General features: G+C 56.4%; 58 protein-coding genes and 1 tRNA gene (2 of these 59 cut by a window edge). 41 read left to right on the forward strand and 18 right to left on the reverse strand.

Going from position 1 to position 56,094, the window contains the following annotated elements; translation table 11 throughout:
* From Q666_RS58500 to Q666_RS58510, 4 genes are all read left to right on the forward strand, one after another.
* Positions 1-382 carry the end of an adenylate/guanylate cyclase domain-containing protein gene (locus tag Q666_RS58500; protein ID WP_022997782.1) on the forward strand. Its footprint begins 974 nt before the window's first position, so 382 of the gene's 1,356 nt are visible here — the last part of the coding sequence; the start codon falls outside the window, past its left edge; its stop codon occupies positions 380-382.
* A 156-nt stretch (positions 383-538) separates the two neighbouring features.
* The gene (locus Q666_RS58505) at positions 539-1,306 is read left to right on the forward strand and encodes an SDR family NAD(P)-dependent oxidoreductase (RefSeq protein ID WP_031268094.1); all 768 of its coding nucleotides are present in this window, start codon (positions 539-541) and stop codon (positions 1,304-1,306) included.
* 199 nt (positions 1,307-1,505) lie between these two features.
* Positions 1,506-2,000 (forward strand): hypothetical protein, encoded by a 495-nt coding sequence (locus Q666_RS0134040; protein ID WP_022997780.1) that lies wholly within the window; start codon positions 1,506-1,508, stop codon positions 1,998-2,000.
* Positions 1,993-3,234 (forward strand): HlyD family secretion protein, encoded by a 1,242-nt coding sequence (locus Q666_RS58510; RefSeq protein ID WP_022997779.1) that lies wholly within the window; start codon positions 1,993-1,995, stop codon positions 3,232-3,234. Before Q666_RS0134040 ends, Q666_RS58510 begins: the two co-directional genes overlap by 8 nt.
* Positions 3,235-3,289: 55 nt before the next feature.
* On the opposite strand, the gene Q666_RS58515 is transcribed toward Q666_RS58510, so the two are convergent.
* Complete coding sequence (locus tag Q666_RS58515) at positions 3,290-3,679, reverse strand: VOC family protein (protein WP_022997778.1); 390 nt, start codon at positions 3,677-3,679, stop codon at positions 3,290-3,292.
* A gap of 100 nt (positions 3,680-3,779) precedes the next feature.
* Here Q666_RS58515 and soxR point away from each other — a divergent pair, with 100 nt between their 5' ends.
* A complete protein-coding gene (gene soxR / locus Q666_RS58520) occupies positions 3,780-4,244 on the forward strand; it encodes a redox-sensitive transcriptional activator SoxR (RefSeq protein ID WP_022997777.1) in 465 nt (154 codons plus the stop codon).
* A gap of 59 nt (positions 4,245-4,303) precedes the next feature.
* Here soxR and Q666_RS58525 read toward each other — a convergent pair whose 3' ends face one another.
* Positions 4,304-4,561, reverse strand: coding sequence for a YjhX family toxin (locus Q666_RS58525; RefSeq protein ID WP_022997776.1), 258 nt, complete (start codon positions 4,559-4,561; stop codon positions 4,304-4,306).
* A gap of 835 nt (positions 4,562-5,396) precedes the next feature.
* On the opposite strand from Q666_RS58525, the gene Q666_RS58530 reads away from it, so the two are divergent.
* On the forward strand, positions 5,397-5,699 hold the full coding sequence (locus Q666_RS58530) for a hypothetical protein (RefSeq protein ID WP_022997774.1): 303 nt from the start codon (positions 5,397-5,399) through the stop codon (positions 5,697-5,699).
* A gap of 19 nt (positions 5,700-5,718) precedes the next feature.
* On the opposite strand, the gene Q666_RS58535 is transcribed toward Q666_RS58530, so the two are convergent.
* On the reverse strand, positions 5,719-5,961 hold the full coding sequence (locus Q666_RS58535; RefSeq protein ID WP_022997773.1) for a DUF6455 family protein: 243 nt from the start codon (positions 5,959-5,961) through the stop codon (positions 5,719-5,721).
* A gap of 255 nt (positions 5,962-6,216) precedes the next feature.
* Here Q666_RS58535 and Q666_RS65730 point away from each other — a divergent pair, with 255 nt between their 5' ends.
* The 5 genes from Q666_RS65730 to Q666_RS58575 all read left to right on the forward strand — a co-directional run bounded on the left by Q666_RS65730 (position 6,217) and on the right by Q666_RS58575 (position 11,981).
* On the forward strand, positions 6,217-8,754 hold the full coding sequence (locus tag Q666_RS65730) for a flagellar hook-length control protein FliK (RefSeq protein WP_081713361.1): 2,538 nt from the start codon (positions 6,217-6,219) through the stop codon (positions 8,752-8,754).
* 13 nt (positions 8,755-8,767) lie between these two features.
* The gene (locus tag Q666_RS58560) at positions 8,768-9,052 is read left to right on the forward strand and encodes an EscU/YscU/HrcU family type III secretion system export apparatus switch protein (protein ID WP_022997768.1); all 285 of its coding nucleotides are present in this window, start codon (positions 8,768-8,770) and stop codon (positions 9,050-9,052) included.
* Positions 9,053-9,406: 354 nt separating this feature from the next.
* Positions 9,407-10,888: an Asp-tRNA(Asn)/Glu-tRNA(Gln) amidotransferase subunit GatB gene (gene gatB / locus Q666_RS58565; RefSeq protein WP_022997767.1), complete on the forward strand. Its 1,482-nt coding sequence runs from the start codon at positions 9,407-9,409 to the stop codon at positions 10,886-10,888.
* 4 nt (positions 10,889-10,892) lie between these two features.
* Positions 10,893-11,288 (forward strand): aldehyde-activating protein, encoded by a 396-nt coding sequence (locus Q666_RS58570; RefSeq protein WP_022997766.1) that lies wholly within the window; start codon positions 10,893-10,895, stop codon positions 11,286-11,288.
* Positions 11,289-11,360: 72 nt separating this feature from the next.
* Positions 11,361-11,981 carry a LysE family translocator gene (locus Q666_RS58575; protein ID WP_022997765.1) on the forward strand — a complete coding sequence of 207 codons (621 nt, stop codon included), beginning with the start codon at positions 11,361-11,363 and terminating at the stop codon, positions 11,979-11,981.
* A gap of 123 nt (positions 11,982-12,104) precedes the next feature.
* Here Q666_RS58575 and Q666_RS58580 read toward each other — a convergent pair whose 3' ends face one another.
* On the reverse strand, positions 12,105-13,271 hold the full coding sequence (locus Q666_RS58580; RefSeq protein ID WP_022997764.1) for an MFS transporter: 1,167 nt from the start codon (positions 13,269-13,271) through the stop codon (positions 12,105-12,107).
* Complete coding sequence (locus Q666_RS58585) at positions 13,271-14,008, reverse strand: SDR family NAD(P)-dependent oxidoreductase (protein WP_022997763.1); 738 nt, start codon at positions 14,006-14,008, stop codon at positions 13,271-13,273. The genes Q666_RS58580 and Q666_RS58585 overlap by 1 nt, the downstream gene beginning before the upstream one ends.
* Before the next feature lie 100 nt (positions 14,009-14,108).
* Between Q666_RS58585 and Q666_RS58590 the strand changes: the two genes are divergently transcribed.
* The 6 genes from Q666_RS58590 to Q666_RS58615 all read left to right on the forward strand — a co-directional run bounded on the left by Q666_RS58590 (position 14,109) and on the right by Q666_RS58615 (position 19,487).
* Positions 14,109-14,720, forward strand: a complete 612-nt coding sequence (locus tag Q666_RS58590) for a TetR/AcrR family transcriptional regulator (protein WP_031268087.1) — start codon at positions 14,109-14,111, stop codon at positions 14,718-14,720.
* 386 nt (positions 14,721-15,106) lie between these two features.
* Positions 15,107-15,787 (forward strand): amino acid ABC transporter permease, encoded by a 681-nt coding sequence (locus Q666_RS58595; protein ID WP_022997761.1) that lies wholly within the window; start codon positions 15,107-15,109, stop codon positions 15,785-15,787.
* Positions 15,784-16,494 (forward strand): amino acid ABC transporter permease, encoded by a 711-nt coding sequence (locus Q666_RS58600; protein ID WP_051990197.1) that lies wholly within the window; start codon positions 15,784-15,786, stop codon positions 16,492-16,494. The genes Q666_RS58595 and Q666_RS58600 overlap by 4 nt, the downstream gene beginning before the upstream one ends.
* Positions 16,495-16,533: 39 nt before the next feature.
* Positions 16,534-17,322: a transporter substrate-binding domain-containing protein gene (locus tag Q666_RS58605; protein WP_022997759.1), complete on the forward strand. Its 789-nt coding sequence runs from the start codon at positions 16,534-16,536 to the stop codon at positions 17,320-17,322.
* 108 nt (positions 17,323-17,430) lie between these two features.
* Entirely contained in the window at positions 17,431-18,975 is a 1,545-nt protein-coding gene (locus Q666_RS58610) for a glycosyltransferase family 39 protein (protein ID WP_022997758.1), read from the forward strand.
* Between the two features lie 35 nt (positions 18,976-19,010).
* Complete coding sequence (locus Q666_RS58615) at positions 19,011-19,487, forward strand: GNAT family N-acetyltransferase (protein WP_022997757.1); 477 nt, start codon at positions 19,011-19,013, stop codon at positions 19,485-19,487.
* A gap of 4 nt (positions 19,488-19,491) precedes the next feature.
* On the opposite strand, the gene Q666_RS58620 is transcribed toward Q666_RS58615, so the two are convergent.
* From Q666_RS58620 to Q666_RS58630, 3 genes are all read right to left on the reverse strand, one after another.
* Positions 19,492-19,890 carry a DUF4440 domain-containing protein gene (locus Q666_RS58620; RefSeq protein ID WP_022997756.1) on the reverse strand — a complete coding sequence of 133 codons (399 nt, stop codon included), beginning with the start codon at positions 19,888-19,890 and terminating at the stop codon, positions 19,492-19,494.
* Between the two features lie 31 nt (positions 19,891-19,921).
* Complete coding sequence (locus tag Q666_RS58625) at positions 19,922-20,395, reverse strand: DUF2147 domain-containing protein (protein ID WP_022997755.1); 474 nt, start codon at positions 20,393-20,395, stop codon at positions 19,922-19,924.
* 115 nt (positions 20,396-20,510) lie between these two features.
* Positions 20,511-20,933: a DUF2147 domain-containing protein gene (locus Q666_RS58630; RefSeq protein WP_022997754.1), complete on the reverse strand. Its 423-nt coding sequence runs from the start codon at positions 20,931-20,933 to the stop codon at positions 20,511-20,513.
* A gap of 538 nt (positions 20,934-21,471) precedes the next feature.
* Here Q666_RS58630 and Q666_RS58635 point away from each other — a divergent pair.
* Positions 21,472-21,741, forward strand: a complete 270-nt coding sequence (locus Q666_RS58635; RefSeq protein ID WP_022997753.1) for a hypothetical protein — start codon at positions 21,472-21,474, stop codon at positions 21,739-21,741.
* A gap of 112 nt (positions 21,742-21,853) precedes the next feature.
* On the opposite strand, the gene Q666_RS65200 is transcribed toward Q666_RS58635, so the two are convergent.
* Positions 21,854-22,633 (reverse strand): DUF930 domain-containing protein, encoded by a 780-nt coding sequence (locus Q666_RS65200; protein ID WP_022997752.1) that lies wholly within the window; start codon positions 22,631-22,633, stop codon positions 21,854-21,856.
* Between the two features lie 162 nt (positions 22,634-22,795).
* Complete coding sequence (locus tag Q666_RS58640) at positions 22,796-23,590, reverse strand: DUF1796 family putative cysteine peptidase (protein WP_022997751.1); 795 nt, start codon at positions 23,588-23,590, stop codon at positions 22,796-22,798.
* A 338-nt stretch (positions 23,591-23,928) separates the two neighbouring features.
* Between Q666_RS58640 and Q666_RS58645 the strand changes: the two genes are divergently transcribed.
* From Q666_RS58645 to Q666_RS58670, 7 genes are all read left to right on the forward strand, one after another.
* Positions 23,929-24,018 (forward strand) — tRNA-Ser (locus Q666_RS58645).
* 138 nt (positions 24,019-24,156) lie between these two features.
* Positions 24,157-25,362 carry a site-specific integrase gene (locus Q666_RS58650; protein WP_031268081.1) on the forward strand — a complete coding sequence of 402 codons (1,206 nt, stop codon included), beginning with the start codon at positions 24,157-24,159 and terminating at the stop codon, positions 25,360-25,362.
* 6 nt (positions 25,363-25,368) lie between these two features.
* The gene (locus Q666_RS58655) at positions 25,369-26,967 is read left to right on the forward strand and encodes a hypothetical protein (protein WP_152533440.1); all 1,599 of its coding nucleotides are present in this window, start codon (positions 25,369-25,371) and stop codon (positions 26,965-26,967) included.
* Between the two features lie 229 nt (positions 26,968-27,196).
* Complete coding sequence (locus Q666_RS58660) at positions 27,197-27,409, forward strand: helix-turn-helix domain-containing protein (RefSeq protein ID WP_022997748.1); 213 nt, start codon at positions 27,197-27,199, stop codon at positions 27,407-27,409.
* 15 nt (positions 27,410-27,424) lie between these two features.
* A complete protein-coding gene (locus Q666_RS65735; RefSeq protein WP_081713364.1) occupies positions 27,425-28,186 on the forward strand; it encodes an HNH endonuclease signature motif containing protein in 762 nt (253 codons plus the stop codon).
* Positions 28,183-28,503 (forward strand): hypothetical protein, encoded by a 321-nt coding sequence (locus Q666_RS58665; protein ID WP_022997746.1) that lies wholly within the window; start codon positions 28,183-28,185, stop codon positions 28,501-28,503. Before Q666_RS65735 ends, Q666_RS58665 begins: the two co-directional genes overlap by 4 nt.
* Positions 28,504-28,565: 62 nt before the next feature.
* On the forward strand, positions 28,566-29,108 hold the full coding sequence (locus Q666_RS58670; RefSeq protein ID WP_152533441.1) for a hypothetical protein: 543 nt from the start codon (positions 28,566-28,568) through the stop codon (positions 29,106-29,108).
* A gap of 169 nt (positions 29,109-29,277) precedes the next feature.
* Here the strand turns inward: Q666_RS58670 and Q666_RS65205 are convergent, their stop codons facing one another.
* Complete coding sequence (locus tag Q666_RS65205; RefSeq protein ID WP_022997744.1) at positions 29,278-30,681, reverse strand: serine protease; 1,404 nt, start codon at positions 30,679-30,681, stop codon at positions 29,278-29,280.
* Positions 30,682-31,340: 659 nt separating this feature from the next.
* Between Q666_RS65205 and Q666_RS58680 the strand changes: the two genes are divergently transcribed.
* The 4 genes from Q666_RS58680 to Q666_RS58690 all read left to right on the forward strand — a co-directional run bounded on the left by Q666_RS58680 (position 31,341) and on the right by Q666_RS58690 (position 35,354).
* A complete protein-coding gene (locus tag Q666_RS58680) occupies positions 31,341-31,535 on the forward strand; it encodes a terminase small subunit (RefSeq protein WP_022997743.1) in 195 nt (64 codons plus the stop codon).
* 1,757 nt (positions 31,536-33,292) lie between these two features.
* Positions 33,293-33,712 (forward strand): antitoxin Xre-like helix-turn-helix domain-containing protein, encoded by a 420-nt coding sequence (locus Q666_RS66855; RefSeq protein ID WP_022997741.1) that lies wholly within the window; start codon positions 33,293-33,295, stop codon positions 33,710-33,712.
* The gene (locus Q666_RS65745; RefSeq protein ID WP_152533443.1) at positions 33,709-34,425 is read left to right on the forward strand and encodes an RES family NAD+ phosphorylase; all 717 of its coding nucleotides are present in this window, start codon (positions 33,709-33,711) and stop codon (positions 34,423-34,425) included. Before Q666_RS66855 ends, Q666_RS65745 begins: the two co-directional genes overlap by 4 nt.
* 422 nt (positions 34,426-34,847) lie before the next feature.
* Positions 34,848-35,354 (forward strand): hypothetical protein, encoded by a 507-nt coding sequence (locus tag Q666_RS58690; RefSeq protein WP_023014606.1) that lies wholly within the window; start codon positions 34,848-34,850, stop codon positions 35,352-35,354.
* Positions 35,355-35,385: 31 nt separating this feature from the next.
* Here Q666_RS58690 and Q666_RS58695 read toward each other — a convergent pair whose 3' ends face one another.
* Entirely contained in the window at positions 35,386-36,060 is a 675-nt protein-coding gene (locus Q666_RS58695; protein ID WP_022997737.1) for an SOS response-associated peptidase, read from the reverse strand.
* A 195-nt stretch (positions 36,061-36,255) separates the two neighbouring features.
* Here Q666_RS58695 and Q666_RS58700 point away from each other — a divergent pair, with 195 nt between their 5' ends.
* Positions 36,256-37,113, forward strand: a complete 858-nt coding sequence (locus Q666_RS58700; RefSeq protein ID WP_022997736.1) for a DUF4238 domain-containing protein — start codon at positions 36,256-36,258, stop codon at positions 37,111-37,113.
* A gap of 5 nt (positions 37,114-37,118) precedes the next feature.
* Here Q666_RS58700 and Q666_RS58705 read toward each other — a convergent pair whose 3' ends face one another.
* From Q666_RS58705 to Q666_RS66975, 3 genes are all read right to left on the reverse strand, one after another.
* Positions 37,119-37,577 (reverse strand): thermonuclease family protein, encoded by a 459-nt coding sequence (locus tag Q666_RS58705; protein WP_022997735.1) that lies wholly within the window; start codon positions 37,575-37,577, stop codon positions 37,119-37,121.
* 193 nt (positions 37,578-37,770) lie between these two features.
* Entirely contained in the window at positions 37,771-38,190 is a 420-nt protein-coding gene (locus Q666_RS58710; RefSeq protein WP_022997734.1) for a hypothetical protein, read from the reverse strand.
* 409 nt (positions 38,191-38,599) lie between these two features.
* Positions 38,600-38,938, reverse strand: coding sequence for a helix-turn-helix transcriptional regulator (locus Q666_RS66975; RefSeq protein WP_353608574.1), 339 nt, complete (start codon positions 38,936-38,938; stop codon positions 38,600-38,602).
* Here Q666_RS66975 and Q666_RS58720 point away from each other — a divergent pair.
* The 4 genes from Q666_RS58720 to Q666_RS58735 all read left to right on the forward strand — a co-directional run bounded on the left by Q666_RS58720 (position 38,903) and on the right by Q666_RS58735 (position 40,695).
* The gene (locus tag Q666_RS58720; RefSeq protein ID WP_022997732.1) at positions 38,903-39,190 is read left to right on the forward strand and encodes a hypothetical protein; all 288 of its coding nucleotides are present in this window, start codon (positions 38,903-38,905) and stop codon (positions 39,188-39,190) included. The two genes, Q666_RS66975 and Q666_RS58720, sit on opposite strands and share 36 nt — an antisense overlap.
* A gap of 1 nt (position 39,191) precedes the next feature.
* On the forward strand, positions 39,192-39,773 hold the full coding sequence (locus Q666_RS65210; protein ID WP_022997731.1) for a recombinase family protein: 582 nt from the start codon (positions 39,192-39,194) through the stop codon (positions 39,771-39,773).
* A gap of 11 nt (positions 39,774-39,784) precedes the next feature.
* Positions 39,785-40,045: a hypothetical protein gene (locus tag Q666_RS58730; protein ID WP_022997730.1), complete on the forward strand. Its 261-nt coding sequence runs from the start codon at positions 39,785-39,787 to the stop codon at positions 40,043-40,045.
* Positions 40,046-40,116: 71 nt separating this feature from the next.
* Positions 40,117-40,695: a hypothetical protein gene (locus Q666_RS58735; RefSeq protein WP_022997729.1), complete on the forward strand. Its 579-nt coding sequence runs from the start codon at positions 40,117-40,119 to the stop codon at positions 40,693-40,695.
* 1,020 nt (positions 40,696-41,715) lie between these two features.
* Here the strand turns inward: Q666_RS58735 and Q666_RS58745 are convergent.
* Positions 41,716-42,585 (reverse strand): hypothetical protein, encoded by an 870-nt coding sequence (locus Q666_RS58745; protein WP_022997727.1) that lies wholly within the window; start codon positions 42,583-42,585, stop codon positions 41,716-41,718.
* Between the two features lie 848 nt (positions 42,586-43,433).
* Entirely contained in the window at positions 43,434-44,006 is a 573-nt protein-coding gene (locus Q666_RS66860) for a hypothetical protein (RefSeq protein ID WP_286133728.1), read from the reverse strand.
* Between the two features lie 12 nt (positions 44,007-44,018).
* Between Q666_RS66860 and Q666_RS58750 the strand changes: the two genes are divergently transcribed.
* The 7 genes from Q666_RS58750 to Q666_RS58785 all read left to right on the forward strand — a co-directional run bounded on the left by Q666_RS58750 (position 44,019) and on the right by Q666_RS58785 (position 54,745).
* Positions 44,019-45,650, forward strand: coding sequence for a multiheme c-type cytochrome (locus Q666_RS58750; protein WP_286158865.1), 1,632 nt, complete (start codon positions 44,019-44,021; stop codon positions 45,648-45,650).
* A gap of 116 nt (positions 45,651-45,766) precedes the next feature.
* Positions 45,767-47,164 carry a hypothetical protein gene (locus Q666_RS58755; RefSeq protein ID WP_145903751.1) on the forward strand — a complete coding sequence of 466 codons (1,398 nt, stop codon included), beginning with the start codon at positions 45,767-45,769 and terminating at the stop codon, positions 47,162-47,164.
* Between the two features lie 43 nt (positions 47,165-47,207).
* Complete coding sequence (locus tag Q666_RS58760) at positions 47,208-48,482, forward strand: 2Fe-2S iron-sulfur cluster-binding protein (RefSeq protein WP_022997724.1); 1,275 nt, start codon at positions 47,208-47,210, stop codon at positions 48,480-48,482.
* A gap of 52 nt (positions 48,483-48,534) precedes the next feature.
* Positions 48,535-49,554, forward strand: a complete 1,020-nt coding sequence (locus tag Q666_RS58765) for a cytochrome c family protein (RefSeq protein WP_022997723.1) — start codon at positions 48,535-48,537, stop codon at positions 49,552-49,554.
* A 12-nt stretch (positions 49,555-49,566) separates the two neighbouring features.
* On the forward strand, positions 49,567-51,276 hold the full coding sequence (locus Q666_RS58770; protein ID WP_022997722.1) for a 4Fe-4S dicluster domain-containing protein: 1,710 nt from the start codon (positions 49,567-49,569) through the stop codon (positions 51,274-51,276).
* Positions 51,273-52,100: a hypothetical protein gene (locus Q666_RS58775; protein WP_022997721.1), complete on the forward strand. Its 828-nt coding sequence runs from the start codon at positions 51,273-51,275 to the stop codon at positions 52,098-52,100. The genes Q666_RS58770 and Q666_RS58775 overlap by 4 nt, the downstream gene beginning before the upstream one ends.
* Positions 52,101-52,360: 260 nt before the next feature.
* Positions 52,361-54,745, forward strand: a complete 2,385-nt coding sequence (locus Q666_RS58785; protein ID WP_022997719.1) for a hypothetical protein — start codon at positions 52,361-52,363, stop codon at positions 54,743-54,745.
* 44 nt (positions 54,746-54,789) lie between these two features.
* Here the strand turns inward: Q666_RS58785 and Q666_RS65215 are convergent, their stop codons facing one another.
* A protein-coding gene (locus tag Q666_RS65215) for a tetratricopeptide repeat protein (protein WP_152533444.1) crosses the window boundary here: on the reverse strand, positions 54,790-56,094 show its 3' portion. 63 nt of this gene lie beyond the right edge of the window; 1,305 of the gene's 1,368 nt are visible here — the last part of the coding sequence; its start codon lies off the right edge, out of view — the gene reads right to left on this strand; its stop codon occupies positions 54,790-54,792.

The raw sequence follows: 56,094 nt of genomic DNA on the forward strand, positions 1-56,094 counted from the left end.
TCCCTCCACGACCTACGCCGCCGATGCGCTTCGGGCTGCAAGACGTCTGGTGGAAACCGTGGAGCGGGAACAGCAGCGTTTTCGGGACGCCGGCTGGCCAGGACAATTGCGCATTGGAACAGCGGCTGCCGCCGGGCCGGTCACGGTCGGTGTGATCGGCTCCAGGGAGCGCCTGGAATTCACCGTGATTGGTGATGCCGTCAACTGCGCTGCCAAGCTGGAAGACGCCAACAAGAGCCAGGGAACCAAGGCGCTGACAGACAAGGCGACGTTTGATCTGGCCGTTGCACAGGGGCACGACCTGCCCTTGATCGAAGCAAGGTCGGATGCGGCAGTCCAAGGTATCAAGCGTCCTGTCGACCTGGTGGTTCTGGCCAGATAGGCCGTCGGAGGCCCGCCGAACTGCCTTTTTGGTCAATACCGAAACACTTGACCGAACCGTCAATCTGGGCCAATTTGCCTTCAAAATTGACCTAATCGTCAATTGAGTAGATTAAATTCATTGATTTCAATGAATTGTACCCGTTTGGAGGTTTCTGTGAAACTGGACTCAACACTTTCAGCCATCGTGACAGGCGGTGCATCCGGGCTCGGAGCCGCCACCGCGCGCATGCTAGCGGCCGAAGGCGTCAAGGTAACGCTGTTCGATCGCAATGCCGGTCAGGGGGAACAGGTCGCCGCAGAAATTGGCGGCGTCTTTGCCGATGTCGATGTGACTGACCAGGCGAGCGTCGAAGCCGGTTTCGAAAAGGCGCGCGCAGCCCACGGCCAGGAGCGCATCCTGGTCAATTGCGCCGGTATTGCACCTGTGGCGAAGACGACGTCTCGCGGCGAACCTCACCCGATGGACATGTTCGAGAAGGTGATTTCCGTCAACCTGATCGGGTCTTTCCGGTGCCTGTCGATTGCAGCAACGGGCATGGCCGCGCTGGAGCCCGTCACGGCGGACGGTGGACGTGGTGTGATCGTTTCCACGGCTTCGGTTGCTGCCTTCGATGGCCAGATCGGTCAGGTGGCCTACGCAGCCTCCAAGGCAGGGGTTGCAGGAATGACGTTGCCAGTCGCCCGTGACCTTTCCAAGTCCGGTATTCGTGTCATGACAATCGCACCGGGCATCTTCGAGACGCCGATGCTGTTGGGTCTGTCACAGGAGGTCCAGGATTCGCTTGGCCAGCAGGTTCCGTTCCCCTCGCGCCTCGGTAAGGCGACCGAATATGCAAAGCTGGTCAAATCCATCTGCGAAAACGATATGCTGAACGGCGAAACCATTCGTCTCGACGGCGCAATCCGCATGGCCCCCCGCTAAAACCGCTGTTTTCGGGGGCTGTCGGAGCGGCATGAAGAACAGATCTATCCGGTTGGTGGCTGAAAGGCTGTGGCCGGATAGGTTGTGTCAAAGTCCTCCAAAGTCATACTTTTTCATACGCATGATCGGAAATCCCTTTTAAGGTTACGCGACTGTTTCTGCCACATCAGGCGGAACAAGGGCTTAAGGGGGAATTCCGATGGCGGAAAATATGCACGAGCTTGCTCCGCATCATCTGCCGCCTTTCATACCGGCTGCGGACGGTGGGGATTGGCTTTTTACCGTGATGCTGGTCGTGCTGATTTTCGGCGGGATCCTTGTCGGGGTGTTCTATCTGCACCTGCATTCGATCCCCGAACGGCTTGCCCACAAACACGGGCGCATGCAATTCGAGCTTGTTGCGGTCCTCGGCCTTCTGGCTCTTTTCACACATAACAACATCTTCTGGGTCGCAGCGCTGCTGCTTGCCTTCATTCAGCTTCCCGATTTCTGGACACCGCTGGAATCGATGGCCCATTCCCTGAGTCGTCTGGCCGGAACCGGTGGTGTTTCGTCCGAAACCTTGGTCGAGCATGACCTCGAGCAGGAAGAGCAGGAGCTGGAACCCGGCATGAGTGCGTCGGACGAACCACCGCCAACTCCAGCCGATCATTCCACTGCATCGACAGCCGAACAGGAGAACAAACATGTTTGAGCTCCTGTTCTGTTCCCTTCTCACCATATTGCCCGACTATCTGATCCGCAGATATGTACAGGGCAAGCGCATCGGCCGGGAAATAACGCTCTATTCGGTCTGGTTCGAGCTGCGCTACGGCATTGTGCTGTGCCTGATGCTGACCGTGTCCCTGATCACGCTGATTTTCTATTTTCATCCAACGGCAACCACGGCGGTCTCGACATTCCGGACCATCCCGATACTGCCGGAAAGTTCCGGCAGGGTCGTCGAAACCTTCGTGCCGCGTGAGCTTGAGGTGGACATCAAGGCAGGTGACCCGATTTTCAAGCTCGACAGCACGCGTCAGGAAGCGGATGTCGTGACCGCGCAACAGCAATTGGTCGAAATCCAGGGAGAGCTTGCACTGGCCCAGAGCGAACTGGCTGTTGCCAATGCCCAGACCGAGCAGGCGCAGGCAGCACTGAAGCAGGCGCAGGACGAGCTCGACACGAGGCAGGAGCTTTTCACCCGCAATGCCAATGTCGTGAGTGAACGGGACATCGAAAAGCTGCAGAATGCAGTGGATGCGCGAACCGGCGCACTGCGCGCGGCGCAGTCCAATCAGGAGCTCATCCAGACCAAGATCACGGTATATCTGCCCGCGCGCCTGAAAAGCGCGGAGGCCAGATTGCACGAGGCGCAAGTGGAGCTGGAGAAGATGACTGTCTACGCCGGCGTGGACGGCACCATGAGCCAGTTCATCCTGCGTCCAGGTGACATCGTCAACCCGATGATGCGGCCTGCAGGCGTGCTAATTCCTACGGATGCACAGCGAGAGCGAATCGTTGCGGGCTTCGGCCAGATCGAGGCCCAGGTCCTCAAGGAAGGAATGGTGGCGGAAGCGTTCTGCGGAGCCGTACCTTTCACCATTATTCCGCTGGTCGTGACAGAAGTGCAGTCGCAGATCGCTTCCGGACAGATATCAACCTCAGGCCAGCTTTTTGATGCCGCTCAAAGTGTGAAACCGGCAACGATCACCACCTTGCTGGAACCGCTTTACGAAGACGGCCTGGCTGACTTGCCACCGGGCGCAATTTGCACGGTCAACGCCTACACCAGCAATCATGACCGTCTGTCGTCGGGCGAACCGATTGGAACCGGTGAGTTCATCTTCCTGCACGTGGTCGACACGGTCGGTCTCGTCCATGCGATGATCATTCGGCTTCAGGCGCTGCTGTTCCCGATCCAGACGCTGGTGCTGACGGGCCACTAGAACAAAAACATCCCGGCGGGACGGTGGGAAACCGTCCTGACGGGGTGCGTATCATTCACTTCTTGTAGCTGACCACTTCAAACTCGATGCCATCGTCATCGTCGAAATAGAATCTGCGGCCCGGCTCGTAGTCGCCGTGATTGTGCGTGTGATAACCATCGGCCTTGATCACTGCTTCGGTTGCGTCGATGTCGTCGACGACGACTGCGATGTGGTTGAGGCCTCCGTGGTGGCTGTAGCTGTCTCCGGAAACCTTGCTGGTTGTACCTGGCGGTGAATAGGCTGCTACATAGCTGGTTTCGTTGCCGATGTGATACGTCGTGCCGCCGCCAAGGCTTGCACCTTTCCAGCGAACCTTCCAGCCGAACCAGCTTTCCAGACGTTTGGCGGTCGCTTCCGGGTCACTGACCGTGACGTTCACATGTTCCAGGAATGCACTGCTCATCTCGGTGTCCTTTCAGGGTTTGACCTTTTGTGGACACCAGACATAATTCCTCAACCTTAGTTGAGGTCAAGAGAGACGAGGCGATATTTTGACGAAGGTTATGAAAGGCACCGATCTTCTAACCATCGGGGATCTGTCAGAGCGGACAGGACTGTCCGTTTCGGCGATCCGGTTTTACGAAGAAAAGGGGCTGGTGCACCCAAGCCGGAACGCTGGCGGCCAGCGGCGATTTTTAAGGGCCGACATCAGGCGCCTGTCCTTTGTACTGGTCGCACAGGAATTCGGGTTCTCGATTGCGGAGATCGCGGCGCAGCTCCAAAGGTTGCCGGAGGGGCGGGCACCGACCAAGGCGGACTGGACAAGGATCAGCAGAGATTTTCGATCTCACCTTGATCGGAAAATCGAACGGATGACCGCCTTGCGCAACAAGCTCGATGGCTGCATCGGCTGCGGATGTCTGTCTATGAAAACTTGCCAGCTCTACAACGCAGGAGACGCAGCGGCCAGCAAGGGACGTGGGCCCCGCTATCTTCTTGGCGATCGTCCGGATTACGCCAGGGACTGACCCCCGAGCGGCTTTGGGAAAGTTGCCGGGACGCCAACAGGCTGTCCCGGCTCCTGACTTCACCTGTTGTCCAGTTGAGCCCTCACACGTTTCAGACCCAGCGGCGTGATCCGATAAGGGCCGCTGTTCCTGGAGGCGATCAGCCGTTTGTATTTCAGCTTATGGAAAAGCTGTGGTGAGCAGCCGCCCCAGAACCAGCCTTCACGGGTGACGGTTTCATGTTTGATGACACGGCCATCCTCATCCTTTTCCAGAAGGATATAGCCGCCTTGAGCCAGCAGGTGCAGGACCCGCTGCTCGGCTTTGGAAATGTCCATTGATTTGAATTTGCCTGAAAGTATGCACAGATCTTCAGTCACCGCAGCTAATCGCCTGCAGTGCTGATGTGACTGGCCCCGACTGACGTCAGCCGGGGTCTACCGGGACTGTTGCAATCCGCGCATAAAACCTCTCAGTTGGTGGGAAGGCCCTTAGCACACGCTGCCAAACGCGACAACGCGCCGAGGCTCAATGCAGCGGTGAGGCTGGGTGATTTGCAGAGGCTGTTGCAAATCTGCTGCGATCTGGAAACGCAGGATTTCGATTTCCTGGTTCGGCCGGGCGAAAACGCTTCAGCTGTGTTCAGCCGGCCAGTAGCCGTTGTCGGGGTTGCGGGAAACCGCAATGGCCTCGACATCCCGCGAGCCGCAGGAAGCGCAAGTAAGTGTTTCGCTCAAGGACGAGACTTTCTGGTCTCCGGTGAACCGTGAAAAGTTCATGTAACGGAACCGGCCACAGTGATTGCACAATATGGCAAGGCGTCGATCGGTCTTGAAGAGGGTGTCGACTGTTGGGTCGTCTGTTTCAATAGATGAGAGTAAAGTCATGGCCTTTAAAACTTATTTTAAGGAATGGAAGCTGCCAGAGGCAATGCATGTCAAATACTTGTATTAACAAAAGTAGCACAGAGTTTTGCTGTACAAAACCGTTTAAATTTAGGTGAGCTGAGGGTCATGTCCCGGCTTCTTGCCAGGGAAATGGGACTGTTTCATTCAATTACATGGCTTTACGGCCAACTGCTGAGACGAGACTGCAGCAATTTGCCGCCGGACTAATGTCCTTAAACTTGGAAACCGGCTCGCATTTTGTCCCGCACAAGGCTATGAGGAAGCCATGATGACGCTTTCAGAAACCTGGTACGACCTCTTCGGCCTTGCTGGCCTGCTCAACCCGTTTGCGCTGCTGATTGGCGGGTATCTGGGGTGGAAGGCCGACCGGCTGCAAAAGCTCTGGATCGCGGGATTTGCGGCGGCAGCGCTGACGCTCATTCTGGATGTGGCGATTGGCGCGCTGCCCGTGCCGCAGCCTTTTGCGCATGATGCCGGTGCGCTGGCTGTCTTTCCGTTCCGCTTTGTCGGCGGTTTGATTGCGTCTGCCGTGACCTATTGGCTCAGCCGCCGCGTGAAGCGCGCCTGAGGCCGGTGCTGCCGCGTTTTCAGCTGTCGATCCAGCTGTTGAACAGGGGAGCGTTGGGGCAGTTCGGCAGGGCTTCATCCGCGCCATCTGGATGGCTTTCAAGCCAGGCACGACAGGCTTCGGTTTCGCTGCAGTTGATGCATCGATAGGCGGCAGACCTTAGCGCCGCACCCGTGTGCACACCGGTCGGGACGTGGTTCATCGCGCCGATTGTGTCCAGCATCCTGCCCATCAGTTCCGCGCGCTCGTTGAGGCGATCCATCCAGTTCAAGCCGTTTCTCCTTCCGACGGGACATGTGCAGACATTGTCTGCCAAGGCCTTCTGTCTCTTGATGCCGCTCTGGTTTCCGGCACCGGTTATGAAGGACACAATGCAGCAGAAACACCTGCGTTACCTTGATCAGGGTCAACTCTGGGCAAGCATTGCGAAACCAGCCATACTGCAGGTTCATGATTCTGAACCCCTGCCAGGCCGCCTCCTGCAAATCGGAGCGCCGCAACACCTGGAGACGGTGGGATGGTTGAAACGGTAAGCGCCTCGCCGCTGCCCCGGGCAACCGGCAATGGAACAGTAGCTCAGGGACTTGAGCCGGGAACGGAACTCAAGGCCAAGGTTGAGGCAAACCTGCCGGGTGGTGTGGTGCGCCTTGCGACACCCGACGCAAAGCTGGAGCTGCGCGTTCCCGCACCACTTCCTGAAGGCGGCGAGGTTACGGTTACCGTCAGCGGCTCCAAACAGCAGCCTGCGATCCTGATCACTGTGGGCAAGGAGCAGCCGCAGCAGCAACCTTCCGCGCCGGCGACGGCTTCTCAAGGTCAGGCGTCGCAAGCCCAAGCATCCGAAGCTCAGGCACCCCAAGTACAGGCGTCAAAAGGCCAGACCGGCCAGGCTCCTGCGCAATCCGAATCCGGAGCGCCCCTGCAACCGCAACCTTCAACGGCGACCGCCTATCCGCGGCCGTCGCCGGTTCTGGCGCATCTGGTTCAGGTCCTTTCGGTCAACACGGCTCCGGGCCAGACTGCCGGCAATCCCCAGACCTTGCCGCAAACACCTCTGCCGGGGGCGTCTTCGCCAACCAGCGCTCCGCCGGCGGCCGGCGGCGCGCAGCCTCCGACTTCAGGAAACGTCGCAACCGTTCAGCCTCTTCCGCCGACAGGAGCATCTGGACAAACAATCGCTGGAGCGACACCTCCGGCAGCGGTTTCTCCGCAGAACTCGGCGCCGACGCAGCCTGCTGCTGCCCCGTCCCAGGGTTCCGCACCTGCGCCAAATGGCCTTTCGGGTGGGCCCGCGCAGCCGCAAGTCGCTACCGCACCACCGGTGGGCACGCCATCTTCCGGGATCTCTCAACCGGGACAGCCTGCACCTCCGGCAGGGTCTGCGGCCGGACAAGTGCCGTCGGGGGGAGGCGTACCAGTTCCGGCTGCTACCGGACAAGGTGCGGCGAGCCTGTCGAACCTGACCGGTGGACAACCGGTTTCGCAGCCGGCAGCAGTTGCCTCAACGGTTACAGGCGTGCCCACGCAACCCGGAACATCGGTGAACCAGCCCGTAGCGAACGCTGCCGCAGTTTCACCTGCCGGTGCTTCTGTTCAGGCGCCGCCGTCCACGCTTTCAGCAGGCACGCTGGCTACGCCAGCACCGCCGCCTTTACAAGGTAACCCGGCAGCTCCAGTGGCGGCTCCTTCAGGAAACGTGCCTGCGCCTGCCACAAGCGTCCCTGGTGTGCAAAGTGCAGTCCCCGAAACGTCGCCCGGTCAGGTTCCGGCAAGTGCAGGGGCCGGAGCGCCGGTATCAAGCACGGTGCAGGCAAATCCCCAGTCGGGAGGACCATCAGGACCAGCGCCTGTCCAGGGCTCGCAATTGGCATCAACCGCCGCGGGGGCGGGTGCCAACTCCGCTTCTCCTCCAGCTGCAAACCTGCCTGGCACAGGCTTGCCCAATCAAGCCACAGGGCAGTCAAACGGCGCATTTCAGACAGTTGGAGGACAGCCCGTAGTCCTAACGCGAACGGCGATCCCTCAGACTTATCCTGCATCCCTTGGTGCATCCGTGCCGGCTGCGGGAGCCCCGAACCCAACCGCGCAGGCTCCAGCGGTGGGTCAGCAGCCGGTCAATAAGATTGCCGAATTGCTGAAACAACCGCTCAGTGAGCAGCAGGCCGGCCTGGGGAGCCTTTTCGCCCAGATCGGAAGCCTGATGTCCGCGCAGAACAGCGGGAACGTTTCTTTGCCGGATCCCGTGGTCAAGGCAATGCAGCAGATCCTTGGTCTACGCTTGTCGTCTGCCCAGGCACCGACCGCGCAGGATCTGCAACAGGCCGTAAGATTGTCCGGACAGTTTCGCGAAGCGCAATTGTCCCTGCCTTCCGGAGCGCAGCCGCAGGGCCAAGTCGCGCTGCCGGATTTGAAATCCGCCCTTTTGTCGTTCAAGTCACTGCTTCAGCAGTTGGGTGCCCGCTCTGAAATCACTCATCCCGCAGGACAGCCGCCGGCGCCATCCCGGCATGGTGCACCACAAGGCCAGGCGCAACAGACCAGCAGCGGGTTCTGGGCAGGAGCTGCTTCGCAAAATCTGCAGGCACTTCTGAAGGAAACGGATTCGGCCCTGGCGCGCCTGCGGCTGACGCAGCTCAGCAATACGAAACTGTCCAGAGACGATGGACCGCGCGCAGCGTCCCGTCCGATGGATCTTGTGGTTGAGCTGCCGCTCGCGTTTGGCAATGAAACGGCCGTGATGCAAATGCAGGTCGGCCGCGATGGGGCCGGAAACCAGGAAGATGATGACGGAGAACCCGCCTGGCGGCTGCGGTTTGCACTCGATCTGACCGCGACAGGACCGCTGGAAGCTGCCATCAGTCTGCGCGGCGGCGGAACCTATGCCAGCTTGTGGGTGGATCGCAAGGAAACCTTCGACAGCCTGAACGCCGTTCGCGAAACCATGGAAGCCGCTTTTGCCGATGCGGGGCTGGATCTTCAGGAGCTGCGGCTGATCCGGGGGCTCCCACCCAGAACAGCGGCCAAATACGGCGCACTGATCGACAGGCAATCGTGAGACGGAACCGGCAATGAGTGAAAAGGACAAATCCGGGAAGAAGCTTGCGGTCGCACTGCAATATGAGAACGAGGGCGCTCCCGTTGTCACCGCCAAAGGCGCGGGCTCCATGGCTGAACAGATCGAACGTCTTGCGCGGGAAGCAGGCGTGCCGATTGAACAGAACCCGATGATGGCGGAGGCCCTGTCGCAGATTGAGGTCGACCAGGAAATTCCGATCGAGCTTTATCAGGCGGTCGCCGTGCTGATCGGCTTCATCATGCGGACTGGCCAGGCCAAGCACCCGCCGCAGGAATGATGGTGCAAGGCCGAGTGTTGTCGCGCTGACAAAGCAATTGCCACTGTGACCTTCCGTTGCACGCGTGTTGGTCGTGCTTTCTGGCTCTGGAAATGATCAGGCCGGGGGGTGGCATTACGCTCGTCCGTGACGGCACGGATGCTTGTTGCAACGCTTCGCAATGCGCGATTGCCAGGCAGTCAGACCCGAAAGGCGCGTCCTGCTGTGTGAAAGCTGACGCTTCAGGCAAGGAAAACCTTGCAGCCAGGACAATTCCCGACTAGGTCATCAAACGGCTACAAATTCGCGCCGCAGCATGTCTTTCCAGCTGGTTGACCAGACGCGAAATCAAAACGAACAGGATTTTTGACGACTATGACGATTGTCGACGTACGCACACCCGATCCGAAGAAATTCATCAAGGGCGCGACGGGCGATTGGGAAATCGTGATCGGTATGGAAGTCCATGCCCAGGTCACGTCCGAAGCCAAGCTCTTTTCCGGCGCCTCAACGGAATTCGGCAAGGACCCGAACGATAACGTCAGTCTCGTGGACGCGGCCATGCCGGGCATGCTGCCGGTGATCAACGAGGAATGCGTGCGTCAGGCGATCCGCACCGGCCTCGGTCTCAAGGCCGAGATCAATCTGAAGTCCGTGTTCGACCGCAAGAACTATTTCTATCCGGATTTGCCGCAGGGCTACCAGATCTCCCAGTTCAAGCAGCCGATTGTCGGAGAAGGCAAGATCCTTCTCGACATGCCGGACGAACAGGTCGAGATCGGTGTGGAGCGCCTGCACCTTGAGCAGGACGCCGGCAAGTCTCTGCACGACCAGCATCCGACCATGTCATTCGTTGACTTGAACCGTTCCGGCGTGGCGCTGATGGAAATCGTCTCCAAGCCGGACCTGCGGTCTTCCGACGAGGCAAAAGCCTATCTGACCAAGTTGCGCACCATCCTGCGCTATCTCGGCACCTGCGACGGCAACATGGACCAAGGGTCCATGCGCGCCGATGTCAACGTTTCCGTCCGCCGTCCGGGCGGCGAATTCGGCACGCGCTGCGAGATCAAGAACGTCAACTCGATCCGCTTCGTCGGCCAGGCCATTGAATATGAAGCACGTCGCCAGGTCGCACTGCTTGAAGACGGCGGCTCCGTCGATCAGGAAACCCGCCTGTTCGATGCTGTGAAGGGCGAAACACGGTCCATGCGGTCCAAGGAAGAAGCGCATGACTACCGCTATTTCCCGGATCCCGACCTGCTGCCGCTGGAGTTCACGCAGGCGTTCGTCGACGAACTGGCACAGCACCTGCCGGAACTGCCGGACGACAAGAAGAACCGCTTCATGGGCGACTATGGCCTCACCGCCTATGACGCCGAGATCCTGATTGCCGAAAAAGCTTCTGCCGATTTCTTCGAGGAAGTCGCCAAGGGCCGCGACGCCAAACTGGCTGCCAACTGGGTGATCAACGAGCTCTTCGGCCGCCTGAACAAGGAAGGCAAGGACCTTTCGACCAGCCCGGTTTCCGCGGCGCAGCTCGGCGGTATCGTCGATCTGATCAAGGACGGTGTCATCTCCGGCAAGATCGCCAAGGACCTGTTCGAGATCGTATGGACCGAAGGTGGCGACCCGGCGAAGATCGTCGAAGAACGTGGCATGAAGCAGGTGACCGACCTTGGTGCGATTGAAGCCATCGTCGACGAAATCATTGCCGCAAACCCGGACAAGGTTCAGCAGGCAATCGCCAAGCCGGGTCTTCTCGGTTGGTTCGTCGGCCAGGTGATGAAACAGTCCCAGGGCAAGGCCAACCCGCAGGCCGTCAGCGACATGCTGAAGCAGAAGATCGGTCTGGAGTAAGACCATGACCGGTGAGGGGACAGCGCCGAAAGTCGAGCTGCCCATCACCGGTTCCTGCCATTGCGGGGCGGTGTCTTACGAAATGAAGACACCGCCTCGACACGCCGTTGAATGCAACTGCTCCATCTGCCGCCGACTGGGCGCCATATGGGGGCATGGCGAAGCTGGCGATATCGAGATCAAGACGGCCCCCGGAGCAACGCTCAGCTACGTCTGGGGCGACAAGGGGCTTGCTTTCCACACCTGCAACACTTGCGGCTGCACCACCCACTGGCAAAGCCTGTCGGCTGAGTTTCCCGATCGGTTGGCAGTCAACCTCCGGCTAGCACCTCCTGGAACCATCGAAGCCATTGGGCTGCGTCACTTCGATGGCGCGGATACCTGGACCTTTCTGGACTGAAGGAACATTGCGTGCTCTGATCGGGCCGATGCGCTGTCGCGCACGTGATGCCATCCACACCCGGGAGGGGCAATGAACGAGCATCTTGCGAGCCTTTTTCTGGCTCTCGGCATCTTCTCTCTTGGTTTCGTCAGCATTGGACCAAACATCCTCGCCATCATCGGGACGTCGATGGAACGCGGTCGCAAGTCCGGCACCCAGCTCGCGTTGGGTGTAGGCGCAGGCTCCGGTCTATGGGCAACCTTCACGGTTGCGGGACTGACTGCCCTGATTGCCGCTTATGCCCAGGCCGTCACCGTTCTGAAGATTTTCGGGGCGGTCTACCTGTTGTGGTTGGCATTCAAGGCATTCCGTGCGGCTTCAAGGCCGGCCAACGCAATGCATGTGACCGGTGCAAGGGGACAAAATCTGTTCCTGCAAGGGCTCGCTATTCAGATGACCAACCCGAAGGCGGCACTGCATTGGATCGCGATTGTCGGGATAGGCCTGGGCGCTGATACGCCGCTATGGGTCGGTCTGCTGCTGATTGGCCTGAGTACGGCAATTTCCATCATCGGGCACGTCGCCTATGCAGTGACGTTTTCAACCGCACCCGTCATCCGCTTCTATCGGCGCAGTCAGCGCTGGATAAGCGCAACGCTGGGCGTCTTCTTCTCCTTCGCAGCTTACAAACTGGCTACATTCCGGCCTTGAGCGGAAAGACCTCGCTGCCGGCTGCCTGTTTCAAGCTTTCAGGACAATGTCCACTGAAGCTCAGTGGACATAACTGTTCAGTTGCCAACAGGTTCTCGGTGACGTTCTGTTGGTGCGCTTGGTTCAGATCCGGTCTGCGGCCTCCGGGGCAGGTGAGCGAAACCGCTTGGGCAGTGCTGCGAGCAACATCACCGTTGCGACACATGGTATTGCAAACAGTACTGCGGTTGCGCTCATTGAGGCTACGCCACCCGTTTCAAGCATCCATCCGCCCACGAAGGTACCGAGTGCAATGCCGACATTGGCGGCTGCAATGTTCATGGATGCCGCGAAACTCTTGTGATCAGGCCCTGCCGTCATCACGCGCACCTGCGACAGCACGAAGCCGGCAGCGTGGGCCATGCCCCAGGCAATCAGGACGACTGTCAAAAGCAGGATGGGAGCAGTCGCCAGAAGGCCGAAGGCCATGGCTCCGCCTGAAACAAGCAATGGAACGACAATGGCGCCGGCCAACGCATGGTCGGCAGTCCTTCCTCCGACCCAGTTCCCGGCGAGGCCGGCTGCACCGAAAACCAGCAGCGCGATGGACATCTGATCTCCTTCAAGTCCGGCGTTGGCCAACAGACTGGTGAGATACGAATAGCCAGCGAACATTGCCGAGAAAACGCAGACAGACAGAAAAAGCTGACAGAGAAACGATGGACGGCGAAGCAGGGAAAGCGCGCTGGCTGTCTTTGCCTGGAAAGGTGGCAAATGAAGCCTCAGATTGACGACCAGCAGAACCACAGACAACAAACCAAGACCTGCGACAGGGGTTTGCCAGCCAAACCGTTCTGCAAAGAATGTTCCGCAAGACGGCGCCAGGACAACACCGAGCGTAACGCCGATATAAACTTTCGCGACGCCTTTGCCGGCGCCATAGACCTGGGAGAGATGAGAGCTTGCGAAACTGATGTAGACCGGCAATGCCGCTCCCTGAGCGACCCGGAGAGCGGCGGCAAGCTCGAAATTCGGCAATACGATCAATATCAGGTTGGCGGAGTTGGGCAGCATCATCCAGCCGAGCACCTTCGCCGGAGATGTATCAGACAGATACGCGGAAAGGAACGGTGCGGCGAGGGCGGAGCCAATGGCAAACCACGTCACCAGCCAGCCGGATTGCGAGGGTGTCATGTCCAGCTGCGCCGACATTGCAGGCGCAAGGCCGATGACGACGAACTCCGTCGCCACCAGCACCAGTGCCGACAGCCCGATTGTCAGGGCTGTGGCTTTGGAAGAACCTCTTGTCATCAAGCGTTGGCACCATTGTCGATCAACCAGTCCGCTCCTGTAACAGACTGTGCAGCGTCCGAGGCGAGAAAAGCGACAACATTGGCAATTTCTTCAGGCTGTGCATAGGCTTGCCGCGCCATGAGGGCCCGTTGCCCGTCGGCAAACGGACCGTCGGCAGGGTTCATGTCCGTATCTGTGGAGCCCGGATGCACGGCATTTACCGTTATCCGCCGGGAGCCGAGATCACGCGCAAGCGCATGGGTCAATCCGGTGACGCCTGCCTTGGTTGCGCTATAGGCCACCAGTCCGGCCATGGGCGCCTGAGCGGCAAGATTACTGCCGATCGAGATGATCCTGCCCCCGTCCGGCATGTGCGTGACCGCGGCTTTTGATGCAACGAACACTGCACGAAGATTGACCGCCAGGGATGTGTCGAAGTCCTCCAGGGACAGTTGGTCGACCGGGCCAACGAGAAAGACGCCGGCGTTGTTCACCAGAATATCGATCTTTCCGAAGGTGGATGCAGCCTTGTTGATCGCGTCCTGCAACTCATTGGCCTTGCTGTTGTCGGCGCGAATGGCCAGTGCCTTGCGGCCCGTCTTTTCGATCGCCGCAACCGTCCCAGCGGCCGCGTCCTCGTTTGACGCAAAACTGATCGCTACATCAGCTCCATTCTCGGCGAGCTTGCGGGCGATTGCTGCACCGATGCCCCGGCTTCCCCCTGTCACGAAGGCGGTTTTTCCAATCAATGTCATCGTCGATTCCTATTTTGTAGTGATTGATACAAAATTAGATGGACTGCTTGTGTTGAAGGGTCAAGTGATTTATTTATCGATCGATACAGAAAGGGTTTGAATGGCAACGAGAGGTCGTCCGAGAAAATTTGACCGGGAAGAGGCTCTTGAACGGGCGATGCGTGTTTTCTGGTCGAAGACCTACGAGGGAACATCGCTGAGCGATCTGACATCGGCCATGGGAATAAACACGCCCAGCCTTTACGCTGCCTTCGGCAGCAAGCATGAGCTTTTCCGCGAAGCCCTGGCTCACTACGTCGAGAACTATCACAACGGTATCTGGACCGGTTTGGACGAGGCCCCCTCAATTTTCGATGCGGTCCGGACCTTCCTGACACGCTCTGCAGAAGCCTATTGCATGACCGGACAACCACCTGGCTGCATGGTCGTACTGGGAGCTCAACACAGTTGCACCGAGGACCAGTCCGTTCCGGCAGGCTTGAGTAAGATGCGGAAGAACAATCTTCTCCAACTGCAGGCACGCATCGAGCAGGCAAAGGAGGAAGGTGAACTTCCCGGTGACTTCGATACCGCAGCCGCGGCAACGATGCTCTTCTCGATGCAAACGGGAATGTCGGTTCTGGCCCGTGATGGCGTGTGTGAGGAAGCCTTGCTTGCTGCAGCCGACCAATGTGTCGAGGCCTTCAGGGCAATGGCAAACCGGCCCCGATAACAGCGGTTCAGCAAGCCTGTCGCATCCATCGAGGCAGTGACCATCGGGCAAGCGGTCCAGATTAATCGTCTAGGCATCTCCCGCGGCCTTGAAGTCGTGATAGCTGCACGATGCACACCCTCAACCTGGTGCCAGATCAGGTTTCTAGCTAGTTCGGTATCTGGGTGACCAACAGTCATGCCTGGTTGTCAGGTCGGACTGCCTTGTAATTTTGCCCAATATCGAGGCAAGTGCCTCCGTTGTTCGCGCATCATTGAAGTTCAGCTGCAGGTTCATGGCGAACGCCTGCAATTCTTTCCTTTGGCACAAGCCTTGCTCTTCCAACTCTGGTTTGAACCATTGGAAGTTTTTGATGAAGCACGGCCTTGTTTCTCTGGTTGGTATCAATGTCCAACCTTAGATTTTTCGAGATCTACCGGAATCCGGAATACGTGTGGCTGCTCGCCAAGGGTGCATTGATCAGCGCTGCGCTGACAATCGGCGGCGGCATCCTGGGGTTTCTCCTCGCCGTGTTGCTGGCGGCAGTCCGCCACTACAAGGTGCCGGTTCTTGCCCAGCTGGCGGCGGCCTATGTCGAATTCATCCGCAATACGCCATTGATCGTGCAGATGTTTTTCGTCGCCTTCGGTTTGCCGCTGCTTCTTGGGTACCAATGGCCCTTCTGGGCCCATGCGCTGCTGGCACTCTCCATCAATTTTTCCGCCTATTTTGCGGAGATCCTGCGCGCGGGCCTGGCGTCCCTCGGTGCGGGGCAAACGGAAGCCGCCGATGCACTCGGTCTGCCGCGCTGGCTCAGCTTCGTGAAAGTGTGCCTGCCGCAGGCAGTTGCCGCCATGTATCCTTCGCTCAACAGCCAGTTCATCTTCCTGTTCCTGACAACCGGCATCATTTCGGAAATCGGCGTGACGGACCTGACATGGGCGGGTCTCTTCATCGACAGCCGGAATTTTCGCTCGTTCGAGATCTTCTTCACCCTGACGGTGATCTACCTGTTGATGTCGCTGGGGTTCAAAACCCTTCTGGCGCTGCTGCATGACCGGTTGTTCAAATGGAAGGTGGTTCGATGAAAGACGCCTTCGTCGCCATCCTTGGCAAACCATTCGGCATCGTCCTGTTCCAGCTTCTGGAAGCCACCCAATACACGATCTATCTGTCTCTGATCGCTTTCATCGGTGGGGGCTTGATCGGCGCATGCGTAACCGCTTCGCGGGTTTCACCGGTCAAGATATTGCGGAAGATCTTCACCGCCTACACCTGGCTGTTCCAGTCTGTACCCTTGCTGATGCTGCTGTTTCTGCTCGGGCTGGGTATTCCGCATCTTTTCGAAATCCAGATTGACCCGTGGCGAGCGGCCGGCATTGCCCTGACGCTTTATACAAGCGCCTACCTGGCCGAAGTCTGGCGCGGGGCGCTGACGGCCATACCGGCAGGCCAGCATGAAGGCGGCAAGGCGCTGGGCATGACCTTCACCCAGATCATGTTCCTGATCATTCTGCCACAGGCGTTTCGCCTGGCCATTGCGCCCACGGTCGGCTTCATGGTGCAGATCATCAAGGGCACGTCGCTTGCCTATATCATCGGCTTTCACGACCTGATGACTGTCGGCAAACGCTGGGCGAATGCGCCTGTGCCGAGCACCCAACCCTTCGTCATCTATCCGCTGATGGCGATGATCTATTTTTCTCTTTGTTTTCCGTTGTCTGTGTGGTCGCGGCGCCTTGAAAAGCGCCTCGGATCCACATCGTCCAAGGGCGGGGCTGCCGCCGCCGCCTGACAAATCGCGCTTCAAGAACAACCGAAGGAGGGTCGCGTAATGTTGAAAAAAATTTTGGGGCTGACAGGCTTGGCAGTGTCTGCCGCATTGATGATTGCTAGTCCTGCATCTGCGGAGCTGAAGGACATTCTGGAAGCCGGCAAGATCAAGATTGCTACACCGGAGAATTTTCCGCCTTTTGGCTCGCTGGGCAGTGAAGGCGAATATGAAGGCTACGATATCGACGTCGCAAAGATGATCGCGGAAGATCTTGGCGTGGAGCTGGAGCTGGTGCCCGTCACGTCCAAGCAGCGCATTCCGTTTCTGGAAACCGACAAGGCCGATCTCGTGATTGCAACACTCGGTGCCAACCCGGAACGCGCAAAGTCGATCTGGTTCTCTCACGCCTATGCTCCGTTCTTTTCCGGAGCCTTTGCCAAGCCTGACGTGGCCGTTTCCACCATCGCGGATTTTTCCGGCAAGAAAATAGCCGTGACCAGCGGCACGCTTGAAGATCTGGCAATCACGGCGGATGCACCGGAAGATGCGGAGATCATCAGGTTTGGCGACAACGCGGCCACCATTGCGGCTTATGTTTCCGGCCAGGCCGACGTTATCGTGACCGGTAACATGGTGGCTTTGGGCATTTCCAATGACAACCCGGACTTCAATCTGGAAAACAAGTTCATCATCGCCAATTCGCCGTCTTTCATCGGTGTGAAGACGGGCAACATCGACCTTCTGCAATGGGTCAACGTTTTCGTTCTGCACAAGAAGCTGAACGGCAAGCTGGGCGAGCTGTCAGAGAAGTGGCTGAAGACGCCGCTGCCGCCTTTGCCTGCACTTTAAGGCCTGCCGGCTGAACGCTTGAAGCGCGCGGCGTCGAGCCGCGCGTTTTTGTTTTCGCAAGGGAAAATGCGAGGTTACAGGCTTCCGAAAATCTAGTATCCCCCTGCCATGATGTTTCGCAGTTCGACCGCCGGTACAGGGCCGGCTCCGTTTTATGCCACGCCCCTCGGGGTCTGGGGCGTCGTCGTCCTTTGGGGGCTCGCGCATATCCTGCTGAGGGCGTTGAACACGCCCGTCCTTGGTACGGACGATATGTTCGAGAACGTTCTGGTGCAGACACTGGAGCCCGGTTACATGCTGCGTCAGCCACCGCTTTACGAGTGGCTGCTCTGGTCTGCGCAGCAATTGTTCGGCCCTACAATCTGGGCAGCGCTTTTCGTCAAATACACCCTGATCTCGATTGCCGCGCTTTTTCTGTTTCTGATCGCACGCAAGGCCATACACGACACGCGCCTTGCAGCCCTGTGTGTCTTTTCCTATTCGCTCTTCTACCAGTTCGGCTGGAACCTTCATGAAGGCGTCACCCACACGGTGGTGTTGACTGCAGCCTGCGCCATGAGCGCCTTCTTCTTCCTGAAGGCGCTGGAGACACAGCGGCTCGGCTACTACGTGCTGTTTGGCATGGCGGCCGGGGCCGGACTGCTGGGCAAGCATTCCTACCCGATTTTTGTACTTGCCCTGATCCTGGCGGCGGCCAGCGACCCGGCATGGCGCACCCGGCTGCGCCTTTCGGGCCTGTTGTTGGTGCCTTTCGCGGCGGCACTGATCTACAGCCCCTATGCCTATTGGATCTTCAGCGAAGGGCTGAAGCTGCTGGCATCGGTTTCCGACACCATGGGTGTCAGTGCTGAAACATCGCATCTGATGCGCGCAGGCGAGGGGCTCGGGAAACTTGCCTTCGGACTTGTCGGTTTCTCGGTTCCGCTGGTCCCGCTGCTGCTCCTGCTGTTCTGGCCGCGCTATCTTGGCCGCAAAAAGCCCGAAACACCTGCCGTGAGTGACGCAGCGCGCCTGTGCGGGCGCACGGTTCTCCTGATGATCCTGCTGACGGCGCTGATGATTGCGATCACCGGTGCGACCTACGTCAAGGAACGGCACATGCATCCGCTGCTTCTGCTGCTGCCGGTGTGGTTGTTCGCCGACCTGGAACGCTTCGGATTTGAAAAGCAATGGCGCTGGCTGACGGCCGTTGTTCTGGCGATTGTCGCGGTTGCCTTTCTCGCCCGGGTGCCAGGGTTGGTCGCGCCGGACAAGACATGGTGCGGCGGCAAGTGCCGGCACATGAAGCCTTACGCGGACTTGAAGGCACCGCTGGCTGACCTGGGAGCAGCCGACGCCACACTGATTGCCGATGATGGCTATACCGGCGGCAATCTGAGGGTTTTGTTTCCCGATGCCCGGCTTGTGACCAAGGCCATTCCGGCCAGAACGCCACCGCGACAAAGCTGCTTCTTCATCTGGGAAGAGGGGGACAAGGAGCCGGACACGTCTGCAATGGAGCGCTTCAGTCAGGTCGCCTTCTGGGATGCCGGCGAGGCGCTTGAGGCAACGTATCTCACCGGCGCTTGGCCACATTTGTGGAAGCCGCCCGGCTGGCGGACAAGTTGGTGGGGCGTAGCCAAGCTCCCGCCCGAGAGCCCAATCTGCCGCTGACCGTAATCTTTCCTGACCAAAGGCGCGAACCGAAGATGCCGGACACAATTGCCTCGACCGTTTCCATCGAAAAAGCCCGCCCGGAGCACCTTCGCGAGATCGTCGCCATCATCAATGCGGGGGCGACCAGTGTTCGCAAGGACAGGGAATTTGCCGATTGGCAGGACTACCGACCGGCATTTGACGCGCTTGTCGCCGCACCCGAGTGCGATATCTACGTCGCGCTTGGCGAAAGCGGAGAAGTGGTCGGCACCTTCCAGATCCATTTCATGAAAGGGCTCGCCTTCCAGGGGCGTCCGAGGGTTGAACTGGAAAGCGTTCACGTGCGCGCAGACCAGCGCGGCACCGGTGTCGGGCGGCTGATGATGGCAAGGGCTGAAGACCTGGCACGGCAGGGCAACGCCTGCATTGTGCAGCTGACGTCGAACAAGGAACGCGAAGGCTCACATCACTTTTACAAGCGGCTTGGCTACGACCAGAGCCATCACGGCTACAAGAAGATGTTCGTCTGAGCCATCATTGATCAGTCGGTGCCTGGTGCGCTGTGCCTTGATGGAACCGCAACTGCCAGGCTCCGTCTCGTCTGCTCCAGATCGAACTGCGGTTTGTCCTTTCAACGTTATCAAGCGCACGCCTGACCTCACTGACGTAGGTCACGAGAACCGAATTCGTGTCGATCACGGTGAACTTGAGGCCGGGCAGGGGCAGGCGTACGTCGATAGGCCGTGCGGCACGCGCGGGCAGGATCAGGTCTTCACGCGGATAGATACGGCCGGATCGGCCGAACTCAAAAAAGTCATCCGCAAAGATCCGGTCCATCAGGACGGGGTCGTACCGCGTTTCCGCTCGCCACAGGCTTTCCTCCAGTCTGGTGAGCGTTTCGATATCGTCGGGCGTGAGGCACGTGTCAGACATGGATCCGGGCCGAGCTGGTGAACCGGCGGTGTCAGTCGACCCGTCGCCAGGTTTCCTTTTCGCAGACATTGAAAACGACGCGGACGCAGCCCTGTACTTCCAGGGCGGAGGCGTTCTTCGGGCGCAAGGTGGCATCCGCGCTGAAGCCGCGACGCGGATCATAGACCCGGCCTTTCCAGCCATCTTTCTGTGGTGCCATGCGCCAGAGCACGGTCAGGCCGAGAACCTTCCGTTTGCGCTTGCTTTCGTCCTTGTTTTTGAGATCCGGCGTGTTTTCCATGGAATAGCCTTTGGGGGCCGGAAACCGGACAATCTTGCCGCAGGGCACCTTGCCGCATTTTTGTATCTGGATGACGGCACCTGCCGGTGTCAGCCATTTGCCGTTGATGTCCGGGGCTGCAATGGCCTGGCCCCCTGTGCCTGCAAGCAGGAGAGCGAACAGACCGGCTTTCGATAACAGTCTGGAAGTCGGAAACGCAGAAACAAAGAAAGAAACAGGAACCACGATTATCCCCCGTCGCAATGCTGGTGACGACTGCGCCACAATCTCTGACCGGCAATTGCGACGGAGGAAAGGCCAAATCGACAGGATCTAGCGATTTCGGACTTTGTTCAGCCGTTTATTGTTCCCGTTTCCAGGTTTCGCCCTTGCAGATGAGGCCGCCCATCACGCAGCCCTCCAGTTTCAACGCGTTGGCGGACGTCAGCTCGATGAAGCCGGTATAGGTCTTGCCGTCCTCGGCGTTATAGACCTTGCCCTTCCACTGGTTTTCCTTGTCGGTGGGTTTCATGGCCTGAACGATCTGAACTCCCAGCAGCGGGCGGTCCCGCTTGGCCGCGTCCGGGTTCCTGGTGTCGTTTCGCGGCTCCCGCAGCCATATCAGCTTGCCGCACAAGGAACTGCCGCAGGAGCTTATCCGGATCTTGGATGCCCCGTTCGGGCGGACCCAGTCTCCCTTGGCATCGCCTGCGAAAGACATTGTTGCGGATGTGGTGATGATGGCGCCCGCAAGAAGTGCGGACGACAGAATAGTTTTCAGCATAAGTTCCTCCCAAAGCGGAATGCCTTCCGTTTACGGAAAGGGAATGTATAGCTCGGGAAACGTGCTGAAAAGCCGTCACCCAACGTCAGGTCGTCCGAAAATCCTCCTGAACGCCGAAGGGAGGTAAAGTCTGGTTTTCTGAAGGGAAGGGAACGAAATAGAGCCGGACAAAGAATTGTGGAAACGAATCCATGGTGAACAGAAGGTTGATGGGCCTTGTCAAATTTTCAGAGAATGTGACTGATTAAAAAGGGAAAATCGCAACCATATACTTACCGCAATATGAATTTCAGACTTATTTAAAATTTTGTTCGCATTACGTTAAACCTGTCTTTTAACGCCCCTTTTAACTGCTGCTGATGAAGTAGACCTCAAGAAACAACGGGGAAAGCTTCACGAAAGCTTGTGTTTCTTAGATCGGTCCTTGCCAAGCCATTGTGTTCAGCAAAGTGACCGGTTGGCAGTAGGGAACCGGAACGGTGGATCCAGAAGGATCGGAGCTGTTCCGCAGAAGTCAGACAGACGAAAGGGGAGCGTTATGGCTCGTTTTGAAATGCACTCGGCCGATATGGCCATCATGGGCGAAAAGCCGGTTACCGCAGACATCCTGTTCCAGATGGGTCTGGATAGCGCTTGCGGCCGTCACGGCATGACCGATCTCATCACAGCGCACAAGTGGTTCAACATTGCCGCTCTCAAAGGCAACAAGGACGCAGCACGCTACCGCAAGGAAATTTCCGGTGAAATGTCCACTTCCGAAATCGCCGAAGCTCAGCGGTCGGCTCGTGAATGGCTGTCGATGCATTGAACCGGATGAAGGCTGCCGGCCGAACGGCACCTGAACCGGTATCCACAACCTGACGCGGCAGCACAGTTTTCTGCCGCGTCCAGTTTCCGGCCCCTTGCCGGGATCGCTCCAGTCAATGGATCGGCGCCAGACCGTACTCATCCCAGATCGAGCGGTCGATTGGTGCACCAAGGGCATATTCGAACTCGCTGACGATCTTGCCGCTGGCGTCCAGCCGGCATCGATAGGCGATCTCGTACCAGACCCGGTTGCTTCTGAGGGCTCCGGCGGGCACGACAATCATATCTTCCTTCTGAAATGAATTGCGGAAAGCATGTGGCGCAAGCCGTGTCGGCTTGAACCCCGGCCGTGCATGACGAACTTGCTCCATTGCCTCCAGCGCGCAAATCTGCTCGCGGCCGTCTTCACTGGTCAAGGTTGGCAGAAACTCGCGTGCCTGTGCGGAGCGTGGGTCGTTCAGGACATCATTGGCAAAATAGGCATTTGCAGTAACCCATTCCTGCTCGGGCCTGGTCCTCGAAGAAGATGGGTCCGTCGGCGCGGGCGAGGAGGCATTCGAAGAAGGCACCTGTTCCGAAGGCGCGTTCGAACCTGACAACGGATCAGCACTGGATTGCGGGGAGATTGCCGCAGTTTGCGACTGGCTCTCGTCGGTTTCTTCCAGCGCGGTTTCCGGCAGACTTGGCGGCAGGTATTCGGGAATGATCTCGACGGAGACAGGCTCGGGCGGTTCTGGCAGGATCGTCCGCCACAGCGCCGCATCGCTCAACAACGCATAGAGCGCAAGGTGCAGCCAGAGCGCACAGATCCACGGAAACCTTTCCGCGACAAACCGTGTCAGATGCGTCGGAGGGGCGAGCTCGGCTATGGCACTTCTCCGATACCCGGCCAAGTTGAAGAATGTCCATCGCACCAGAGGAGTGCGGCTGAATTATGAAGGGGAAGGTGGGAACTGGGTCTGTTCCCGCGGACGGTGGCAGGCCAGTCAATCATCATGCGAGAAGGGTTTGAGACTTTCTGGTAGCGCGATGAACCACCTCTGGAAAAACGCTCCCTAACCCAACAGCCTGGCAGTAGCCCTGGGCAGCAGCCTGGTCAGTTTCTTGCGGGTGCGAATTTTCCGTTTCGACATCTTTCCGCGCATTATGTCCAGTGGTGAAACAGCCTTGGCTCGTCTGAGCGCCGCAGTCCACTCGTCTGTCCATGCATTGAACTGTTCCGGGTAGCGATCGTCACGCATCGGGACAATTTCGAATGTCGTTCTTGCAGACCGGTTGCACGAGCAGGTGCGCCGCAAATTTTCCCTGAGGGCGTGATTGTCAAAACAGGTCGCGGGTATTGCAAGGAGACTGACCAGAGAAAACGTTTTGTCTGGATGCAGACGCGCCATCATCTCTTCAAAAAGGGTTGTTTCGCTTTTCAGACGCGAAACTTCTGCATGAAAGTCGTTTATCGAATTTTCTTCCGCCACTGCCGCGTTGCGATAGTAAATGAAGGTCGTTTTTTCGCCAGTGTCTTTGATGAGTTTCCTGAACCTGTCAATCCGAACCCTGTAGTCCGCCAATACGTCACTGCTGTCGTGTGGATTGGAGTGCAGATGCGCGATTTTCGGGTAGTTCTTGAAAATGAGGAACTTCTCAACCGGATTTATTTGATGCGAGGCGTAAGTATAGTCGTGCTTGCTGGTAAGGCCCTTGAAGTCTGTCGCGATGATTTTCGAGACGTAGTCCAGGCCCGCGTCAAGGTTCCAGAGCCAGTCGAAGGGGTATTGCTCATGCCTCAGGCCCAGCTTCTTGAGGTTTGTCGCAGCGTCACACCCGCCACCCAGCGAAACAAAAACGTTTTTCAAGTATCACCCAAAGCCAAATTCATTGATGAAAGAGGGTCGTTTTGCCGGTGGCGCGCCAAAAGTCAACTCCAAGATGTGACGGTGGCCGGGTGGTGAGGAAAAAAAGCGAAACCTGGCGAGCGAATTGCCAACCCGACTTGCGACGGGTGGAAAGAAGCGGTTCATTTTCAAACGAACGAGGCGTCTGGTTCCGCGATTTGTGAAGACGATGCCGGATTTCAGCGTTCGATGCCTGTCTTCACCTTCCAGAAGTTGCGAGGCCAAGCGCGGTGGAAAAAGTAACAAGGCGTAAAAAACGCCTTGAACTGTGAGGCTTTTATTCGTACACGGGCGTTACCGGAGAGGTGGCCGAGTGGTCGAAGGCGCTCCCCTGCTAAGGGAGTAGACGGGCAACCGTCTCGAGGGTTCGAATCCCTTCCTCTCCGCCACTCCCGCCTCAACTCCCTTCAATCCACATCACATCTGCCCGCAGAATTCTGCGGATATTGCCGGTTACTTTTCACTGCGCTACACTGTGTGACTGCTAGGTAACACACGAAAAAAGTAGGCATGGAAGTAGGCACGAGATGGCACGCGCACTTCACAAGCTCAACGACGCCAAAGTAAGGGCGGCGAACAAGGCCGGTCGCATTAGCGATGGTGGCGGGCTCTATCTCCGGGTCTCGCAATCCGGGTCTAAGTCGTGGTCTTACATGTGGAACCTGGGCGGCAATCGCTCTGAATACGGGCTCGGTCCCTATCCGGCTGTTTCACTCTCCCTCGCACGCTCCAAAGCCTCAAACTGCCGGGAAGCCGTCGCCAAGGGCGAAAACCCGAAAGCCCTTTTCGAAAAGACCGAAGAGCGGACCTTTGCGGAGTGCGTTCAAGACTTCCTAGAGAAGAACGAAAAGGCTTGGTCGAATCCGAAGCACCGTGACCAATGGAAAATGACACTTGGACCGGCTTACTGTGCCAAGCTTCAGAAAAAGCGCCCCTCTGAAATCACCAAAGCCGACGTGCTGGCGGTGCTTAATCCGATCTGGGCAACCAAAACCGAGACAGCAACCCGGCTCCGGGGCCGGATAGAGCGCGTGCTAAATGCCAACAAACCGGAAGCAGGGTGGCAGGGCGGAGACAACCCGGCCGCATGGCGGGGCAATCTTGAAACCGTTCTCCCGAAACCTTCCAAGCTCAAAGACGTGAAACACCACGCGGCAATGCCCTATAGGGACGTGCCTGCATTTGTGACACAGCTTGCAGAGCGTCCGGGCCTGTCGGCTCGCGCCCTGGAGCTTCTGATTTACACTCTCTGTCGCACTGGCGAAGTGCTTAAGGCGCAATGGCCTGAGTTCGATCTAGATCAACGCCTTTGGACGATCCCCAAAGAGCGGATGAAAACGAAAACGCCGCATGTCGTCCCGCTCACAGATCCAGCAATTTCCATTCTCAAAGACCTTTACGACAAGCGCCGGGACGAATGGGTGTTTCCCGGCAACAAGAGGAACAAGCCGCTTTCAAACATGGTGCTGGAAATGCTCTTGCGCCGGATGGGGCAGGAAGTGTTCACGCCTCACGGTTTCAGATCCTCTTTCCGAGATTGGGCAGGCGATGAAACAGAGTTTGCCCGAGAAGTCGCGGAAGGCTGTCTTGCTCACACCATAGGTAATGAGGCCGAGAAAGCCTACCGGCGCGGAACCGCGATCAAGAAACGTCGGAATCTTCTGAACGCATGGGCCAATCATTGCACCGGCAGCGCTGCGAACGTCGTCAAAATCAACGAATACGCGGGGTAATTGGTCGTGAAGGTCCCAGCAAGGCGCGAAGGTGAGCCCAACGATATCGATGCGCGCCGATCTGCGCTGCTTAAAAAAATGTCGAGCGAGCACTTGTCGCACGAACAGGGCGAAGCGCTCGCCTTGGAACTTGGAATTGGTCCGCTCCAGACTTACCCAGATCCGGACACTTTCAATCCGTTTTCAGAAGTTTCTTGGTCAATCGATATGGTGTTGGCATGGGTAATGTTCCGTGACGTGAAATTTGTGAAGCGGTTTTGGGATCGGTACTGTCAAGCGACAATCAAGCTGAAACCAAGACTAGAAGACCTTCAGCCAGGAGACGATTTGGTTTACCGGCTTGAGCCTGATGAACCGCTCGAGCCATCGAAACTTACGGTTCTCACCAAAGACTTTTTGACCCGATTGCGTAAGCCAGGCGCAAATGGTCTCGCACTGATCAGTGATGTTTTTTTACCCTATGACGAGGCCGCAAGGTTGTTGGCGCAGGCATGTGTTTCAAAAGGCCTGACGGCAGTTGGTGAGCACACTTCGACAAAAACTATCCAGACTATTCCCCGCGAGATTTGGCTCGCAGCAGAATTGCGAGTGTTCGAAAACGTGCTTTACGGCGCTGGGCGGTTCAACCTCGTAACTGGACCCGGAAACAACGGGTACGTGAACATCAAATTGCCAAGTGCCGAGGTTGTTAAAATGTGGCCTGAAACGGAACGCTTCGCAGCCGAGAGAGCCAGAATTATTGATCAAATCAATCGGGGCAACATGACGCCCGAGCAGGGTAAAATTGAAGCCCAGAAAAAAGGCCTGACCCTATCTCCACTCAATCCGCATCCGTCCACGTTTGCCCCCCTGTCGGAACCGACTTGGACACTCCCAATGGTGCTCGCGTGGATTATGTTCCGCACGCCGGAAGATGTGACGCAGCATTGCGAGAAATATACTCGCCGCTGTTTCGAATGGCGGTCAGAAGGGGGCGGCTATTACCTTGCTCACCTTCGCGACCCATCCACGGCTCGTATGGCAATTAAGGAAGCTCGCAGCCCAACCTCTGAGGAAACAATCAATAGTGCTAAGGATAAGCTCAAAGCCGCCCTCTTGTCGGGTGAACTGACCGCATTTGGACAGGCCACGGGACAGAAGGCTGTAGTTCCAATACCCAAATTGAAATGGGGAGGCCTGGACTTCCTGTATGATAAAAATTGGCGGGACGTTGCGGGTAATATGCAATCTCGGGAGAGGTACGAGAACCTTTCCTTTGAAGCCGCGAAGGTGCAGGCACTGTGGCCAGTTCAAGACCAGGAAACGAAACCTGAAACGTTTGATGAAGTTGGGCCAACGAAAAAGGCACATAACGAAAGTGTTTCGGGTAGGGGAAAGCGCGGCCGTAAGCCGACTAGTTACGACGGTTTCATTGAAGAGCACGCAGAAGTGTTTTCAAAGTATGGCGCTTATGGTGAGAACCATCCGCTATTTGCGTCTCCCGGTGATGTTAAGGCCGCACTTGAAAGATGGTTTGAGAAGAAAAACAAAGATACTGGGAAGCCAGAGCCTCAGAAATCCTCTCTCTATAGATACGTCAATGTACTGCGTGAGCGGTTCAAGTAGTAGAGCTTCATGTGGAGCTTACTTTAATAAATTCAGATTCCCACTATTCCCACTATTCCCACTATTCTCATTAAAGTAAATTGGGAAATTTGGGACATTTTTACTATTGTCTCGAGTGTGTAGCCTGCTGATACTAGCTGTCAGAAGGCGCGGCAAAGTGATGCTGATTGCAGCGCCAGCACACAGCGGACAGAGTATTGAGTATCCGCCCCAATAGCGGAGACGACACATGCAGACCGGGTACACGGACCTTGACGGCGCAAAAAAGTTTCTGGGCGATTGCTCGCATGAAACCATTTATCGCCGAGTGAGGGCTGGGCTTCTCAAAAAATACAAGCTGGGCAGCAAGACACTTTTCCGGATCTCGGAACTGGACGCGCTGCCGACTTGCGCGACGGTTCAACCGGCAGGCAACGACAACGCCGAACCGGCAGCGGCTTGAGGGGAGGCGTCACAGATGGATTTCTCTCCCTCAACTGAAAACCCCGGAGCTGGTGACTCCGGGGTCTCAAAAAAAAGCGATGGCACGCTCTTTAACTTTGCTGCTAGGCAACTTTCATCATGCACGTGTAGCGTCGGAAATGCAACTGGCAAGCAGCGTGAATTTGATGAAGCCTGCAAGCAGAAGAACGCCGCAAAGGTGGCAGAACGGCTCGCAAACTTCAAGCCTGCCGACGCGCCGTATTGCAAACCGCTTCCTACCGTTAAGCGGCTTCGGGAGCTTTTCGGGTATGACCCTGAAACAGGTGTTTTGACGTGGAAGGTTTCAAGGGGAGGTCAACGAGCCGGAGACGTGGCCGGGACGCCTATTGATGGATATGTTCAGATCTTTGTCGATGGCGTCGCATACAGGGCACATCGGCTTATCTTCAAGCTTGTCTACGGCCGCGAACCTATCGGGCATATCGACCACGAGAACGGCAACCGCTCGGATAACCGGCTGGTCAAAGGAGATCCCGAGAATTCCAATCTCCGGGAAGTCCTTCCCTGGCAGAACTCTCTTAACCGCATTGCTCCAACCGAGTCCAACACGGGGCACCGTGGAGTTAGCTGGATTGCTTCAGCGCAACGCTATCTCGCATCAATCGGCATTGCTGACCGGAACGTGAAACTTGGCACTTACACTTGCTTGCGCTGCGCCATAGATGCCCGTGCGCATGCCTTCGGTCTCCTGATCGGCGCTCCTGCCAACGACAACGACGGAGGTGCTTCGAAATGAGCCGATCCGTTCTTGAGCCAATCCCGGTTTCGTCCCTGGCGGAAGAAATCGAGAAGTTTGGGGATCTCCCACCCTACCTGTTCACCAGTCAGGCCGCAACGGTCATGATGGTGACGAATGCAGGCGCGATGGCGATGCACGACAGTTGCGAATACCTGAGCCGAGGACGTAATGAACTCGGTCACAGGCTCTATAGCCGCGACGAATGCGTTGCCAGGCGCTGGGCACGGTTGCGGTTCTCCAATGTGAACGACAACGAACCAACGTTCACGGATGCGACAGCGCCGGCTGAAGTCTTCGAGCAGGAAAAAGTCTGAATTTCAGACGCTGAGAGAATGCCAGGGGCTAGGAGCCCCTGCGCAACTCCTTGAATCATTTCATGAGCAGAGCAATGGACAGAACTAGACGCCAGAAGTCCGGCAAGACCGATCATCATACTTCAATGATCAGAGCCACGATGGAAGAGCCCGCGTGGAGAGCCCTTTCGCCAGTCGCACAAGCCTTGTACCCATGGTTAAAGCTTGAATGGCACGGCCCCAAATTCAATAATAATGGGAAAATCCGTCTGAGCGTTCGCCAAGCTGCTGAACGCATCGGAGTAGCCCTCAACACGGCTGCCAAGGGCTTTCATGACCTCCAGGCAAAAGGATTCATTGTCGTCACCGAACCTGCATGCCTTGGATTGGAGGGGGAGGGCAATACACCTTCATACGAGATCACTGAACTCGGTTTGCCCCACTCTGATCGTTCTGAAGGACGCAAACTGTACCGAGCCTGGAAGGTCGGTCGCGACTATGCCGTTCACAAAGCGACCGCAAACAATCCGCACGGGAAAAACGGACGCCAGAAAAACAAAACCCTGTCTCAAAATTTGAGAAGACCTGTCTTAAAAATGATGACGAATTTGCCAGAGGCGTCTTAATTTTTGAGAAGACCCATCTCAAGAATGATGACGAATTGGGGTGTTCTCAGTGACCGTTCGTCTTAATTTTTGAGACATCCTTATATTACCATAGGGGTACAAGCAGAGCGAAACCTTGGGCGGCCATTTTTTTGACCCCGTTAAAGGCATGTTGGACTGAGCCCCTGCCTTAATTGCACGTGATCTGTACCGTGAAGTTTTCAGCTTCGCTCGAAATCTCAGCTGCGCCTTTCTGGTTTGGCGCATCTACCGACATGTAAACAGGCTCGACGTTCACGCTGCTCATTAGCGCAGCCATCATGTTGCCCCGGACTGCGAAATTGATATTTTCTGGCAAGGAGCCCGCGACTTCAAGCGTTGCCATCGCATCTAGTTTGGCAACCACGGTCCCAATTATTGCTCCTGAAGCATCCAAGACCGGCCCTCCAGAATTTCCCGGCTGCACAGGAGCGGAAAGATGAAAGTGCCGTATGTCGCCACCAATTCCTGCGAGCGAAGAAACTATACCCTTTGAGATCGTAAGATTGTCCCCTAGCAACGATCCTAGTGGAAACCCCATTACGAAAACGTCTTCGCCTCTGCGAACGGGCAACGGACGGAAACGGGCAACGGCATGCTGCTTGGGCGTAACCGCCTGAATGATAGCCAGATCATTAGCTTCGTCTGCTTTGACCACGATAGCTCGACCATGCCCAACCACGTTAATGGCGGTGCATCCTTCTATGACGTGGGCGTTGGTCCCTACATGCCCCTGATCGGAGATGAAATATCCGGACCCAGACGAACGCCTTGAAGTATTGGGCGTTGGTGTCGGTGCATTGGTTATTGATGGTGTGGGTTGCTGCGGTTGCGGTACTAGGTTGGCCTGGCTCGATCCGTCATAGTAGGTGAGGCTATTGGACATGGCGATGGCCACCCTGTCCATGACCACACTCAACTCATTGTTCCAAGACAACGAAAATCCTCGTGTGTCGTTCTGGGTTTTAAACAGCCGCAGATAGAATTTCTTACCGTTCGTTGTTCCGCTCACTACAAAATAGTCGTTTCTGAATACCTTGTATTCAACGCGTCTGGTCCGATTTTCGGTCGACAACCGATCATACAATTGTCGATAGTCAGTATCGTAATGCGGTATCCGAAGCGTCTCCAATTCGATCAGACGATCCTTAGATATCCAACGCGCGCCTCTCCGGGTGGGATCAACGGAGATGAAAAGTTTTTCCGGAATGCCGAGCGTCACACCAGATGAAGACTCGTCGCGAAACTCGAAGCCGACTTTTTCCATAACCGAGCCACCCTCTACCTGAAGGGCTTCGAATTCACGCTTACCGAGGACACCGTCGGGCGCAAATCCGTGCCGGTATTGGAAATTGATCAGGCTTTCGTAGGTGCGCTTTCCAAATGTTGCATCAACGATGGCGACATAGTCGCCGGAGAAAATCAGTAGCAGCTGGATCGCAATACGGTCTTCGAAACTCTGGGCATAAAACCAGGCTTTCGATTGCCCATAGTCAGCGAGCGCAATAGCGCATGAACATAGATAAAACCAAATGATCAGGGCAAAGGTACGCATAACAAGCCGTATTTCGCTTCAATGGCCAAAATCTTCGCGCATTTCCAAATGGCAATCAATTGTTTTGGCAACTTGCAACAAAGGCGTCTAATCGGCGGGCGATTTTACCCGAACGCTTTAAGTCCCGGAAGAACCGGAACAAGGGAACACTCCCGGACCCGTCTTCCGCCAAGCGTGCAGCACCCCTTGGGACCATGATTTTTCCAAGGTCATTGCACGAAGCAATTTTTGGATGCCGTAAGAGACGAGGCACAGCCAAGGTTTATCAGGGTCAAAACGCGAGGCGAATTCTTAGAAGCGTCTATGCGAGGAAGTTTGCTGCGTCACAGGCCGTCGATTGGAGTGGGCGGGAAGCCTTCGGCCGGATACGCCGATCAGCGCAGAAATGCGCCAGCGGAAGGTTTTCCGGAGGTCACTACGCGAATGACATTTCTCGGCTCGGTCGGTTCCACTATTGCGGGTCACGACGAATAACCGAGTGAATTTCTTTACACCGGGAAACGTGATGCCAATACATCCTCTATTCAGGGTAATTCTGGACCCGCACGTTTGGGTGGAAGCGGCAGTTTTGACTCGGAAATTTTCGCAACACTCTGAAAACCGAAACTAAGATCGATAAGGGCAGGGCGGGCGAGTTTCTTGAAGCCGGAAAAAGCGCGGTGGATCTGAACGCAACGCAGGCGGCAATCCGGGCAGGATACAGTGAAAAGACGGCCCAGCAGATGGGTGCCGAGAACCTGTCAAAACCTGTTGTTGCCGAAGCCATTGCAGAAGCCCAGAGCCAACGCTCACAGCGTACGCAGATCACCCAAGACAGGGTTCTTCAGGAAACTGGAAAAAGACCGGGCCCCTAATTTTCGGCAGCCGCCCATGAACATAGCTCGCGTCTGTTATCGAATGTTATGGTCGTTGACGTGGCCTCTGTGGCATGTACCGCTTTTTTCAGTCGATCCCCCTGAAGATTTTTTTGGGGTCAGAATGCGAGGACATAGGCTGATCACATTCAGCGCATGTTGAAGAATGTTGAGATTGAGGGCGTCACGGTTTGACGGTTCAGGGCAGGCAGATGAATTTTTGGACACCGTAAAGGCGAGAGGTCTACCACTTTTATTAGTCGGTCCCGTGAAGGTTTTTCCAACGTCACAACACGGGGAAGGTTTTTTACCAGTCACATAGGAGCTAACACCAGGTAGCCAAATCGATACTTGAGCAAAAATCAATTTTAAGAGTCGTGGAGAGCGATTTGAAAATTTCAGGTAGGGTGCTAGGAAAAACTCTAATTTGAACGCTGGTGGTATCTTATTTTGAAGATTTGACGCTATTGAATCTCCTTAATAGGCTTGGGGCTTGACCAAACTTGACCTAGATGGCTCTTCAGACCTGAGAAAACCTGAAATGGCTCAGATTGCCAGTACCTCACAAAACTTCACATCACCAGGCCTTTGGGGCCTGACAAAACCTGTCATTGACGTTGGCTCTGGACCTTAACAAAACTTAACATCGCAATCGATAAGAGCTTAGAAAACTCAACATTGGCAGTCTTAAAAACTTCAGTTTCGAATTATCAGACCAGTACGCGCCCGCGCGAGGCAAATCCAACTGTACGGATATCGGTACGGTTGGCCTCGCCTGGCAGGGAGCGCGATACCGCGCAGGAGGCGATTATCGGGCTTGCTTGGGTACCTCCCCAAAATTGAGGAGGGGTCGACGCGTACAAGCGCGAACTCTTTGCAAGGTTGAGGTCACGTCGGCAGGTCTTAAACAAACGGCCAGTTTCAGCCATTTTTTGGATAGCAAAGTCCAAAAGTTCAGACAATTGTCGTTTGGAATGCGCTGTCAAATGTAGACATTAGAGAAATTCGAGGAACCCGATCACTCGTCCAGTTCGTCTTTGCCGAGCAGAAAATTCTTCACTTCCTCGACATTCAGAAAGCTGCAACCGGCGCGCTTGTGAATGCGGATATGTCCCTTTTGAGCCCACCGATAAATCGTTGCCGTAGAAACTCCAAACGTTCTTTGGCTTGGACCGGGCGACATGTGATCGGTTGTAGGTTGTGCGGTGCCTTGTTCATGCTCTTCCTATGTTGCTGCGGTGGTAAACTCGCGAGGCGTTGATATCGCATGAATACGAGGGTTTGGTGGCTCAAATCGAGAAATCGACGCGGAGCTTCGTGAGATTGCGGAGAACCTGCACCGGTCTGAGCTAACGCAGCTTGAGCGGTCGGAACAGATTGCCAAGTGGGTGGAGCTGGTCGAGGCAAAACAGGTTTCTGGACAAGTTGACCAAAAACCTAAAGGCGGGAGGCCAGAAGGCGGAATTAGAGCACCCGCGCGCGAACTTGGAACGATCTCTAGGGTGCGCCGTTTACGACTCAAGTAGTAACGGGACAATGGAGAAGGCGAGAGGAATTAACTGTTGCACTTTTGCATCAAATTTTAACTGATCAACAGCAATCGGCCCGGAAAGCTTTGCGGATCTTTAATTTGCGAAACTGTGTGACAGTAACCACTTGTTAACTGCCTCTATCCGATCATATGATTGCCTAATGTATATCATATGAGAGACTGTTTCGGGCTCGGGGGCTCGTATCGGTGAGGTACGGGAAGAAGCATGAACCACAACATCATGATGCCATTGGACGCCAAGATAACACCTATTGATGCTGGAGACGCTGGCCGTATTCAAGTAGTACTCAAGGCTGTCGTTGAGGCTTTTGGTTACTGGGGGTTGACTAACGAAGAATCTGCCGCTTTGTTCGATGTATCGGTTGCAACGTGGAACCGGATAAAGTCAGGCGAATACAAAGGTCAACTTGATCGTGACAAAGTGACTCGGGCGAGCCTCATCATTGGCCTCTTCAAAGGACTTAGGTTGCTGTTTAATGGCCCTTTGACCTATGGGTGGCCAAAGACCGAAAACCAAGGCTACGGTTTTCTCGGAAAGTCGCCGGTCCAAGTCATGATAGAGGGCGGAATACCCGCCATGATGCGTGTTCGTCAGCATATCGACGCGCTCAGGGGTGGCCTTTGACTAATGCAGAAGAGCTTGTACGCCGAGATTTGACCGAACCAAACACCATTCGCTTGGTGTCTACGGCCTACATTGACGAACCGGCGATGACTCCGCTGGCGAAGAATGATCAAGAATTGGACATATTAGCCGAGGTGGAGGGTCTCACTTCACCTCGGCGTACAGGTCGAATGCCAATTCCTGGAGGCCTCGACCCGGCAGAGCTCTTAAATTCGTCTGCAGGATACGGGTGGACATATGTCAACGCAGCATTTTGCTACACACGTGAAGAAGGTAGCAGATTTAACAGTGCTGAACGCGGTGCTTGGTACGCCGCGTATGGCAATTCAGCCGTTGATACAGCCCTTGAGGAAGTTAGATACCATCTAACTCGAGAACTGATTGCGACTAATACGTTTGATAACGTAACCACTTATCAAGAACTCGTTGCTGGATTTACCGCCAATTTTCACGACCTTTCGGACTTGCCAGATGCTGACGAACTCTCTCCGGAGATCGAAAAAGGCTATCCGGCAGGCCAGAGACTAGCTCGCCAAATCTTTTTACTTGAAGGCAATGGCTTGTTGTACCCTTCGGTGCGACGACCAGGCGGCAAGTGCTTGGCAGCATTTCGGCCGCACATGGTTCAAAACGTACGCCCGGCAGACAAGTGGAAGCTAGAGTGGTCCGGCACTCCAAATCCTGCTGTGACAAAAGTGACCAACTGCGACTAAACGAAAGCGAATTCAGGTCGCACACTAATCGACTTTTGAAAAGTCGGTTGCTTAGCCTCCATTCAATGGCAATGGTAAGGCTTACTGCCCGCATGGCAGCACTGCCCTCTTGGGCTGTCCTTTCGACACCCACCACTATGCGCGTAAACCGGCAGAACACTGCTGGCGATCACGGCAACCGCAATCAGTACTGACGCCATCTTTTTCATATTAGCCTCCCAAAGCTCGCCAGAGGTTGCGTGCAAATTGCAAAACGCGCAACTTGAATTTGATTTCAGATGCTAGGAGCAATCGCCTGAAACTCTGATACCACTCATCTGCAAACGCATGCGACCGGCGCAGGATTAGCGCTGGTGTTGGTACTGATTTCTGTTTTAATGCGCTAGCGGCAAGGGCGGGACAACGAGCCGAAAGGAAGTCCCATGGTTAAGCTTGTCGTTGAAAATGATCCCAAACAAATTGCACGTCGTCAGGTGCTCGACCACTTGGAACGAGAACTTAGGGTGCTGTTCGCAAACCTGCTCAGAGTCAGCAGAGGTGCGGGAAAAGCCTACGAAGTTGGAGCCAATTGCGCCGCCGTCGTCAGTGCGTACCAACAATATCGCGAGGTTGAGGGCTGTTACCCAGCATCTCACGAAGTGTCCGGGGCATTGGATTTCAGGAAGGATATGGATCAACCGTTCGATGAGATGCGGTTTGGGATTGAGCGTATCGTTGCCGGGTCTTTCCAATTGGTCGCGTCAGAATTTCTTCGTCAACGCACCCAAGCATCAGCGGGCGAGACACAATTATTCGAGGGAATTCGCACTGTTGAGGCAATTCAAGAACGAAATAGGCTAGAGTTTCAAGAACATATAAAGGCGCGGAAACTTCCGAGAAAAACGATCAAGCGGAAGCCGCGCAAACATAAACCCGAACCGGAGTTATGAATGTCAGATGGCTGGCGGAAATAACGCGCGGCTATTCCGAAACGGGCTCTAAAAGGTTCGGGTCGTTGCCGGTCCTGGATGAATTGACCTCTCGCCCCACTCTGTAGAATTCGAACTCGGCTCCCTTGTTCTGAGCAAGCAGCCCCTTGGCATCTTCAACTGCTGTGGTCGGGTCTAACCACTGTTCGTATACGGACTGCTCGAGCACGACAGGCATCCGATTGTGGACCTGGTCGATGGGTGACACTGCCGCTGTCGTCAGGATCGTGCAGGACGTGACATCTAGTGTCGTGTTGTGCGCCCAAAGCCCGGCGAATGAAAACGGCTCTGTGTCAGGCAGATGGATGAACCACGGGTCTTTGCCGCCGTCTTCGCCTTTGGTCCACTCATACCAGCCATCAGCAGGGATCAGGCAGCGGTGAGCTTTGTAGGCGTCCCTGAAGGCTGGCTTCTTTTCCGCGTCCTCGGAGCGTGCATTGAACATTGGGTATTTGGACTGCAGTTCCTTCGCCCAGTGCGGGACGAGCCACCAGCGCCCATCTGAGACACTCTGATTGCCTTCTTTATCGAGATGGATGAACGGTACATCCTGCGTCGGGGCGATGTTGTAGCGCGCTTCGGTGTTCCGGCTATACCACTCGTCGTTTAAACGGTAGAGTCTGACTAATTCTCGCCAGGGATGTGCTTGAGTGAACCGACCACACATAAAGTCTATGAGCCCCCCCAGTGACTACTGATAAGTTGCTTGAATGGTGGAATCTTCGGCGTCAGCTGCAATATTAGACACCACTTTTCCCTTTTCGTCGTAGCTCTGTAGATAGAACTAGTTCTTTGAAGGGCAATATTAAATACTCCCTCCGGATAAAATTGAATCGAACAATAAAACCAGCCCAACAGAGACATGAGCAACTCGCGCCCCAAGCATCACCATTATGTGCCTCAAATGCTTCTTCGCCGTTTTACCGACGAGGACGGAAAGTTGCATGTATTCGACAAGCGTCGTGCTGAGAACGGGGTATTTTGTACAAATACCAAAAATGTATTTCAGGAACGTGATCTGAATACGTTAGAAAATCGAGACGGCTCGAAAGATTACACGCTGGAACAAGACTACAGCGAGCTCGAAAGCTTAGTAACACCGATTGTCGATAAACTGATCGATTTTGCCCTCGGTAATGGAACGCTGAGGCTATCATCAGATGAAAGAGCGACATGGGATGAGTTTTTTAGTCGGCAATATTCGCGTGCGCCAGACGCGTACAATCGATTGGGCGTAATTGACGACTTTGATCGTCAATGGGGAGACGCAATTGAGGAATTCGAGCAAGAGTTTGCTCCTCTAAGGCCCGAAATCAAAGCTCGACTGCGAGATCCGAGCCAATTGGAGCGCCGCTTGCAACATGTAAAAGTGAAGGCTCGGTCGACTTCCTTGACAGGCGTTCTTGAGGTTTTAGGCAAAAAAGGGCTTATGGTTGGCGTCATTCGTGATGCGAGAAAGAGCTTTGTTATGGGTGACCATCCCCAAATCCGCATGGGTCAAACGGGTCACCTAGTAGCGCCTTCTACAGAGTTATGGATGCCAATCTCCCATAACGTTGCCGTGACCCCATGGGGCGACGCGGGCTTTTTAGCCAAGACACCAGTCAAACAATCAGATGTACGAAAATTGAACGAGCAAATTTTCCGGAACAGCAATCTTATCGCGTCTCGCTCTCCAACGTTGATACGCTCGATAGCTAAGCTGCGCAGTAACTCTTAAATCCGTTAAGGGCACCAATTTGCCTTGTACTGAGGCGTCCACATTCTTGCTAACCCTTCATCGATCAGCACGGCTCCGACGCTGCGCCCATCAGGCAAGGTCACCCACACCAACGGCCGGTTGTACCAGTCCACTTTGCCGGAGTCGCGAACCTGGACGCCTGGCGTTTCCAATAGCTCCTGCATCCGCGCCTTTGCTGCTCTGGCCAGTTCAAGCTCCTGCTGACACTTTGGCCGGCGCAGTTCTGGCGTGTCATAGCCGGACACAAACGGCGTGCCGTCTCCCATGTCGCGCATGTTCACGCCATCGCATTTGATGGTGTCGCCGTCGACCGCTGTCAGTGAATTGCATGTGATAACTTTGGAACCGTTGGTAGGTGCTTCCGGACGCCACTGCATCAACTCGTGCAGCATGCCATCAATGGGCAGGTCTTCACTTGTGCCGACAAATACAGAGAGGGCCACGATACACAGAAACCAAAGCAGGTATGTTCGCTTCCGTCGTCGCGGCGTAAGTTTTACAACGTTGCCCCGTCTGCGCTTTAGCAATTCGTGTCCCTAATATCATTTCTTACAGCGGCCATGTTCACATCACGGCAGCAGTTGGAGCCTCCGTCGATGGCGAAGAGGCTGGCACAGACCATAACGGCGGCAGCTATTATTGGCTCGGACAAGACTGATAGGTCATTCCCCCATCCTTGCGGATCATATCGATTATTGCTGTTTCTCCATTTCCAACGAAGCTCAAGACAATGCGGTCTTTCCAAGTCTCGCCTTCACCGGAACACGTCGCGTCATAGATAACGGCATTTGGTAGGTCTCGGATATTGACGGGATTAGTCAGAGTGCAGATCGACTCCCAGAAACGGAGTTCGTTACCAATGACTTCAAGCTTTCCGTCTGAATCTTCCCAGGCAATTCCGTTGCCGCATTCCCAACGATATCTCCCCTCAGGTGCAATTAAGCTCTGCGCAACTGTGGCTGTGCTGGCGCTCATAAACAGCAAGAGAGTGATCCAGTTAATCAACAATTTTCGCATCATCGCTTTGCCTCGAAATTGACTGACAATCGGAAACATTTCACGGTATCCATCACCACTCAAAAGTAGCGTAATGGTTACCCTTATGAAACAGCGGTTGTTGTTGGTTCTATGCATTATGTTGACGAGCTGCGATCAACAACCGCAGTGGCAGGGATGGGTTTACCCCAACCGCAACGATCTGACAGTTTCAACAAACCTGGGTCGTTTTTCGACGTTCGAAGAATGCCGAAGCGCTGCTATAAGCTCGCTTAAGCTGATGTCGAGTCCGACCCGAGGCGATTACGAGTGCGGCTACAAATGCGAATGGAAGGCCGACTGGGATATAAACGTCTGCGTGGAAACGCGAAAGTAGGCTGCTCGTCAATTCTCGGTGCTCAACTTTAGACCCGATGAGGGGCAAAGTAGCTTGAATGCTTCAACCGCGCACCGACCTCGTATTTGCTCGCTACCTTGAAACAGGCACGCAGACCTTACCGTCTTTAAACTCAGCGCCAGCGCTCTCAAGCGCAAGTTTAATGGCCTGTCTGGTCGCGCTTATCGGTTCCCGTACCTCGTTTTCAAAATCAATGATCGTTCGTTTTCCGACCCCTGAGCGCTCCGCTAGTTGGTCTCTTGACCAATCCAGACCGGCGCGAGCGGCTTTGCATTCTTTTCCAGATAGCATTTTATTTGCATACCTTGCACTATTAATGTTGACATGTAGCGTTGCACTTATTATGTATACCTTGCACAGCAAGGACACAAGCCGATGTTCGACAAATCCCGGATCATGAAAGAGGCCCATAAACGGACCCGTCAGGATATGGCGAACTTTCCGAAGCTCTATGCCGGGTATTCCTACGCAGCTGTATTCGCTCTGTGCCTTCGCGGCGCATGGCGTGATGCAAAGGCGGGCAAATTCGATGCAACGGCCAATCTGCGCCGGGAAGGGCTTCGGGGCGAAGTGCTCCGCCTTCAGATGAAAACCCGTCTGTTCGCTCCGGACTATGCCCGGTGGAGCGCTCTTTCCGCAGAACTGGCGGCAATGGGGGCCTGACATGGAGCCTGAAACACGCACCTACGCCTATGCGCTGGTCACCGATGGCAGGGAACAGGCGCAGGAACGCGCCGCCCTCATTCGACGAAATGTTGACTACCTGTTTCAGGATTGGATGGCGAAACCCAAAAAGCGCCGCCTCCAATTCGAGCGCATGAAACTCCACCTTCAGCCCGGTGACACGCTCATTGTCTGGAAGCTGGAACGGCTTGGCTTGGATGACGCGGAGATGCTGTCTTTTCTCGAATGGCTGCGGTCACAGCAGGTCACGCTTGAGTGCCTGTCACAGGCCGGGACGCTCACGGACTTCATTGTCAAACTCAGGCAATCGCTTTGCCTGTCAGATCCCTTGGCCGGGGATGACGGCCATGTACTGCGCCACCTGTGCGAATTGGAAACGCTGGCTGAGAAGCTCGCGAATGACCTTCAATGCCTCGACACCGATGCGGCAGCGACTGCGGACAGCGTAAAGGCGCTTGCCGGTGACGTTCGCAAACATCTCAGTTTCATCGCTCGGCAGATCCGCTTCGGAGAGTATTCGTCCGCACTGAGCCGCATCGATGAAATCGTCAGCGACTTTTGAGGGAACCGGCAATGACCAAGAAACGCCTTTCCAAACAGGCGACCGATCGCATTTGCGAGAGGGCCGAGCTTATCAACCAGGCGAATGAAAGACAGGTGGTTTTGTCCAGTGTCATCCTGTCATTGATCTACGGTTTCACACCGAACACGCCGGATGGCTGGGAGTTTTACAGGGAGCTCCGCGTGCTTGTGGAGCTGCTGAACGAAATCACCAACGAAGCGAAAGGAGAAATCGAAGTCTTGGACAAGGTACTTGAAGGCGACTTGTTCTGAATGCCGGGCAGGTTAGGCGGTGACGCGCCCAACCTACCCTAACCACGAAATCCAATCACGGGGAATTTGACATGGCTATTAATACGATACCGAGTGACCGCACAACGTTCAATCGTCGTGCATTTCTGACGGGCTCGGTTTCCGCTGCCGCTGCCGTGCCGGCGCTTACTCTTTCGTCATGCGCGGCTCCTGCAATCGCAGCAATCGGGCCGATCTATTCGGAATGGCTCGCCATAGAATTGGCGCAGCTTCCTTTGCTCCAGGAGTTCGACTTCGTCGAGATGTTCGAACTGATGCCGCACCGAGCAGAATACGACGCCCTAATGGAGCAGATCGATGAAACTCCAGCGAATACCTTTGAAGAAATAGCGGTCAAGGTTTTGCTCGGCACAATCGATGGCGGCGGTGCCTGGAGGGATGAAACACTCATTTCTGCACGCGAGGACGCGAAGCGACTTTTGGCAGCGCAAGGTCTTGTGCCGAAACCTCGGGAAATCACGGATGCTGAACTGGAGCCGCTCCGCGAAGGTCAGCGACGTGAAGATGAACGCATTGGAAGGCTGTCTGAGTTTCGCGCGCGCGTTGAAGAACATGGCCCTGAACGGATGTTGGAGCTCATGAAAGAGTTCGAGGCACTGCAACCGGCTTAAAATTCAGCCAATCTGATATCGAGCCAATATGCGCGCGACGGGTTAATACCTGCCGCGCGCTTTTCATTTACCCCTCAACCAGAGTTTAGCCTTCAAGTATTGTTGATGTTTTCTCATATTTATTGACGTGATATATTCACTTAATCAGATATTTATGGAAGTTCTTAAAGTGAGAAAAGCTAAATATACGGAGAAGCTTCCCGTTACGCTCACGACGGCGCAGCGTGATGCCCTCAAGAAAGCTGCCAAGGATCGGGATATCTCTTGTGCGAGGCTTGTCCGTGCTGCGATTTACAAATTCCTTAGCGAAGACGAGCAGCACGTGCCTCAGTAGTTCACTCAGGATGGGTGTCGGGCCAGCCTTCAGGTCCGCAATGAGCAATCTCGTGCCAAATAACAAAAGCTGGATTGGTCCCATATGCCGGTCTGTCGATAGCGACGATGGTGCACCGCATAGGATTGGGCCACCAGCGAGCGCACCCGCGAGGCTTATCTGTAGCTGGAGCCTGACCGATCCTCACGCACTCAGCATGGATTTCTTCAGGTGGTAGCGTCTTGACTGTTAGGATGCCCAGGAACTTGCCGACGTATCTCTCTGGCGGGTCCCATCGTGACGAGTTTATGCGCGGGTCAACGACAACCGAAGCGCCTTCTTCAGCGAAAGAGAACGCAGGAAGTAGAACGCAAATCATCGTTGCGGCCACAATCGTATTGCGGGCGCTGCATAGGAGCATATCCTTTGGCATGCAGCTAATATAAGCTGCTTACAGAGATTGTTTAGGTCGAGGCCAATTAAAAGAGTAAGGATTTCAATGGATTATTTGAATCAATGAGGGCGAAATTGATTCAGATTTTTGATGATTGAGCCGGGGCTGCACACCTCTGATCGTTAAAGGACTTATAGAGAATGCTAAAGCCACTGAGGCGGCTATCGGGATGATTAAGCTCCTTCACAATCAGTGTGTCAGAAACCGGCATAGTTGGCAGCGCGGGCCACACAACGAAAAGCAGTTTCAATTGTCATTTCGTGTTTAATCGCTCGCTGAGAATGTCGGTTATTTTTTCGTATTGGTCCTCAATAGCGGCGTTGCCTTTAGCATCCAACGCAATATACAGGTAGTCGAGTAACCGAGCATGAGTTTCAGCATATGCCAATGAAAGTGTAAATGGAAACGTCGTGGGTTCGAACCTGCCAACGTTGACGACAGATGTGTACCGAGTGTCGCCATTGTCAAACGTACCCATTTGATTGTGATATTCTAGGCCTCGTTCTTTTACAGTCATGTTGAATTTTTTTCGATTGCTTTCAGAGCGGAAGTAATACGCTGCGTAAAATCTCTTTTTCATGGCCGCAAATGCGAAAAGCACCTCTCCGTTTCTACGGACTTGAAGCACTCCAGTGTTATTCTTTTCGTCGACGGTCCAGCCTACTTTCGAAACCAATTGATGAATGAAGCCTATGGAAAAACGCGATACCGCCTGTGCTGAGGGATTGCCAAGTTTGTACCAGTTTTTTCCGTCTCTCGACGCTTCAATTGTAGGGAACCTTCTAAAACTATCTCCGCCGCAATGGATCGTTACCAGCATGGCGCCTAATTCGAAAAGTTGCTGCGTCACATGCAGCGGCGGGCGTTTTTTGGAAATCTCAATGTCATATATCTCTGTAATTCCAGGAGCAGCGTAGCAAGAGGCGGGGGCTTCCTGAGACATTCCCTCTTTGATTGAGGCGTCATCGAAACTCAACTTCTCTCTCAAAGTGGCTTCTGTATCGGAGAGTTCATATCCGATGCCCAGTCGAACGAAGATTTTTCCATCGACTGGTTCGCTGCCGAGAACAGGTGTTATCCAAAAAAAGAGCATGGACATAGTAAGCGTGACCAAAGCGTTCATACATCAATTCCCCAAAGTTATGCTCAAATAGTTTTAGTTAAATGCCCTGTAGATTGCAAAACACGAGTCTTGCGTAGCTTTCCTTTGATACGAGGCGTCTAATTGTTCATGGAAGCGGTAAGCAGTCGGTGCCACCAATCTAGAACATTCGAAGCAGCGGTCTTTTGTGTTTGTAAGAGACGTGATCGACGCGAAAGCAAGACGAGCTGCGGAGACTGGGGTAGGCCGCTCACGAAAGCGTGAAATCGAGAGACGGAACGTTCAAAAGTAGGCATAGAAGTAGGCAAAATCAAAAATATCCAATTAATATCATTTAATATCAGTTATTTATTGTCATAGTTCGATAGACTTCCTCTCCGCCACTTTCCTTCTTCCAACCTTCATAGTCCTATTTCGCTGCGCTGCAGGTAATCCAGTCTGTGTGCTGGTGTGACGCAAACATTGTTTTGCGAGAATGTGTTGTTGCGAGCGGAAACACAGCGGCAGCAACTTTGTGACCTTCCGGACGGATGCTGCCGGCGACGCAATTGATTCACGCCATTGCCCGAAATTTGAAGGCACCGGTTAGCGATGCGACAGTGCGTAGCTCTGTTCGTTCCCGCGGTTAGCCGCGAGTTTACCAAGGCGAAAATGCGGCTAATTTGTGAACAGTTTTCTTTTGATGTTGTCCTGAGGTTTCCGTAGTGTGAATTTGAGTTGGGGGATCGGTGTAAGCGATGGCCTGAGAACATGTTTTGTGTGGATCTGGAATGTCGCGTTTATCGGAATTTTTTCGACCGTTTTTGAAGCCTCTTTTCGGAATACTCATTCTTTCCGGCGCTGGCAGTGTTGATCGCGCAGCCGCTTTTTCAGACGAATTTCGGCAGTATCACCAGCAGCTTATCCAATCTGGCGATGTACGGGCGCTGGTCGATTTCGTATCCCAACTCGAAAACGGCAGGAGCGCCGGCGATCGCCTGATACTGGCGCAAGCCGAACAGAATGATGACTTGCTGACGCCCGCCGAAGATGCGGTTTCGGATGAGGCGATTCTGACGGACAGCAGTGACGACCTGCTGCCTTCCGATGACGGAAGCGATGATCTGCTGACCGCAGAGGAACCCGGTGCCGCCTCTGTTTCCGATGGTGACGATCTGCTGGCAGGTGATGATCCCAAGGCTGATGGAGATGATCTTCTGGCTGGCGATGACTTGCTTGCCGGGGATGATTTGCTTGAAGGTGATGATCTGCTTGCGGGCGACGGGGCCGATGTTTCCGGCGACGACCTTCTGGCCGGAGACGACGATCTTCTTTCCGATGATGACCTTCTGACAGTTGGCGATGATGACGACCTGCTGAGCGGCGGCGGAACCGGGCTGACTGAAACCGTTGAAGGCAAGAAAAAAGAAGAAACGATCCGGCGAACAGCCAATGCGGAGCATGAAAAGCTCTTCCTGGAAAGCAAATATCCCTCTGCAAACACCTGTGCGACCTGCCACCCTGGCCAGTATGAGCAATGGTCCGTGTCTCAGCATGCCTATGCGCAGCTGAGCCCGATCTACATGGCGATGCAGACCACCATCAACATGAAGACCAGCGCGACCAATGGCGACTTCTGCATTCGTTGTCACAACCCGGTCGGCATGAACATTGGCGAGTCGCTCTATGTCTCAAACCTGAAGCGCAATCCGACCTCACGGGAAGGCATCACCTGCGTTGCCTGCCACCGCGTCAGCCGAAACTACGGCAAGATCAGTGGCCGGTTCGCGCTGGAAGAGGGGGATGTATTCTCGCCGGTCTATGGCCCGAAGGGCGGCGAAGAGCTGAAGCGGGTTCTGAACACGCCCGAGGAATACCGGGTTTCCCAAAGCAAGGATGATCCGGGACGCAGCATCCATACCGAGGCGAAGCCTTTCTTCGCGCTCACCAAGCCAGGCTTTTGCGGCACCTGTCATGATGTGACGCTGTTCAACGGCTTCAAGCTGGAAGAGGCTTTTGCCGAATACAAGCGCTCGCCGGCCGCCAAGCGGGGCGAAACCTGCCAGGACTGCCATATGGGCAAGGTTCAGGGCGTTGCCTCCGGCTATGACTATGGCCCCGCCGCAATCGTCGGTGATGTCCCGACCCGTAACCGCAAACTGACCAACCACATGTTTGCAGGTCCTGATTACTCGATCATTCATCCGGGCATTTTCCCGCACAACGTCGAGGCGGCGGAGTTCAAGACGCTGGCTGAATGGCTGCAGTTCAATGTCGGCGCCGGTTGGGGAACCGACAAGTTCGAGGACAACGTCAAGGACGGCTACAAGTTTCCCGAAGCCTGGTCGTCCATCGATGATCGTTATGATGGCCGCGAGATCCTGGATACCCAGTTCGAGCGGCTGGAAAAGGCGCGTCAGGCACGGCTTCAGGTGCTGCGCAACGGCTTCAAGCTGAGTGACATCACCATTGTCGACAACACCAGCCGGGCTCTCAAGTTCTCCGTCGATGTCAGCAGCGGCACGGACGGACACGGTGTGCCGACCGGGTTTGACGCCGAACGGCTGATATTCCTTCAGGTGACGGTCAAGGACAGCAAGGGCAACACGGTTTATGTGTCCGGTGACCGGGACCCCAATGGCGACGTTCGCGATGCCCACTCGCTTTACGTTCACAATGGCGAGCTGAAGCTCGACAAGGACCTGTTCAGCCTGCAATCCAAGTTCGTGGTCCGGTTGCTGCGTGGCGGTGAACGCGAACAGGTACTGGCGGTGAACACTTCGACGGACGTTCTGCCGCTCGTTCGGCCGGAACGCCGGGCAACCACCATCTACGGCAGGCCGCGCGGGGCCAGGAAGCACAAGCAGAACCTGGAACCGGGGGCAAGCCGCACCGCGACCTATGCCGTTCCCGCCGAAAACCTGAAACCGGGTGAACGCTATTCCATCTCGGTGAAGCTGATTTCCCAGATGGTGCCGGTCAACCTGATCGCGGCCATTCAGGGAGCAGGCTTCGACTACGGCATGAGCCCGGCCGGTATCGCGCGCAAGGTGGTGCAGGGCAGCTCCGTGCTGTGGACGCGCAAGGCGAGTGTCGTGCTCAAATGAGGTATCAGGCAAGCAGAACTCGGGGACGGCGGTTCAGTGCGTGGGCAATCACGACGGTGGCTTCGGCTGCGCTTCTTCTGCAGGCCGGCGGGCAGGTATGGGCAGCGGGCAGTGCCTTGAGCGACGACCCCATTCCCATGGTCACGGAAGCGGAAGTCCGCAAGCATCAAGAAGAAAACAGCGGGCCTGCCCCCCTGATTGCCGGTGACCACCATTCAAGCGAATTGAGCACCGATGCAGTTCCGATCATAGCGGAAGATGAGGAGCCCGAACCGACGCCGCCGATCTTCCAGCGCGGCGAGAAATTCCTCGCCAGCGGAAATCTTGCGCCCGGTATCGAATTGCCGACCGGGGCAATCTGGCAACCGGCGCTTTGGGTGTTCGGCGACGCGCGCACCGCAATTGGCCACTATGCCAACGGCGTTGAAGATCCGCGCCAGTTCTGGGCGAGCCGCATCGACATCTTTGCCAATCTGAAACTGACACCCACCGAGCGGATCCTCATCGGGTTTTCGCCCTTGACGGAAAAACGCCGGAACACGGGCATTCTCTATACGGATGAAGGCGGCGTTGAATATGTCAACGGGCTCAATCCCTATGTGACGACACTGTTCTTCGAAGGTGAGTTCGGCGAGATTTTCCCGAACCTCGATCCGGACGACAACCGCAATTTCGACTTCGGATTTTCCATCGGCCGTCAGCCCCTGTTCTTTCAGGAAGGCATGATGATCAACGACAGTGTCGACGCGCTCGGCATTACGCGCGACACGATCGTCATTCCCGGCCTGACGCCGGATCTGAGGGCAACCGGCGTTTTCGGCTGGAACAATATCCGCCGCGGCGACAATGAACTCGACGACAGTGCCTTCCTTCTCGGCTTGTTCACCGAGGCCGATTTCCGCAAGAGCACGGCCAATCTGGATCTTGCCTATGTCATCAGCGATGAGGACGAGGGGGGAGACGGCTTCTATTTCGGGGCGTCCGCCGTACAGAGGTTCGGGCTTTACAATACGGCGTTCCGGATCAACACCTCGACCGCGATCGAAAAGCGAGGCCCAGCCGTCGACAACGGCGTGCTGATGTTTTCGGAAGTTTCGCGCACCGTGACGGCGTCCGAAAACGTTGTCTATGCCAACGCCTTCTGGGCTATCGGCAACTACACCTCCGCTGCCCGCGACAGCCTCACGGGTGGTCCTCTGGGTCAGGTTGGCATCCTGTTTGCCGCTCCGGCTGTTGGTCTGGGCGGGTCTGCACTTTCCAACCGGGCAGACAGCGTCTTCGGTGGATCTATCGGCCACCAGATGTTCTTCAACGAGGACAAGACACAGCTTGTTATGGAACTCGGTGGTCGCAAGGATACCGACGGCAGCGACGCCGGTGTGGTCGCATTCGGCGGCCAACTCTTGCATGCCCTCAACAACAGGAGCAGCATTCAGGTCGACGGGTTTGTTTCCGCCGGACAGGACCGGAAGGCGGGAACGGGACTGCGAATGGAACTGAGGACGAGGTTCTGATGAGAAACATCGGCTCATTTCTGGTCGGAAAGGCGGCCTGCCCATGATCCTGGCACTGCAAATCGGCGGTGGTACGATTGTTGCGCTCGCCCTGTTTCAGCTCTGCCTCGGGGTTTATTCATCTGTGGCGGCCGTCTTTCGCGAAAGACGTCTGGACGCCAGGCACCTGCAGCATTTCAACGATCTGGCACAGGCTGCCCTGCGCAATGCGGAAGTCGACAGGCTCAAGTCCGGAACGACCTGGGCCGGCAAACGCAAGTTCCGGATTGTCGAAAAGCGTGTCGAAAACAAATGCGGCGATATCTGCTCGTTCTATCTTCAGCCGCATGACGGAGGCGAGCTTCCACCGTTTCTGCCGGGCCAGTTCCTGACGTTCGAACTGCCGATTTCAGATCAGCCCGCACCAGTTATCCGGTGCTATTCCCTGTCCGACAGTCCCTCCCGTCTGGACCGGTACCGGGTCACGATCAAGAGACTGTCACCGCCGCCGGATGCCGGTGAAACCGTACCTGGCGGGCTATCCTCGACCTATTTCCATGCCAACCTCAAGGAAGGCGATGTCGTCGATGTGCAAGCGCCCAGGGGCGGTTTCGTATTGGACCTGCAATCGGAACGGCCGGTTGTCCTGATTGGTGGTGGTGTCGGCCTGACACCGGTGCTGTCCATGCTGAAAGCGCTTGACGATGCCGGCAGCCACCGCGAAGTGCATTTCTTCCACGCCGCGCGTAGCGGCGATGACATTGTGCTGTGCGACGAAATCCGGGAGATTGCCGAGCGGCGGAGCAACGTCCATTACCGCGTGCTCTACAGCGCACCGACTGATGCTTGCGTTGAGGGACGGGATTACGATTGCCCGGGCTTCCTGACAGTTGATGTGCTGAAGCGGTATCTGACGTCTTCCAACTACGAGTTCTATGTTTGCGGCCCTCCGCAGATGATGTCTTCGTTGACGGAGCAGCTGCGCGATTGGGGCGTACCGGACAGCGATATCCACTTCGAGGCATTCGGGCCTGCGTCCGTCAAAACCGTCAAGTCGCCGACAAGTTCACGGGAGGCGGCTGAAAGCGTGCAGGTGGAATTTTCGCGCTCCGGCAAGAAGGTTTCCTGGCACGAGCAGGACGGAACGCTGCTGGATCTGGCCGAACGCAACGGCATCCGGGTCGCTTCCGGCTGCCGGGCGGGCAACTGCGGAACCTGCGCAACAGCGCTCAAGGAAGGCGACGTGACCTATGTCACGCGGCCCGCCAGCAGCCCGGCGCAAGGGTCGGTGCTCATGTGTATCGCTTGCCCGGGAGGCAATGTCATTCTGGACGCCTGACGACGCGAGAGGGTGTTCAACATTTTTGGATCAAAGGATTGAGGGATTGGATATGGCTGGATTACTGAAGGGCTTGCGCCAGGCGGCGTCCTGCCTTGCCGTGTGCGCTGTCGGATATCTCGCGCTGGCCGGACTTGCCCCGGCTCAGGCTGACCCGAGCATGATTGTCGGACCGAACGAATGTGCGGAATGCCACAAGAAGGAAACCTCGATCTGGCAGAACACGCATCACTTCAGCACCTTCAGGGATCTGCCCAAGAGCGAGGATGCCGAAAAGATCGCCGCCAACATGGGCGTGAAGCGACTTAAGGCGGAAAGCCTCTGCACCAACTGTCACTTCACCATGCAGATGGTGGACGGCAAGGAAAAGGCGATTGCCGGCAATTCCTGCGAGTCCTGCCATGGTCCTGCCAAGGAATGGTACAAGGTGCATTCGGATTTCAGCGGCAAGAAGGAAGGTCAGGAAACCGAGGCGGAAATTGCCGCACGCTGGGAAAAGGCCGAGGCAGCCGGCATGATCCGGCCCAAGATGACCTACGCATTGGCGAAAAACTGTTTCAGCTGTCACCTGGTGCCGAACGAGGAACTGGTGAATGTCGGCGGTCACACGCCCGGCAGTGCCTTTGAACTGGTTAGCTGGAGCCAGGGCGAGGTGCGTCACAACACCTGGTACAACAAGGGCAAGTCCAACCCGGAAGCATCCATCGAACGCAAGCGGATGCTGTTCCTCGTCGGGCGTATCGTCGAGCTGGAAACGGCACTGATCGGCGTTAGCAAGGCGACCGAGAAGAAAGACTACGCCGTGAAGATGGCCAAACGGGCAAGCAATGCCACGAAGGTCATGGCAAGTCTTGCCAAGCTGTTGCCCGAGGCGCCCGAACTGGGTGAGATCCAGGATATCGCTAGCGGTGCCAAGCTCAAGCTGAACAACCAGGATGAGCTGACCGATGCCGCGGCAAAGATCTCCGTGCTCGGCCTCAAGTTTGCCGACACCTACGACGGGACGACGTTCGCCGCGGTCGACAAGTACATTCCGGGAGCCGACAAGTTCAAGGGACCCGTGACGCAGTAGGGAGCCGGACTGTTGGATCAGGAGCTTCGCGACGAGCGAAACCGGCGCTGGGACGAGCCATTCGGCAAGGAACCGTTGGACCGGGAGACGGTGGACCGTGTCCTGGCCCTGCCGGCGTTTGCCGACGTCAATCCGGCCGACTTTCCCTCGTGGCTGCCGGTTGCAAGCGTCATTGCGAATGATGGCCGGATCAGGACCTTTCAAAAGGGCGAAACTGTCCTGCGCAAGGGTGACTATGGAAGTTCGCTGTTCATCATTCTGTCCGGATCCGTGTTCGGCCTGACTGCGTCTGCGCCGACCGCCGGCTCGGGTCGCAAGCAACAGAAATCCTGGCGCAGGTCGCTTGCGCAACTGTTCGCGCGCAAGCGTCCGCCAGAGTACCGCCCTGCGCGGCGGCGGTCTCGCAGACCTTCGTCCGCGGCCGCTTCAATCAATGAAGTCACACGAGCAAATACGGTGGAAGCTGCCCTGCGTGTCGACGCGGACGAGCTGATTGCGAAGCACGAGACTTTCCTGCTGGAAGCCCCGCAGATGTTTGGCGAGCTGGCCGCCCTGACCCGAAGCCCGAGGCGCGCGACCATCTATGCCCTTGAGGACGACACTGTCCTGTTCGAGCTGCGCTGGCAGGGGCTGCGCGAAATTCGAGACTGGTCGGATGGCTTCCGCAAGCAGATCGACCAGCTTTACCATGAACGCGGTTTGCTGACCCGGTTGCAGGAATGCCCGGTCTTTGCCCATGTCGACAGCACAGCGCTGGCGGAAATCGCAGAAGAGGCCCTGTTCGAAACCTATGGCAATTTCAACTGGACCCATCGGTTCAAGACTGAAATTTCCAAGGAAGATGGGGCGCAGCACATCATCCAGCAGGAGCCGGTGATTTGTGAACAGGGCAGTCACGTCGACGGTTTGTTGCTGATCAACAGTGGCTTTGCCCGGGTCAGCGAACGGATCGATCACGGTGACAGGACCATTGGCCATCTGTCGAAAAACGACGTTTTCGGACTGGATGCGATTGCGGCGTTTGCGCGGGACAAGGTTTCTCCGGTTCTGGATACGAGCCTGCGCGCCATCGGCTATGTCGACGTCATCCGCATTCCGACGCATCTGGTCCAGAAACATGTATTGCCGGGGCTCGATCCTTCCTTCCTGCGGCAGGGCAGACCGGATGATCGTGACGGCACGCGCGGGGAACTGCGCCAGGGCATGATGGACTTCCTCGTCGATCACCGTTTCATCAACGGTGAGGAAGCCATGCTGATCAACCTGGAGCGCTGTGTCGGCTGTGACGATTGCGTGCGCGCCTGCGCGACCGCCCACGACAACAACCCCCGCTTCGTTCGGCAGGGGAGCCGGTTCGAGAACGCGATGATCGCGAGCGCCTGCATGCATTGCACCGATCCGGTTTGCCTGATCGGCTGTCCAACCGGCGCCATTCACAGGGCCGAGGACAGCGGGACTGTCGTCATTGACGACAACACCTGCATCGGCTGTGCGACCTGCGCCAATTCCTGTCCATACAGCAATATCCGGATGGTCGAGATCCGTGACGAGAACGGGCAGTTCGTGACGGATCGCGAAGGGCAGCCCATCAGCCGGGCAACCAAATGCGATCTGTGCGCCGATCAGCTGACGGGCCCAGCCTGTGTCCAGTCCTGTCCGCATGACGCGCTTGCGCGCGTCAACATGCGCGACACCGAAAGACTGCTGGAGTGGCTGAAATGAGCTGGCTCCTCAATCGCAACATCCTGTTGAAGCTTGGTGCGGCCGCTGTTTTGCTCGCGGTTTTCATGACCGTAAACCAGGCTTACCGGATCTCGTTGCGCGACAGCCAGTTCCTCAACGGTTGGGTTCTGGTGGCGGTCATGGCCGGCATGCTGCTGCTGACGTTTCGCAAGCAGTTGAGCACGTTGCCGCTCGGGCGCGTGCGCCATTGGTTGCAGGTGCATTATTACCTCGGGTTCCTGACCATCGGCGTCTTTCTGGTGCATACGCATCTGCGGTTTCCGAATGCGCCGCTGGAATGGCTCTTGTGGATCCTGTTCGTGCTGGTTTCGGCAAGTGGCTGTGTCGGCGGTTTTCTGGCCCGGATCGTTCCCGTGCGCCTGGAAGGCAGAGGTGACCGGGTCCTGTTCGAGCGCATTCCCGTGTTGCGCGCGCAAATCGCGGACGAGGCGGAAACTCTGGCGCTGGCGTCGTTGGAAGACGGCAGTTCCGTCAGCCTTGCCAATGTCTACCAGCGGGAGCTCGGCCGGTTCTTTGCGCGGCCGCGGTATGTATTCGCGCATCTGCGCCAGTCGAGTCTGCCGATTTCGCGGATCATGGGCGAGTTGCAATCGATCGAGCGGTATCTGGACGGCAAGGGCAAGGAGCGTCTGGAACGGATGCGCCAGCTGGTGCGCGCCAAGAACGACCTTGATTTCCAGTATGCCAACGGCGGATTGCTGAAACTCTGGCTGTTTGTGCATGTACCGCCAACTTATGCCCTGATCCTGGCAATCCTGGCGCATGTCGTTGTTGCCTATGCCTTTTCGAGCGGAATTGCCTGACCATGAGCCTGTTACGCAGAATTGGTGTTCAGGAACGCCGCTATGAACGGCCGCAGGACGACTGGCTCTGCGGACATCTTGCCGACGGGTGTCCGTGTCGTCTGGGACCGGACCGGAAAGGAAACTGCAGGGCGGGGCCTGCCTGCCAGCCTGTACAGGACGGCGACCGATGGATTTGCCGGCGCTCGAGCCAGGAAGGCGGGCCTTGCGAAGATGGTCCGCTGCCGGACGGAAGTTGCTGTCTGAACCAGGAACCCTGCGTGCCGAAGCCGAGCCTGCGCAAGCGCAGGCGGCGGGCAGCAGTCTGGCTCACGGCGCTGACTGCCGGGCTCGTGGCGATCATTCTCTCCGGCGGGGTGGCAAAGAACTATCTGATGCCGGGCCGGCTTGCAGCCCAGCACGCCAACCTGACAGATTGCCAGTCGTGCCACGCCGACGCACGTCCGCAAGGCCTTGGCTGGCTTCATGGCCTTGCCGCGACAGCTGCAGGACCGAAACAGACAGCGGCGCTTTGCACCACCTGTCACGACGTTGGTTCGCAGCCATTCACGGCACATACGACGCCGGTTGAACAGCTCCGGCAGATGACACTTGCCCGCACGGCGGAAGTCGGCACCGGGCGTGATCAGAGCTGGACAAACCGGATCAAGTTCTCATTGCCGATGGCAGGGCAGACGCAAGGTAGCGCAGATGCCGGGTCGCAGAACATCTATTGTGCCACCTGTCACCAGGAGCACCAGGGAAGCCTTGGCAAACTGACCGAAGTTTCCAATGACAGGTGCCAGACCTGCCATGTCGAGAAGTTCGGGCGTTTCGAGGACAGTCATCCGCAATTCGCAGGCTATCCCTTTTACCAGCGCACCAGCATCATCTTTGATCACAAGTCGCATTTCGGAAAGCACTTCCCGGATACAGCCGAGAAGCCCGATGGTGCCGGCAAGGTTCCGGCCATGTGCGAGACCTGCCATGAGGCGGGGAACGACGGCCGCTATATGGCAGTTCGAGATTTCGAAGGCATGTGCGCGACCTGTCACAGTGGCGACATTCTCGGCCAGACCATCGTGAGCGGACCGAAGGGCACGAATTTCCTCTCTGTTCCGGGCCTGGACGTCGAAACGCTTGCGGAACGGGGGATCGACGTCGGGTCCTGGCCGGAAAGGTCCGAGGCAGGAATTACGCCCTTCATGCGGGCGCTTCTGGCGCTGGTGCTGGACGGCCGGGATATCGTGGGAGAAGTGTCGGACCTGGATCTTCTGGATCTGCGGGAGGCTGATGAGGACGCTTTGGCAAGGGTCCAAACGCTGGCCTGGGCGGTGAAGCAGTTGCTCGCGAATATCGAGCGTGATGGCCTTCCTGCCGCCATGGGCGCCGGGGCAGCGGACAGCGAAACCATGACGGACCATAGGCAAATGGCGCTGATGGTCGGTGTGATGCCACACGACGTGATCGCCGCCGCCAACCGGGAATGGTTGCCGGATCTCGCTGAGGACCTTGCCCGCCACGCCGACGGAACGCCAACCCGCGCGTTCGAGGAAGCCCGGCAGGAGGTTGAAGAGAACGAAGCGGTACAAACCGAAGAGGCCGCGCCGGACACCCTTTCCGGGGTGGACGACAGCGATATTCTGGCCGGGACAGACGATGCCGCCAGCGAAGGCCATGGTACGGATAGCCTCATCCTTGGCGGCGGAACGGATGATGGCGCAGAGCTGGCTTCCGAGGACCTGTTGCTGGCGCCTGCAGGAGCCGATGACGCATTGGCCGGCAAGGCAGATACCGACGATGATATTCTTGCAGACGAAGGCTCGTTGGTTGAAGACGATCTTGCCATAGCGGATGACGCAGGCGCCGACGTGTCGGACGGCTTGGATATCCTGGCGGAGGACGACGCTTCGAGCAGTTCCGAGGGGGACGCTCTCCTCGGCCAGCCTGCGGGCGGAGAGGAAATACTTGCCAGTGACGATATTCTTGCCGGTGAGGACATCCTTGCAGCAGACGAAGGCGGAACGGGCCTGTTGAGCGATGCGGCCGAACCTGTCGACACATCGACTTCAACTGACGACCCCTCTGCGCAACCCCGGGAGGAACCATTCGATCCGGAAAACTGGGCTCTTTACGGCGGCTGGTACCGGCAGGACCATACGATCCGGTATCGCCCGACGGGACATGAAGACCCCTTCCTGAAAACATGGCTCGATTATTCGAGCCATGCGGCAACGGATCAGGAAAAGGCCCTGCGGGATCCTGTATTTGCCTCGCTCAGTGACCCGGGCGCGGTGGGACGCTGTACCAAGTGCCACAGCGTCGACACAGCCGGCGTTGAAAAGGCCGTGCGCTGGCACCCCTTCGATCCCGCTCAGGTGACGACACGTTTCACGCGCTTTTCTCACGACCCGCACATCAGCGCGGTCGGAATGGAAGGATGCGTGACGTGCCACGCGCTCACCACGGGGGCGGACACCTATCTGAAGAGCTACGAGCAAGGTGACCCTGCCATCCACGCACCGAACTTCACCCCTATCGACAAGGCCACTTGTGCGACCTGCCACACGGAACGTGCGGCTGGAGAAGAATGCACGCTTTGCCACCAGTATCACACGGGCGGGTTCAGCCTGCCGCTGGTCAGAACCGAGGTGCCTAAGGAATAGCAGTTCGCAAGGCTGCCCCGCAGGCAATCGTCAAGTCGCAGGTGTCAGTCGAAAGCGATGGCGTATTTGCCGCGCCCCAGGCCGGCGTCGAGTGAGACGGACTTCAGGTAGTCTTCTTTGGCCTGGTCGCGTTGGCCCAGTCGCAGCCTCAGGTTCGCACGGCTGTAATAGGCCTTGGCAAATCCGTCGCTGTGGGCGATCGCAGAGTTGAAGTCGTCTTCCGCCTTGTTCAGATGACCGGCGGCAAGATGAGCCTTGCCGCGATTGTAAAGGGCAAGGGGGTGGTTGGCGACAAGCTTCAGGACCACGTCGTAATCGGCAATCGCCGCGGTATAATTTTCAAGTTGAGCCTGGGCGAAACCACGGTTGAAACGCGCAGCGGCGTAATTGGTATTGATCGCCAGGGCCTTGTCGTAGTCGGCTATCGCTTCCCGGTATTGGTCAAGCTTGCGCTTGGCGTATCCACGGTTGTTGTAGGCTGCGGCATATCCGGGCCGCATCTTCAGAGCGACATCATAATTGGCGATGGCGGCGCCATAATCACCCATCATGCGGTAGACCAGCCCTCTGTTGTTGTAGGCTTCCGGAAACTCGGGGCGAAGCCGGATGGCAACAGTGTAGCGAAGCAGCGCGGCTGAATAATCTTTCGACTTCGCCAGTGCCAGTCCCCGGTTGTAGTAGGTATTGGCAAGTCGGCGTTGCAATGGCGCTTCGATCAGGCGGAAGTCCTGACAAGCCGTCTGAAAATCCTGCGTCTGGTCCAGGGTAAAGTCGACGTTCGGCCCTTTGCCCTGTTTCCAGTCCGATGCCTTGTGCCCGGTGATCGAATAAACGTAATTGCGGGTTTCATCGGGAAGGCGCCCGCGCCCACGGCGCCAGTTGTCGACACGGTCTTCCCCGGCATTATAGGCCGCGGCCGCCAGCCCAAGGTTGCCGTAACCTTTAAAAAGATATCCCAGCAAGCGGGAAGAAGCTTCAATGGCTTCCACTGGCTCGAATGAGTTTTCAAGGCCCCAGTTGGCGGCCGTGTAAGGCATGAACTGCGCAATGCCTTCCGCACCGGCCGGGCTGATCGCATTGGGGTCGAAACGGCTTTCCTTCCAGATCAACTTGGCGAAGAAACCCGGTGGCAGGCCCTGTTTGTTCGCCGCCGCCTCGATAGTGCTGCACATCTGCTGCAGGAAGGCAGCCTCGTCCCGGACCGTGTAAAACGGTCCATGTTCCTTGCGCACTGTCTCGGCTGCCGCCCGGGCGGCAAGAACAGGTGCCATGATGACCGTTTCCGCAGCCTCCGCTGCGTAGGAAGACCCGAAACCGGAAAGGCATGCTGTGCCGGCAATCGCAAGGAG

This window comes from Labrenzia sp. C1B70 (genome assembly GCF_000475395.1).
GTDB classification, from domain to species: Bacteria; Pseudomonadota; Alphaproteobacteria; order Rhizobiales; family Stappiaceae; genus Roseibium; species Roseibium algicola.

Excerpts from the sequence above, each read along its gene's own strand:
- Q666_RS58765 (WP_022997723.1), top strand. The coding sequence starts at position 48,535 with ATGGCTGGATTACTGAAGGGCTTGCGCCAGGCGGCGTCCTGCCTTGCC.
- Q666_RS65205 (WP_022997744.1), bottom strand. The coding sequence starts at position 30,681 with ATGCGTACCTTTGCCCTGATCATTTGGTTTTATCTATGTTCATGCGCT.
- Q666_RS58575 (WP_022997765.1), top strand. The coding sequence starts at position 11,361 with ATGAACGAGCATCTTGCGAGCCTTTTTCTGGCTCTCGGCATCTTCTCT.
- Q666_RS58660 (WP_022997748.1), top strand. The coding sequence starts at position 27,197 with ATGCAGACCGGGTACACGGACCTTGACGGCGCAAAAAAGTTTCTGGGC.
- Q666_RS58630 (WP_022997754.1), bottom strand. The coding sequence starts at position 20,933 with ATGCTGAAAACTATTCTGTCGTCCGCACTTCTTGCGGGCGCCATCATC.
- Q666_RS58635 (WP_022997753.1), top strand. The coding sequence starts at position 21,472 with ATGGCTCGTTTTGAAATGCACTCGGCCGATATGGCCATCATGGGCGAA.
- Q666_RS58670 (WP_152533441.1), top strand. The coding sequence starts at position 28,566 with ATGAGCAGAGCAATGGACAGAACTAGACGCCAGAAGTCCGGCAAGACC.
- Q666_RS58510 (WP_022997779.1), top strand. The coding sequence starts at position 1,993 with ATGTTTGAGCTCCTGTTCTGTTCCCTTCTCACCATATTGCCCGACTAT.
- Q666_RS58535 (WP_022997773.1), bottom strand. The coding sequence starts at position 5,961 with ATGGATCGCCTCAACGAGCGCGCGGAACTGATGGGCAGGATGCTGGAC.
- Q666_RS58695 (WP_022997737.1), bottom strand. The coding sequence starts at position 36,060 with ATGTGTGGTCGGTTCACTCAAGCACATCCCTGGCGAGAATTAGTCAGA.
- Q666_RS58690 (WP_023014606.1), top strand. The coding sequence starts at position 34,848 with ATGGTTAAGCTTGTCGTTGAAAATGATCCCAAACAAATTGCACGTCGT.
- Q666_RS58620 (WP_022997756.1), bottom strand. The coding sequence starts at position 19,890 with ATGTCTGACACGTGCCTCACGCCCGACGATATCGAAACGCTCACCAGA.
- Q666_RS58665 (WP_022997746.1), top strand. The coding sequence starts at position 28,183 with ATGAGCCGATCCGTTCTTGAGCCAATCCCGGTTTCGTCCCTGGCGGAA.
- Q666_RS58590 (WP_031268087.1), top strand. The coding sequence starts at position 14,109 with ATGGCAACGAGAGGTCGTCCGAGAAAATTTGACCGGGAAGAGGCTCTT.
- Q666_RS58710 (WP_022997734.1), bottom strand. The coding sequence starts at position 38,190 with ATGTTTCCGATTGTCAGTCAATTTCGAGGCAAAGCGATGATGCGAAAA.
- Q666_RS58745 (WP_022997727.1), bottom strand. The coding sequence starts at position 42,585 with ATGAACGCTTTGGTCACGCTTACTATGTCCATGCTCTTTTTTTGGATA.
- Q666_RS66975 (WP_353608574.1), bottom strand. The coding sequence starts at position 38,938 with ATGGGCCTCTTTCATGATCCGGGATTTGTCGAACATCGGCTTGTGTCC.
- Q666_RS58610 (WP_022997758.1), top strand. The coding sequence starts at position 17,431 with ATGATGTTTCGCAGTTCGACCGCCGGTACAGGGCCGGCTCCGTTTTAT.
- Q666_RS58775 (WP_022997721.1), top strand. The coding sequence starts at position 51,273 with ATGAGCTGGCTCCTCAATCGCAACATCCTGTTGAAGCTTGGTGCGGCC.
- Q666_RS58595 (WP_022997761.1), top strand. The coding sequence starts at position 15,107 with ATGTCCAACCTTAGATTTTTCGAGATCTACCGGAATCCGGAATACGTG.
- Q666_RS58580 (WP_022997764.1), bottom strand. The coding sequence starts at position 13,271 with ATGACAAGAGGTTCTTCCAAAGCCACAGCCCTGACAATCGGGCTGTCG.
- Q666_RS65210 (WP_022997731.1), top strand. The coding sequence starts at position 39,192 with ATGGAGCCTGAAACACGCACCTACGCCTATGCGCTGGTCACCGATGGC.
- Q666_RS58515 (WP_022997778.1), bottom strand. The coding sequence starts at position 3,679 with ATGAGCAGTGCATTCCTGGAACATGTGAACGTCACGGTCAGTGACCCG.
- Q666_RS58530 (WP_022997774.1), top strand. The coding sequence starts at position 5,397 with ATGATGACGCTTTCAGAAACCTGGTACGACCTCTTCGGCCTTGCTGGC.
- gatB (WP_022997767.1), top strand. The coding sequence starts at position 9,407 with ATGACGATTGTCGACGTACGCACACCCGATCCGAAGAAATTCATCAAG.
- Q666_RS65730 (WP_081713361.1), top strand. The coding sequence starts at position 6,217 with ATGGTTGAAACGGTAAGCGCCTCGCCGCTGCCCCGGGCAACCGGCAAT.
- Q666_RS65735 (WP_081713364.1), top strand. The coding sequence starts at position 27,425 with ATGGATTTCTCTCCCTCAACTGAAAACCCCGGAGCTGGTGACTCCGGG.
- Q666_RS0134040 (WP_022997780.1), top strand. The coding sequence starts at position 1,506 with ATGGCGGAAAATATGCACGAGCTTGCTCCGCATCATCTGCCGCCTTTC.
- Q666_RS58760 (WP_022997724.1), top strand. The coding sequence starts at position 47,208 with ATGATCCTGGCACTGCAAATCGGCGGTGGTACGATTGTTGCGCTCGCC.
- Q666_RS58720 (WP_022997732.1), top strand. The coding sequence starts at position 38,903 with ATGTTCGACAAATCCCGGATCATGAAAGAGGCCCATAAACGGACCCGT.
- Q666_RS58525 (WP_022997776.1), bottom strand. The coding sequence starts at position 4,561 with ATGGACATTTCCAAAGCCGAGCAGCGGGTCCTGCACCTGCTGGCTCAA.
- Q666_RS58570 (WP_022997766.1), top strand. The coding sequence starts at position 10,893 with ATGACCGGTGAGGGGACAGCGCCGAAAGTCGAGCTGCCCATCACCGGT.
- Q666_RS58605 (WP_022997759.1), top strand. The coding sequence starts at position 16,534 with ATGTTGAAAAAAATTTTGGGGCTGACAGGCTTGGCAGTGTCTGCCGCA.
- Q666_RS58560 (WP_022997768.1), top strand. The coding sequence starts at position 8,768 with ATGAGTGAAAAGGACAAATCCGGGAAGAAGCTTGCGGTCGCACTGCAA.
- Q666_RS58650 (WP_031268081.1), top strand. The coding sequence starts at position 24,157 with ATGGCACGCGCACTTCACAAGCTCAACGACGCCAAAGTAAGGGCGGCG.
- Q666_RS58700 (WP_022997736.1), top strand. The coding sequence starts at position 36,256 with ATGAGCAACTCGCGCCCCAAGCATCACCATTATGTGCCTCAAATGCTT.
- soxR (WP_022997777.1), top strand. The coding sequence starts at position 3,780 with ATGAAAGGCACCGATCTTCTAACCATCGGGGATCTGTCAGAGCGGACA.
- Q666_RS58585 (WP_022997763.1), bottom strand. The coding sequence starts at position 14,008 with ATGACATTGATTGGAAAAACCGCCTTCGTGACAGGGGGAAGCCGGGGC.
- Q666_RS58615 (WP_022997757.1), top strand. The coding sequence starts at position 19,011 with ATGCCGGACACAATTGCCTCGACCGTTTCCATCGAAAAAGCCCGCCCG.
- Q666_RS58735 (WP_022997729.1), top strand. The coding sequence starts at position 40,117 with ATGGCTATTAATACGATACCGAGTGACCGCACAACGTTCAATCGTCGT.
- Q666_RS58600 (WP_051990197.1), top strand. The coding sequence starts at position 15,784 with ATGAAAGACGCCTTCGTCGCCATCCTTGGCAAACCATTCGGCATCGTC.
- Q666_RS66860 (WP_286133728.1), bottom strand. The coding sequence starts at position 44,006 with ATGCTCCGCATTGGCTGTTCGCCGGATCGTTTCTTCTTTTTTCTTGCC.
- Q666_RS58730 (WP_022997730.1), top strand. The coding sequence starts at position 39,785 with ATGACCAAGAAACGCCTTTCCAAACAGGCGACCGATCGCATTTGCGAG.
- Q666_RS66855 (WP_022997741.1), top strand. The coding sequence starts at position 33,293 with ATGAACCACAACATCATGATGCCATTGGACGCCAAGATAACACCTATT.